The 55,150-nt window shown below is 61.8% G+C and carries 56 protein-coding genes and 1 pseudogene (1 of these 57 cut by a window edge); 32 read left to right on the top strand and 25 right to left on the bottom strand.

The genetic code is table 11. The features are described from left to right. Positions 1–671: 671 nt before the first annotated feature. The 3 genes from rpsT to mutM form a co-directional block, all read right to left on the bottom strand. Entirely contained in the window at positions 672–938 is a 267-nt protein-coding gene (rpsT, locus tag E2F50_RS13995) for a 30S ribosomal protein S20 (RefSeq protein WP_133316777.1), read from the bottom strand. A 179-nt stretch (positions 939–1,117) separates the two neighbouring features. After that, positions 1,118–1,891 carry an enoyl-CoA hydratase gene (locus E2F50_RS14000; protein ID WP_133316778.1) on the bottom strand — a complete coding sequence of 258 codons (774 nt, stop codon included), beginning with the start codon at positions 1,889–1,891 and terminating at the stop codon, positions 1,118–1,120. A gap of 13 nt (positions 1,892–1,904) precedes the next feature. After that, on the bottom strand, positions 1,905–2,783 hold the full coding sequence (gene mutM, locus E2F50_RS14005; protein ID WP_133316779.1) for a bifunctional DNA-formamidopyrimidine glycosylase/DNA-(apurinic or apyrimidinic site) lyase: 879 nt from the start codon (positions 2,781–2,783) through the stop codon (positions 1,905–1,907). A gap of 174 nt (positions 2,784–2,957) precedes the next feature. Here mutM and ubiE point away from each other — a divergent pair, with 174 nt between their 5' ends. The 5 genes from ubiE to E2F50_RS14030 all read left to right on the top strand — a co-directional run bounded on the left by ubiE (position 2,958) and on the right by E2F50_RS14030 (position 9,152). Continuing rightward, entirely contained in the window at positions 2,958–3,734 is a 777-nt protein-coding gene (ubiE, locus tag E2F50_RS14010) for a bifunctional demethylmenaquinone methyltransferase/2-methoxy-6-polyprenyl-1,4-benzoquinol methylase UbiE (RefSeq protein WP_133316780.1), read from the top strand. A 4-nt stretch (positions 3,735–3,738) separates the two neighbouring features. After that, on the top strand, positions 3,739–5,298 hold the full coding sequence (gene ubiB / locus E2F50_RS14015) for a 2-polyprenylphenol 6-hydroxylase (protein ID WP_133316781.1): 1,560 nt from the start codon (positions 3,739–3,741) through the stop codon (positions 5,296–5,298). 93 nt (positions 5,299–5,391) lie between these two features. Next, positions 5,392–6,972, top strand: a complete 1,581-nt coding sequence (locus tag E2F50_RS14020) for an aromatic amino acid lyase (RefSeq protein ID WP_133316782.1) — start codon at positions 5,392–5,394, stop codon at positions 6,970–6,972. Between the two features lie 109 nt (positions 6,973–7,081). Then, entirely contained in the window at positions 7,082–8,389 is a 1,308-nt protein-coding gene (locus E2F50_RS14025) for a hypothetical protein (protein ID WP_133316783.1), read from the top strand. Then, a complete protein-coding gene (locus E2F50_RS14030; RefSeq protein WP_133316784.1) occupies positions 8,376–9,152 on the top strand; it encodes a COG3904 family protein in 777 nt (258 codons plus the stop codon). Before E2F50_RS14025 ends, E2F50_RS14030 begins: the two co-directional genes overlap by 14 nt. Here E2F50_RS14030 and E2F50_RS14035 read toward each other — a convergent pair. From E2F50_RS14035 to E2F50_RS14050, 4 genes are all read right to left on the bottom strand, one after another. Continuing rightward, a complete protein-coding gene (locus E2F50_RS14035; RefSeq protein WP_133317114.1) occupies positions 9,149–10,357 on the bottom strand; it encodes an MFS transporter in 1,209 nt (402 codons plus the stop codon). The genes E2F50_RS14030 and E2F50_RS14035 overlap by 4 nt on opposite strands. 191 nt (positions 10,358–10,548) lie before the next feature. Next, positions 10,549–11,106, bottom strand: a complete 558-nt coding sequence (locus E2F50_RS14040; protein ID WP_133316785.1) for a glyoxalase superfamily protein — start codon at positions 11,104–11,106, stop codon at positions 10,549–10,551. A gap of 231 nt (positions 11,107–11,337) precedes the next feature. Continuing rightward, positions 11,338–11,610, bottom strand: coding sequence for a hypothetical protein (locus E2F50_RS14045; protein WP_133316786.1), 273 nt, complete (start codon positions 11,608–11,610; stop codon positions 11,338–11,340). A gap of 53 nt (positions 11,611–11,663) precedes the next feature. Continuing rightward, positions 11,664–12,059 carry a hypothetical protein gene (locus E2F50_RS14050; protein WP_133316787.1) on the bottom strand — a complete coding sequence of 132 codons (396 nt, stop codon included), beginning with the start codon at positions 12,057–12,059 and terminating at the stop codon, positions 11,664–11,666. Positions 12,060–12,185: 126 nt separating this feature from the next. Here E2F50_RS14050 and coaBC point away from each other — a divergent pair, with 126 nt between their 5' ends. Continuing rightward, on the top strand, positions 12,186–13,391 hold the full coding sequence (gene coaBC, locus E2F50_RS14055) for a bifunctional phosphopantothenoylcysteine decarboxylase/phosphopantothenate--cysteine ligase CoaBC (RefSeq protein ID WP_133316788.1): 1,206 nt from the start codon (positions 12,186–12,188) through the stop codon (positions 13,389–13,391). A 31-nt stretch (positions 13,392–13,422) separates the two neighbouring features. Here the strand turns inward: coaBC and E2F50_RS14060 are convergent, their stop codons facing one another. Further along, on the bottom strand, positions 13,423–14,229 hold the full coding sequence (locus tag E2F50_RS14060; protein WP_133316789.1) for a class II glutamine amidotransferase: 807 nt from the start codon (positions 14,227–14,229) through the stop codon (positions 13,423–13,425). A gap of 188 nt (positions 14,230–14,417) precedes the next feature. Between E2F50_RS14060 and otsB the strand changes: the two genes are divergently transcribed. Both otsB and otsA read left to right on the top strand, forming a co-directional pair. Continuing rightward, positions 14,418–15,254 carry a trehalose-phosphatase gene (otsB, locus tag E2F50_RS14065; protein WP_133316790.1) on the top strand — a complete coding sequence of 279 codons (837 nt, stop codon included), beginning with the start codon at positions 14,418–14,420 and terminating at the stop codon, positions 15,252–15,254. Next, positions 15,251–16,627: an alpha,alpha-trehalose-phosphate synthase (UDP-forming) gene (otsA, locus tag E2F50_RS14070; RefSeq protein WP_133316791.1), complete on the top strand. Its 1,377-nt coding sequence runs from the start codon at positions 15,251–15,253 to the stop codon at positions 16,625–16,627. The genes otsB and otsA overlap by 4 nt, the downstream gene beginning before the upstream one ends. A gap of 6 nt (positions 16,628–16,633) precedes the next feature. On the opposite strand, the gene E2F50_RS14075 is transcribed toward otsA, so the two are convergent. Continuing rightward, the gene (locus E2F50_RS14075) at positions 16,634–17,053 is read right to left on the bottom strand and encodes a BLUF domain-containing protein (protein WP_133316792.1); all 420 of its coding nucleotides are present in this window, start codon (positions 17,051–17,053) and stop codon (positions 16,634–16,636) included. Continuing rightward, positions 17,050–18,675, bottom strand: coding sequence for a putative bifunctional diguanylate cyclase/phosphodiesterase (locus tag E2F50_RS14080; protein ID WP_133316793.1), 1,626 nt, complete (start codon positions 18,673–18,675; stop codon positions 17,050–17,052). The genes E2F50_RS14075 and E2F50_RS14080 overlap by 4 nt, the downstream gene beginning before the upstream one ends. 163 nt (positions 18,676–18,838) lie before the next feature. On the opposite strand from E2F50_RS14080, the gene E2F50_RS14085 reads away from it, so the two are divergent. Further along, positions 18,839–19,780 carry a threonine/serine dehydratase gene (locus tag E2F50_RS14085; protein WP_133316794.1) on the top strand — a complete coding sequence of 314 codons (942 nt, stop codon included), beginning with the start codon at positions 18,839–18,841 and terminating at the stop codon, positions 19,778–19,780. A gap of 47 nt (positions 19,781–19,827) precedes the next feature. Next, positions 19,828–20,412, top strand: a complete 585-nt coding sequence (locus tag E2F50_RS14090) for an IMPACT family protein (protein WP_133316795.1) — start codon at positions 19,828–19,830, stop codon at positions 20,410–20,412. 9 nt (positions 20,413–20,421) lie between these two features. Here the strand turns inward: E2F50_RS14090 and E2F50_RS14095 are convergent, their stop codons facing one another. Then, positions 20,422–22,002, bottom strand: coding sequence for a peptide chain release factor 3 (locus E2F50_RS14095; RefSeq protein WP_133316796.1), 1,581 nt, complete (start codon positions 22,000–22,002; stop codon positions 20,422–20,424). 82 nt (positions 22,003–22,084) lie between these two features. On the opposite strand from E2F50_RS14095, the gene dut reads away from it, so the two are divergent. Further along, positions 22,085–22,549 carry a dUTP diphosphatase gene (gene dut / locus E2F50_RS14100; protein WP_133316797.1) on the top strand — a complete coding sequence of 155 codons (465 nt, stop codon included), beginning with the start codon at positions 22,085–22,087 and terminating at the stop codon, positions 22,547–22,549. A 40-nt stretch (positions 22,550–22,589) separates the two neighbouring features. On the opposite strand, the gene E2F50_RS14105 is transcribed toward dut, so the two are convergent. Next, positions 22,590–23,108 (bottom strand): Dps family protein, encoded by a 519-nt coding sequence (locus tag E2F50_RS14105; RefSeq protein WP_133316798.1) that lies wholly within the window; start codon positions 23,106–23,108, stop codon positions 22,590–22,592. A gap of 243 nt (positions 23,109–23,351) precedes the next feature. On the opposite strand from E2F50_RS14105, the gene cysK reads away from it, so the two are divergent. Beyond that, the gene (gene cysK / locus E2F50_RS14110) at positions 23,352–24,314 is read left to right on the top strand and encodes a cysteine synthase A (protein WP_161974147.1); all 963 of its coding nucleotides are present in this window, start codon (positions 23,352–23,354) and stop codon (positions 24,312–24,314) included. Between the two features lie 173 nt (positions 24,315–24,487). On the opposite strand, the gene E2F50_RS14115 is transcribed toward cysK, so the two are convergent. The 10 genes from E2F50_RS14115 to E2F50_RS22965 form a co-directional block, all read right to left on the bottom strand. Next, entirely contained in the window at positions 24,488–26,020 is a 1,533-nt protein-coding gene (locus tag E2F50_RS14115; RefSeq protein ID WP_133316799.1) for a YifB family Mg chelatase-like AAA ATPase, read from the bottom strand. Between the two features lie 185 nt (positions 26,021–26,205). After that, complete coding sequence (gene gshB / locus E2F50_RS14120) at positions 26,206–27,156, bottom strand: glutathione synthase (protein WP_133316800.1); 951 nt, start codon at positions 27,154–27,156, stop codon at positions 26,206–26,208. Positions 27,157–27,229: 73 nt separating this feature from the next. Further along, the gene (locus E2F50_RS14125; RefSeq protein ID WP_133316801.1) at positions 27,230–27,736 is read right to left on the bottom strand and encodes a cupin domain-containing protein; all 507 of its coding nucleotides are present in this window, start codon (positions 27,734–27,736) and stop codon (positions 27,230–27,232) included. A 112-nt stretch (positions 27,737–27,848) separates the two neighbouring features. Continuing rightward, complete coding sequence (ugpC, locus tag E2F50_RS14130; protein WP_133316802.1) at positions 27,849–28,949, bottom strand: sn-glycerol-3-phosphate ABC transporter ATP-binding protein UgpC; 1,101 nt, start codon at positions 28,947–28,949, stop codon at positions 27,849–27,851. Between the two features lie 2 nt (positions 28,950–28,951). Further along, a complete protein-coding gene (gene ugpE / locus E2F50_RS14135) occupies positions 28,952–29,800 on the bottom strand; it encodes a sn-glycerol-3-phosphate ABC transporter permease UgpE (protein WP_133316803.1) in 849 nt (282 codons plus the stop codon). Positions 29,801–29,809: 9 nt separating this feature from the next. Then, on the bottom strand, positions 29,810–30,694 hold the full coding sequence (gene ugpA / locus E2F50_RS14140; protein ID WP_133316804.1) for a sn-glycerol-3-phosphate ABC transporter permease UgpA: 885 nt from the start codon (positions 30,692–30,694) through the stop codon (positions 29,810–29,812). Between the two features lie 80 nt (positions 30,695–30,774). Next, positions 30,775–32,097 (bottom strand): sn-glycerol-3-phosphate ABC transporter substrate-binding protein UgpB, encoded by a 1,323-nt coding sequence (gene ugpB / locus E2F50_RS14145; RefSeq protein ID WP_133316805.1) that lies wholly within the window; start codon positions 32,095–32,097, stop codon positions 30,775–30,777. A gap of 103 nt (positions 32,098–32,200) precedes the next feature. Continuing rightward, on the bottom strand, positions 32,201–32,587 hold the full coding sequence (locus tag E2F50_RS14150) for a YraN family protein (protein WP_133316806.1): 387 nt from the start codon (positions 32,585–32,587) through the stop codon (positions 32,201–32,203). Then, complete coding sequence (gene rsmI, locus E2F50_RS14155; protein ID WP_133316807.1) at positions 32,571–33,485, bottom strand: 16S rRNA (cytidine(1402)-2'-O)-methyltransferase; 915 nt, start codon at positions 33,483–33,485, stop codon at positions 32,571–32,573. The genes E2F50_RS14150 and rsmI overlap by 17 nt, the downstream gene beginning before the upstream one ends. A gap of 24 nt (positions 33,486–33,509) precedes the next feature. Then, positions 33,510–33,647 (bottom strand): hypothetical protein, encoded by a 138-nt coding sequence (locus tag E2F50_RS22965; RefSeq protein WP_161974149.1) that lies wholly within the window; start codon positions 33,645–33,647, stop codon positions 33,510–33,512. 92 nt (positions 33,648–33,739) lie between these two features. Between E2F50_RS22965 and dnaN the strand changes: the two genes are divergently transcribed. The 4 genes from dnaN (at position 33,740) to pyrF (ending at position 36,859) form a co-directional block, all read left to right on the top strand. Next, positions 33,740–34,858, top strand: a complete 1,119-nt coding sequence (gene dnaN / locus E2F50_RS14160; protein ID WP_133316808.1) for a DNA polymerase III subunit beta — start codon at positions 33,740–33,742, stop codon at positions 34,856–34,858. 122 nt (positions 34,859–34,980) lie between these two features. Then, positions 34,981–35,574 carry a phospholipid N-methyltransferase PmtA gene (gene pmtA / locus E2F50_RS14165; protein ID WP_133316809.1) on the top strand — a complete coding sequence of 198 codons (594 nt, stop codon included), beginning with the start codon at positions 34,981–34,983 and terminating at the stop codon, positions 35,572–35,574. Position 35,575: 1 nt separating this feature from the next. Continuing rightward, positions 35,576–36,163 carry a histidine phosphatase family protein gene (locus E2F50_RS14170; RefSeq protein ID WP_133316810.1) on the top strand — a complete coding sequence of 196 codons (588 nt, stop codon included), beginning with the start codon at positions 35,576–35,578 and terminating at the stop codon, positions 36,161–36,163. A gap of 3 nt (positions 36,164–36,166) precedes the next feature. Beyond that, a complete protein-coding gene (gene pyrF / locus E2F50_RS14175; RefSeq protein WP_133316811.1) occupies positions 36,167–36,859 on the top strand; it encodes an orotidine-5'-phosphate decarboxylase in 693 nt (230 codons plus the stop codon). Positions 36,860–36,894: 35 nt separating this feature from the next. Here pyrF and E2F50_RS14180 read toward each other — a convergent pair whose 3' ends face one another. Continuing rightward, positions 36,895–37,950 (bottom strand): right-handed parallel beta-helix repeat-containing protein, encoded by a 1,056-nt coding sequence (locus E2F50_RS14180; RefSeq protein ID WP_133316812.1) that lies wholly within the window; start codon positions 37,948–37,950, stop codon positions 36,895–36,897. 63 nt (positions 37,951–38,013) lie between these two features. Between E2F50_RS14180 and E2F50_RS14185 the strand changes: the two genes are divergently transcribed. Together E2F50_RS14185 and E2F50_RS14190 are read left to right on the top strand one after the other, a co-directional pair. Continuing rightward, positions 38,014–38,301, top strand: coding sequence for a DUF1330 domain-containing protein (locus E2F50_RS14185; RefSeq protein ID WP_133316813.1), 288 nt, complete (start codon positions 38,014–38,016; stop codon positions 38,299–38,301). Positions 38,302–38,403: 102 nt separating this feature from the next. Then, entirely contained in the window at positions 38,404–39,384 is a 981-nt protein-coding gene (locus tag E2F50_RS14190; RefSeq protein WP_133316814.1) for a complex I NDUFA9 subunit family protein, read from the top strand. A 526-nt stretch (positions 39,385–39,910) separates the two neighbouring features. Here E2F50_RS14190 and E2F50_RS14195 read toward each other — a convergent pair. Beyond that, a pseudogene (locus E2F50_RS14195) lies at positions 39,911–40,702 on the bottom strand (undecaprenyl-diphosphate phosphatase); the annotation flags it as partial. 271 nt (positions 40,703–40,973) lie between these two features. Here E2F50_RS14195 and E2F50_RS14200 point away from each other — a divergent pair. The 14 genes from E2F50_RS14200 to E2F50_RS14265 all read left to right on the top strand — a co-directional run bounded on the left by E2F50_RS14200 (position 40,974) and on the right by E2F50_RS14265 (position 54,663). Next, on the top strand, positions 40,974–41,666 hold the full coding sequence (locus E2F50_RS14200; RefSeq protein WP_133316816.1) for a glutathione S-transferase family protein: 693 nt from the start codon (positions 40,974–40,976) through the stop codon (positions 41,664–41,666). Then, positions 41,647–42,825, top strand: a complete 1,179-nt coding sequence (gene queG / locus E2F50_RS14205; protein WP_133316817.1) for a tRNA epoxyqueuosine(34) reductase QueG — start codon at positions 41,647–41,649, stop codon at positions 42,823–42,825. Before E2F50_RS14200 ends, queG begins: the two co-directional genes overlap by 20 nt. After that, entirely contained in the window at positions 42,822–43,694 is an 873-nt protein-coding gene (locus tag E2F50_RS14210; RefSeq protein ID WP_133316818.1) for an SDR family oxidoreductase, read from the top strand. Before queG ends, E2F50_RS14210 begins: the two co-directional genes overlap by 4 nt. Positions 43,695–44,073: 379 nt before the next feature. After that, positions 44,074–44,484: a septal ring lytic transglycosylase RlpA family protein gene (locus tag E2F50_RS14215; protein WP_133316819.1), complete on the top strand. Its 411-nt coding sequence runs from the start codon at positions 44,074–44,076 to the stop codon at positions 44,482–44,484. Between the two features lie 81 nt (positions 44,485–44,565). Then, the gene (locus E2F50_RS14220) at positions 44,566–45,855 is read left to right on the top strand and encodes an RsmB/NOP family class I SAM-dependent RNA methyltransferase (protein ID WP_133316820.1); all 1,290 of its coding nucleotides are present in this window, start codon (positions 44,566–44,568) and stop codon (positions 45,853–45,855) included. A 132-nt stretch (positions 45,856–45,987) separates the two neighbouring features. Continuing rightward, the gene (locus E2F50_RS14225) at positions 45,988–47,265 is read left to right on the top strand and encodes an imelysin family protein (RefSeq protein ID WP_133316821.1); all 1,278 of its coding nucleotides are present in this window, start codon (positions 45,988–45,990) and stop codon (positions 47,263–47,265) included. 50 nt (positions 47,266–47,315) lie between these two features. Then, complete coding sequence (locus E2F50_RS14230; RefSeq protein ID WP_133316822.1) at positions 47,316–48,854, top strand: di-heme oxidoreductase family protein; 1,539 nt, start codon at positions 47,316–47,318, stop codon at positions 48,852–48,854. Continuing rightward, a complete protein-coding gene (locus tag E2F50_RS14235; protein WP_133316823.1) occupies positions 48,854–49,957 on the top strand; it encodes an imelysin family protein in 1,104 nt (367 codons plus the stop codon). Before E2F50_RS14230 ends, E2F50_RS14235 begins: the two co-directional genes overlap by 1 nt. 18 nt (positions 49,958–49,975) lie before the next feature. Next, complete coding sequence (locus tag E2F50_RS14240; protein ID WP_133316824.1) at positions 49,976–51,061, top strand: DUF1513 domain-containing protein; 1,086 nt, start codon at positions 49,976–49,978, stop codon at positions 51,059–51,061. Positions 51,062–51,098: 37 nt separating this feature from the next. After that, positions 51,099–51,551 (top strand): TspO/MBR family protein, encoded by a 453-nt coding sequence (locus E2F50_RS14245; protein WP_133316825.1) that lies wholly within the window; start codon positions 51,099–51,101, stop codon positions 51,549–51,551. 65 nt (positions 51,552–51,616) lie between these two features. Beyond that, entirely contained in the window at positions 51,617–52,066 is a 450-nt protein-coding gene (locus E2F50_RS14250) for a PaaI family thioesterase (RefSeq protein ID WP_133316826.1), read from the top strand. Continuing rightward, a complete protein-coding gene (locus tag E2F50_RS14255; protein ID WP_133316827.1) occupies positions 52,063–52,701 on the top strand; it encodes a 5'-methylthioadenosine/S-adenosylhomocysteine nucleosidase in 639 nt (212 codons plus the stop codon). The genes E2F50_RS14250 and E2F50_RS14255 overlap by 4 nt, the downstream gene beginning before the upstream one ends. 40 nt (positions 52,702–52,741) lie before the next feature. Continuing rightward, the gene (gene guaA / locus E2F50_RS14260; protein WP_133316828.1) at positions 52,742–54,331 is read left to right on the top strand and encodes a glutamine-hydrolyzing GMP synthase; all 1,590 of its coding nucleotides are present in this window, start codon (positions 52,742–52,744) and stop codon (positions 54,329–54,331) included. A gap of 26 nt (positions 54,332–54,357) precedes the next feature. Further along, positions 54,358–54,663, top strand: a complete 306-nt coding sequence (locus tag E2F50_RS14265) for a hypothetical protein (RefSeq protein WP_133316829.1) — start codon at positions 54,358–54,360, stop codon at positions 54,661–54,663. 9 nt (positions 54,664–54,672) lie between these two features. Here the strand turns inward: E2F50_RS14265 and E2F50_RS14270 are convergent, their stop codons facing one another. Beyond that, positions 54,673–55,150, bottom strand: the 3' portion of a protein-coding gene (locus E2F50_RS14270) for a methylated-DNA--[protein]-cysteine S-methyltransferase (RefSeq protein WP_133317116.1). 95 nt of this gene lie beyond the right edge of the window; the window shows 478 of its 573 coding nt (coding positions 96–573); its start codon lies beyond the right edge, outside the window — the gene reads right to left on this strand; the stop codon is at positions 54,673–54,675.

Raw genomic sequence — 55,150 nt, forward strand, 5'->3', positions numbered from 1 at the left:
GGCCTGCACCTGCGGGAGCCACCCGCAACACGAACCTCTCATCCTCATCATGAGCCGTTCGATCTTTCACGTCTCCTACACCCCGGCACGAGAATGCCGATGCGTCTACATAAAGATCGGCCGTCACCGGAAACGAAAGCTTCCGGCTTGCAACCGAGGGTTATATGGGAAACGGGCAAAACCTGTCCCGTAACAAGAGGCAGAAAGTCTCCGCTCCGCCTTGAAAAGACGGTCACCGGCAGCCCTCTGAGTTATCCCCGCGCCCCTTGCTGGAATTCATTTAGGCAGGATCAAATGCCAAGATCAATGATGAATTTTACGCAAAATTAAGCGCCGCCCGTTGACTCCTGAAGCGCGATTTGAATACCGCCGACGGGGCTTCCGAGAATCGCAGTTGAATCAACGAGATTCAAAAATGGCGAGACCGCGACAGCCTCAAAGACATAAAAAATAAAAAAGTCCTTGACTCCCAAAGTCGCTAGCGGGGCGGCCGGAAAGCTTGGGGAAAACCCCATCACCTCCCGTAATACATTGAAAATTCATCGTAATTTCTGTCACGCGGTTGACACGGAAATGTCAATGAGCCGGATAACAACTTATCATCTAGCAGGAATCGCAAAAAGCCCGGTCGCGTGACCAGGCTTCCTGAAGGACGTTCAAAAAAGGTGATATTAAGCCGAAAGAGCCTTCACACGGGCAGCCAGGCGAGACACCTTGCGGGACGCCGTGTTGCTGTGAAGGACGCCCTTGGTAGCAGCGCGCTGGATCTCCGGCTGAGCGGCCTTCAGAGCTTCGGCGGCAACCGTGACATCACCCGACGCGATGGCTTCTTCGACCTTGCGGATGAAGCCGCGCACGCGCGAACGACGGGACTTGTTGATTGCGGTACGGCGAGCGATCTTGCGGGTCGCCTTTTTCGCCGAAGTTGTATTGGCCATTCCATGCCTCTCTACGAATTCGAAACAAAACTCCGCCGTCGCCGCGCCGGTCCTTGCGACCTTCAATCCAGCAATTCGGGAGCAATAGAGGAAGCCATGATCAGGCTTTCCCAACTGTGGGCGGGCATATAGCTGGAATACCCGCGCCAGTCAACGCGGATTTTGATCGATAGCCCGGCTTAGCGGTTTGAGAATTCCGGTTTGCGCTTTTCAATGAAGGCCGCCATGCCTTCCTTCTGGTCCGCGGTGGCGAAAAGCGAGTGGAACAGGCGACGCTCGAAGCGAAGACCTTCGCTCAGTGTCGCCTCGAAGGAACGGTTGACCGCTTCCTTGGCCATCAGCACAGCGGCACGGGGGAAGGCGGCGATTTTCGCTGCGGCCTCCAGCGCTTCGTCCATGAGCCGCTCGGCCGGGACGATTCGTGACACGAGGCCCGCCCTTTCCGCTTCCGCGGCATCCATCATGCGGCCGGTCAGGACGAGGTCCATGGCCTTTGCCTTGCCGATGGCGCGGGTCAGGCGCTGGGAACCTCCCATGCCGGGGATGACGCCAAGCGTGATTTCCGGCTGGCCGAACTTTGCCGTTTCCGACGCGATGATGACATCGCACATCATCGCCAATTCGCAGCCGCCGCCAAGCGCGAAGCCGGAGACGGCAGCAATCATCGGTTTGCGGACCGAGGCTATCGCTTCCCAACCGAAAATGAAGTCGCCAAGATAAGCGTCGACGAAGTCGATGCCCTGCATTTCCTTGATGTCGGCACCCGCAGCAAACGCTTTTTCGCAGCCCGTCAGCACGATGGCACCGACCGTCTCGTCCTTGCCGAAGCCTGCCAGGGCATCCGCAAGTTCGGCCATGACGGTGGAATTGAGTGCATTCAGCGCCTTTGGCCGGTTCAGGGTCACGAGGGCAACAGCGCCGCGGCTTTCCGTCAGCAGGGTTTCGTAGCTCATCGGGGCTTTCCTCCTATTTCTGGCAGGCCGGGCAATAGAAGGTGGAGCGCCCCGCCTGGGTGATACGGGCGACCGTACCGCCGCAACCGGGCGTGCGGCAAGGCTTGCCTTCCCGGTCATAGACAGAGAAGGAATGCTGGAAATAGCCGAGGGAGCCATCCGTCTGGATATGGTCCCTCAAGGAGGAGCCTCCGGCAGCGATGGCATCCGCGATCACCTCGCGAATAGCTGTATGAAGGAGAGCAAGCTCCTTTTTCGGCCTGCCGGTTTTAGTGACAATGCTGCCGGCCGCACGTTTCGGCGACAGATGCGAACGCCACAGCGCCTCGCAGACATAGATATTGCCTAGGCCGGCCACCACCGTCTGGTCCAGCAGCGCGCCCTTCAGCGGCTGGTTCTTGCCCGAAAAGCGTCCGGCCAGATAATCCGCATCCAGAGCATTGCCGGTCGGTTCCGGCCCGAGTTCGGCAAAGGCCGGATAAAGATCGAGTTCGCTGCGCTTCCACAGGTGCATGAAGCCGAAGCGGCGCGGATCATTGTAGATGATGCGCCGCGGCGCCGCTTCACGCTGCAGATGGAAGACGACATGATCATGCTTGGCATTCTTGGAGCGCGGATGATGAAACTCGCCGACCGTGTCGTCCTCGATGCGAAAAGAGCCCGACATGCCGAGATGGCTGATCACCGTCAGGTCGTCGTCCAGGTCGATCAGCAGATATTTCGCACGACGCCCCAGCGAAACGATACGGCGCCCCTCGACAGCGCTTGCGAAATTTTCCGGCAGCGGGAAGCGCAGGTCCGGCCGGTTCAGCTCGAGCCGCGTGATGAAGGCCCCTTCCATTGCCGGGGCAAGGCCGCGGCGGACGGTTTCCACCTCTGGCAATTCGGGCATGGCATTCCTAACTTCCTGTTTCGCGGTCTTCGTTCCTGGTCTATAGACCGGAGCGGATGCCGCAGTCACCTGACGTGACCAAGCCACAGATAGCGAGGCCGGACCGGTTTCGCTATGGTGGCCCGGAGCAGCGTTCTAGAACAGCGTCCCTCAACAGCGTCAAGGAGTTCGCCGATGACCGAAGCCCGCACAAGCGCCGATGGCGGCATGGAAACCTCCTACGGTTTCCGGCAGGTGGCGGACGGCGAAAAGCAGGGTCTCGTCAACGACGTCTTCCACAAGGTGGCCAAGCACTACGACGTGATGAACGATGTGATGTCGGCCGGCATGCACCGCGTCTGGAAGGATGCCATGGTGGCGGCACTCCATCCGCGTAAGGACTCCGGCTATAGGACATTGGATGTTGCCGGCGGTACGGGTGATATTGCCTTTCGCATTGTCGAGGCCTCGGACCGCAAGGCGCATACGACCGTGCTCGACATCAACGGATCAATGCTCGGCGTCGGCGCCGAGCGTGCCGAAAAAAGAAAGCTCTCCGACAACCTTACCTTTGTGGAAGCGAATGCCGAGTCTCTGCCCTTCGAGCCGAACTCCTTCGACGCCTACACGATCGCCTTCGGCATCCGCAATGTGCCGCGTATCGATGTGGCGCTGAAGGAGGCCTACCGCGTGCTCAAACGCGGCGGCCGTCTGCTCGTGCTGGAATTTTCAGAAGTCGACATGCCTTTGCTTGAGCGCGTCTACGAAGAATGGTCGTTCAAAGCGATTCCGCGTTTCGGGAAGATGATCACCGGTGAAAGCGAGCCCTATCAATATCTGGTGGAGTCGATCCGCAAATTCCCGAACCAGGAAAACTTTGCCGCCATGATCCGCACTGCTGGCTTTTCGCGCGTTACTTACACCAATTACACCAGCGGTATCGCGGCGCTGCATTCCGGCTGGAAGCTGTGACCCCATGAGCACGATCGGCGCTTATTTTCGCCTGGCCCGGGTCGGCTGGGTCCTGGTGCGCGAGGGCGTGGTTTCGGCCCTGCCGACGCAGGACATGCCGCCGGCCATCGGGCTGATGAAGTCGCTGGTCGAGCCCCTGGCCCGTTTCCGTGCCAAAAAGCAGGCCCGCAGCGAGCGCCTGACGCGAGCAGTCGATCGTCTCGGTCCGTCCTATGTCAAGATCGGCCAGTTCCTTGCCACCCGGCCCGACGTTGTGGGTGTCGACTGGGCGATCGATCTTGCGCTGCTGCAGGACCGGATGGCCTATTTTCCGACGGATACGGCCAAGGCTGCCGTGCAAGCCTCGCTCGGCCGGCCGATCCACGATCTTTATACCTCGTTTGGCGAGCCGATCGCGGCTGCCTCGATTGCCCAGGTACATCCGTGCATGATCGGCGACAGGAAGGTTGCGGTCAAAGTGGTTCGGCCCGGGGTGCGGCAGCGCTTCGCGCACGATATCGAGGGAATGTATCTTCTTTCGCGCCTTCAGGAGCGCTTCGTGCCGTCCAGCCGCCGGCTGCGGCCGGTGGAAGTGACGCGGACGCTCGAGCAGACCACCAAAATGGAAATGGACCTCCGCCTCGAAGCGGCGGCTCTTTCCGAAATCGCCGAAAACACCAAGGACGATCCGGGATTTCGGGTGCCGCAGGTGGATTGGGAGCGCACCGGCCGCGACGTCATCACCATGGAATGGATCGATGGTGTCAAGATGAACAATATCGACGGGCTGCGGGCGGCCGGCTACGATCTGGAAAAGCTGGCCGAGATCCTGATCCAGTCCTTTCTGCGCCACACCCTGCGCGACGGGTTCTTCCACGCCGACATGCATCCGGGCAATCTTTTCGTGGATCCGGCCGGCACCATCGTCGCCGTGGACATGGGCATTGTCGGGCGCTTGGGGAAAAAGGAACGCCGCTTCCTGGCCGAAATCCTTTATGGCTTCATCACCCGCGATTACCTGCGCGTGGCCGAAGTGCATTTCGAGGCGGGCTATGTGCCGGCCCATCACGACGTTTCTGCATTTGCGCAAGCGATCCGCGCCATTGGCGAGCCGATCCACGGCCAGCCGGCCGAAACCATTTCCATGGCCCGCCTGTTGGCGCTGCTGTTTGAAGTCACCGACCTCTTCGAGATGCAGACGCGCCCGGAGCTTATTCTCCTGCAAAAGACCATGGTCGTCGTTGAAGGCGTGTCGCGCATGCTCGACCCGCGCTTCAACATGTGGAAGGCGGCCGAACCGGTCGTCGGCCAGTGGATCCGCGACAATCTCGGGCCGAAGCGCATCGTCTCCGATATCCAGGACGGCATCAAGGCCATGGTGAAGCTTGCCGAGGCGGCACCGGAAATCGCCGGACAGACGGGCAAGTTCCACCAGGAGCTTCTGCGCATGAGCGAAAACGGCTTGCGCTTCGATGAGCAGACCGCAGAAGCGATCGGCAAGGCCGAAGCGCGATACAGCCGCTCCGGCCGGATCGCCTTGTGGATCATCGCCCTGTCGCTCCTCTATATCGCCTTTGCCATCTGAACATGCGCAAGGCGAGCCGCCTCGATCAGCTGTTCAGGTTTTGGGATATTCCCTCATGTATCAGCCTCGCTCGTCTGCTGCTAAGGTGATCCCATGTCCAAACCGCACGAGATCATAGAACTAACCGGCCAGCCGCTCGGCTTTCCCGAACTGCTGGCGATTGGTGACGGCCAGGCCGGGGTATCGGTTGCTCCAGGCAGCCTCGAGCGGGTTCAGGCGGCACGCAATGTGCTGGAACAGGCAATCGCCGACGGCATGCCGGTTTATGGTGCAACGACCGGCGTCGGCGCCATGAAGGACATAGCATGGTCGAATGACGAACTCGACACATTCAACCTGGGCCTCGTGCGGGCTCACCATTTCGGCACCGGCAAGCCCTTCCCCACCTGGGTCGTGCGCAATGCAATGGCGCTGCGCGTCAACACGGCGCTGACCGGTTATGTCGGCTGCTCCACCGACCTCGTGCAGTCCTATCTTGATCTGCTGGCTGCCGATGTGATCCCGGTTGTGCGGCGCACCGGCTCGATCGGCTGCGCCGATATCGGCCTGATGGGCCAGATCGGCGCGGTGTTGACCGGGGTGGGCGAAGCCGTGTTCCAGGGCGAGCGCCTGCCGGCCGCGGAAGCTTTCGAAAGGGCGGGATTGCAGCCGTTCCGCATGGCGCCCCGCGACAGTCTTGCATCGCTCAGCGTCAATTCCGTCAGCTTTGCCGCCGCGGCCCAAGCAACCCGCGCGGCAGCCGGTGCCCTGCGCGCCTTGTTGGCCGCCGGGCTTACGGCGGCCGGTGCCATGGGCGCCTCACGCGATCCCTGGGTAGCCGTCACCCATGTGGGAACGGCGCGCGAGGCTATGATCGGCAAATGGCTGTGCAATGCTTCCGAAGGCTGGGAATGGCCGAGTGCGACCCATGTGCAGGACCCGTTGAGCCTTCGCATGATCCCGCAGGTCTTCGGCGCCGTGTTCGAAAGCGTGCTGACCGCCGGGCACAAGATCCTGGCCGCCACCGGCCGGTCGGACGACAATCCGGTCATCGTCGAAGGACGCGTGCTTACCTCCGGAGGTTCTCTGCCTCTCGATGTCACCGTGCTGCTGGAATCGGCGGTGCTCTGCATGGCCCATGCGGCACGCAATTCCTTCAACCGCTGCGTCCTGCTCGGCAATGGGCAAAGGCGCGGGCTGCCGGTCAATCTTGTTCCGGAGGGTGTGATCGCCACGGGCTTCGGGCCGATCATCAAGCTTGCCGGCGACATTTTCTCCCGCGTCCTGTCGATGACCAACCCGGTATCGGCCCAATCCCTGGTGGTCGCCGGGGGCATGGAGGACGAAGCGGCGTTCCTGCCGCTGGTGATCGAGCGTTTCGAGCGGCAGATGCAGGCCCTGAAGCGACTGGCCGCTCTGGAGGCACTTCTTGCCGCTCAGGCAATGGACATACAAGGCGACGAGCCAGGCGGTGCCGTCAAGCTCGTTTATGACCTGGTGCGCCGGCACGCAGCCTTCTATACGGTTGACCGGCCGCTTTCGGCCGAGGTGGAGGCGATCGAAAAGGAGCTCGCTTCCGAGGCCTTTCTGACGGACCTCATCGCCGTATCGCCGATCCATGCCATCGACGGCTTCTTCGCGCTCGGCGGCTTTGCGCAACGCCTGCCCGTAGCGCGAAGGCCTTCCGGGCACTGAGACTTACCGGACAGCCCTGTTGGCCCCGGGCCGCCGCCATAGGCTCGGCCTTTATTCCGCCCCCTTCTTCATTCTCTTTTAAGGAATACATTCCTTTCGGGAGACCCTCATGGCGCTTGGCGCTTCTCAACGATTGACTGACAGCGTCGCGGCCGTCGAGACGATGACGCGTTTTGCCCTGGCCGTCCTGGCGCTTGCATCGGGCGTTTACACCTATCTCGGGGCCCGCACGATCCTCGACGGATCGCCCACGGCCGTCTTCTTTGCCGCCGTTATCTATTCCGTATCCGTATCGATCGGCATTTATGCATTCTGGTCCTACATGGCCCGCTTCTATCCGCATGTGACGACGCGGACCGGCCGCACGGCCATGCTGTTCGTCATGGCCGCTGGCGCTGCGATGATCATGGCCATGTCCAGCTGGCTCAACGCTGCGGCGCTGGCCGGTTCGGCCGCCGTTGAGCAACATCTTTCGGAAACGGTGGAAGACTATACGGCCGATCTCGACCGCGCCCACCAGAATGCGCTGGCGGTCCAAGGCCTGCTGCCGGACATTCAGCGCGCCGGCGAACGCTTCGCTCAGCTTGCCGCCGTCGAGCGCCAGTCCGGTTCGCTCACCGGCACGACCGGCTCGGGAAGCGTCGTGCAGCTGCTGTCGCAGATGTCGGCGCAGATGAAGGGCCTGGAAAACGGCATCAACGGTTCGCGCGAGCAGGTTGCCGACCTCTTCACCCAGGGCCAGAAGCGGCTCGAAACGATGCGATCACTGGTTTCGGCACCGGGTGCCATCGAGCCGCGTGCCGACCAGTTCTCCACCGAGGTGGTGGCGCTGACCGGTGTGATCACCTCGCTTGCGCAAACCTCCATCGCCCCTTCGGTGCGGCGTGCTGCCGACGATCTTTCGATCGGCTTCATTGCTCCCGTGCCGGATGGAACCGCGCCTGATCTCGTCAACCGCCAGAACCAGGTCATGGATACCGTGCGGGCGTCCGTTTCGGCGCAGTCCAAGGCGCTCGGCAAGGCCGCCGACGAGATCCTGTCGCGTCCGCGCGTCGAGGAACGCCGCTTCGTTCCGCTGTCGGCTGCGGCGGCCGTTCTTCATTATGCGCAGGACTTCATTCCCGCCTGGGCCGGTGCCATTTCCATCGACCTTCTTCCAGGCGTCATGGTCTTCATTCTGGCCGTGGTGCATGGAGCGATCCGCCGACAGGAAGAGGGCCTGCCGTTTGCCGAACGGATCACGGCGGCCGAGCTCCTGCAGGCCCTGCAGGTGCAGCGGGCGGTGGTGGCGAGCGGCATGACCATGGAAGAAGCGGTGGCCGCAGCGGAGCCCGATGGCGATCTGGCCGAGCCCAACAATATCACCAGTATCGACCTCAAATCCCGCGCAAGAGACAGGTCGCATGAGGATCGGTGAGGCGATCAGGAGGATAGACGACGGGGTGCTGATGCGCGCCGCCTTCTATATCATGCTCGCCGTGGCGGCCGTGTTCCTGGTCATCGACATTCGCGACATGGCGACGGCCAATGCCGCCCTGCCCGGCTATGACCCGATGCGCGAAGACCAGCCGGTCCTTCCCCCGGCCCTGACAGAGGGCGTGCCTGCCGCGCCGCCTGTGCAGCCGGCCAGCTCGCCCGAGGTGCTGCGCCAAGCCATCAAGTTCCAGCTCGGTACTGGCGGGGTGCTTCTGGCCGAAGGTGCGATCGATCCTGGTGCCGCCGCACGCTTTGCCGAGGAGATCGAGGCTCGCGGCGAATATGTGAAGACGATCTCGCTCAATTCGCCCGGCGGATCCGTGGAAGACGCGATCGCCATGTCCAAGCTGATCCGCGAGAAGAAGCTCGACACCAAGGTGGCGTCCAAGGCGCTTTGCGCCTCCTCCTGCCCCATCGTCTTTGCCGGTGGCGTCTCACGCACGGCCGAAAAAGATGCCGTGATCGGTGTCCATCAGGTCTTTAACGGCGGCAAGGATCGGCCGACGGCGGAACAGGCCATGTCCAGCGCCCAGGCGACGACCGCACGGGTGGCAAGGCATCTGAACGATATGGGCATTGGCGCCGGCCTGTGGTTCCACGCCCTGGAAACGCCACCCGACAGGCTCTACTACCTGACGCCGAAGGAAATGAGCGAATTCAAATTGACGACGGACCCGCTGGCGACCGCCAGAAAGAAGCCTTAGCGCCGCCCGGCCACGCGCCGCGCCTGTAGGGAGGCAAGGAGCGCGGCAAGCAGCAGGGCAGCGGTGAATGCTGCCACGGCCGGCCAGCCGCCGGCGCTCCAGAAGTGCCCGCCGATCGAGCCGGCGACGCTGGAGCCGAGGTAATAGCCGAGCAGGTAGAGCGACGATGCATGCCCCTTCATATCACGGGCAAGCTTGCCGACCAGCGCGCTGGCCGCTGAATGGGCCATGAAGAAGCCGGAGGTCAGCAGCACGATGCCGAGGATGATCAACGGCAGCGGTGACGTCAGTGTGGCGGCGACGCCCAGGATGGCGATGACGATGCAGACCGGCATGACCCGGAAATGACCGAAGCGGTCGCCAAGCAGGCCGGCCGCCCAGGAACCGGCAATACCGAAGAGATAGACGGTGAAGATCAGCCCCAGCTCCGTCTGGTTTAGATCGTAAGGCGGCGCCACCAAACGGAAGCCGACGTAGTTGTAGATGGTCACGAAGGCGCCCATGAGCAGGAAGCCGATGGCGAACAGAAGCGCCAGCGCCGGGTTCCTGATGTGCGCAAGCCAGGCTCGGGCGTGATAGACCGCAGTCGATTTACGCGGCACGAAATTGCGCGACGGCGGCAGCAGGACGAGGAAGCCGATGGCGGCCAGGATCCCGAGGACGCCGATGCCGGCCAGAGCCGGACGCCAGGAGAAATATTCCGCCAGGATGCCGGTGACGACGCGTCCCGCCATGCCGCCGAAAGCATTTCCGGCAATATAGAGCCCCATGGAGGCGCCGAGCCCCTTCGGATCGATCTCTTCCGAGAGATAGGCCATGGCAACCGCCGGCACGCCACCAAGCAGGAAGCCCTCGAGCGCCCGGATGACGAGCAGCATATGCCAATCGGGAACCAGGGCGCAGGCGATCGTGCAAATGGAAGCGCCGAGCAGCGACACGAACATCAGGCTGCGGCGGCCGAAGCGTTCCGAAACGGCGGCCGCAAAGAAGATCGCAACCGCCAGCAGGCCGGTCGAGAGCGACAGCGACAAGGAGCTCGCCGCCGGGCTCACGCCGAAATCATGCGAGAAGATCGGCATCAGCGGCTGCACGCAGTAGAGCAGCGAAAAAGTGGAAAAACCGGACAGGAAGAGCGCCAGGCTGGCGCGCCGATAAGCGGGCGTTCTGCGCACCAGGAACTGCTTGGTCTCCGCATCTGCCTTCATGGTCACCAGATCCGCTTCCGACCGCCACGGAGGATGGACGTCGGTTCGACAGGACGGGGCATGGCAGGATCCTTGCTGCAATAGATGGTGGCATTCTGTTATTGGCCTCGTGACTGGACGGATCAAGGGCACACGGCATAAGAATCCGGTCGGCACACGCAGCTCCCGACCGCATTTGTCGGCTTGCCTGATCAGCCTGCCTTGCTATTGCGCTCGCAGAAGGTGATCCTATTGCTGAAGGGATCCGTGACGGTCACTTCGAGGCCCCAATCCGCCTGCGCCAGGCCAGGACGCATGAACGGATAGTTCTTCTCCGTCAGTTCCGCGTGGAAGTGCCTGATGCCCTGCACCGGGACGAAAACACGGGCGCCCGGCGAAGCATCTCCGGCATGTTCTGACAGATGCATCAGCATGCCGCTGCGCGATATCTGGCAATAGAGAGGGTAGTCGTTGCCGAACCAGTACTCCCAATCCACCTGAAAGCCGAGGAAGTCCCGATAGAACTCCATGGCTTTCTCGATGGAAAATATCCGGAAGATCGGGATGGCCGGCTGGATAGATGGGAGTCGCGGCCTGTTTGTCTGCGGCTCCGCCGCATCGATCTTTGCCGCCAGTATGTTCCAGTCGCCGAAACCGAACTGAGCCGCCACCAGTTCCAGCGCCTGACTGTGCGACAGATCGATGTTGCGCCCTGCAAGCTGTTCGCGCAGGGTCTTTGCCATTAGTTTCGCATCATGAAAATCACGCATCTCGTCATCCCTACAACGACGAACGGTCGATCAGACCCCGCATTGCTGATCCGTTCGTCATCATTGGCCGGATGGCAAGGATGAGAAAAAACGAGATGCGTTCACCATGGCGCTGACGCCGCGGGCGGCAGGCCGCATCTGGCCTTGCGCTTTGGTAGCACCCTTTTCCGCCAAGGATCAACAGGCCGGCTGGCCGATTGGAGATCCGCCAGCCGGGCATGCTCCGGAGGCTCAGGAGGCTTCAGGCTTGGTCTTCTGGCCTTCATTTTCAGGGGACGGATCCTCCTGGATCGTGTCGTGACCAGAGGGCAGCACTGCCTTCTTGACCTCTTCGAAGCCCGACCTGCCCGCCTGCGCCAGGCCGGCACCGGCGATGTCGAGAGCGGCCTTGGGGTGATCCCGCAGGAGCACGCCCAAGGCTCTTAATGTCACGGCAGCACCCAGCCGGCTGCCGGCCGAGCCTTGATAGCGCCGCAGCACCATACGTTCGACCGGCTGCGGCAATCCGCTGTGAACGCCGGCGGGCTCGGCCTCGGGCTTCGCCTTGGGCGGGGCCTTTAGTGCCGTACGGCGTTGGCGAAAGGGCGCTCTTTCTTCTCCTCGCTGCTGCTCTCCTTGGACTTCTTGCGCACATCCTTGGGAAGCATGGAGGTGGCCGAATCCTTGACGACGGCCATTGCGGCGCTGGCAGCGCTTTCCAGAGCCTCCGATGCAATCCCGAAGGCGCCGGCGGTCTTGCGCGCGCCTTTCTTGCCGGCGGCGGCAATGTCTTCCCGTTCACCCATCAGAACCGAAGCCGCTGCTCCAGCACCCGCCGTCAGGGCACTGGCCAGGATGCCGCGTCCCGTGTCGCTCGCCAGCAGCGCCTTCAAGGCGGAGGACTTGCGAATAACCTTGGGAACCTTGAATCCTGCAATCTCTTTCGGGATCAAATTCTTTTTCTTCTTTGCCATGACGGTCTCCTTTTGTGCAGAAACAACTCAAACCTTCTGTAACGGTTCCATGACAATGGCGGCGGGGCCGATTGCAACTCGCCTCTCAAGTGCTTAGCTTCCGCGCAATTGCCAGCGGGTAGAGCCATGGACCTTTCGAACAAGCGCATCCTTTTGATCATCTCCGGCGGCATCGCGGCCTATAAGAGCCTCGATCTCATCCGGCGCCTGCGCGAAAGAGGGGCCGAGGTTCGGCCGGTCATGACCGCTGCCGCACAGCAGTTCATCACCCCGCTCGCAGTCGGGGCCCTTGCCGCCAGCCATGTCTATGCCGAGCTTTTCTCCCGTGAGGACGAACAGGATGTGGGGCATATCCGGCTCGCCCGCGAGGCGGATCTCGTGCTGGTTGCCCCTGCAAGCGCCGACCTGATGGCGAAGATGGCGCATGGCATGGCCAATGATCTGGCAAGTGCGGTGCTGCTGGCGACGGATCGCCCCGTGCTGATTGCTCCCGCCATGAACCCGAAAATGTGGGCGGCACCGGCGACCCTGCGCAATGTCGCGGTGCTGAAGGCGGACGGCATCCGCTTCATCGGTCCGGTGGCCGGCGAAATGGCCGAAAGCAACGAGGCCGGCACGGGCCGGATGGCCGAGCCGCTGGAGATCGTCGCTGCGGTTCTGGCCATCCTCGGCGAGACGCTGAAGCCATTGGCCGGCAGGACCGCCGTGGTAACCTCTGGGCCGACCCACGAGCCAATCGATCCGGTGCGCTACATCGCCAACCGGTCGTCAGGACGGCAGGGGCATGCCATTGCCGCCGCACTGGCCAGGCTCGGCGCCGACGTTACCCTTGTGTCGGGGCCCGTCACCATCCCGGATCCGCCCGGCGTGACCACTGTGCATGTGGAAACGGCGCAGCAAATGCTGGACGCGGCCACCTCCCGCCTTCCAGCCGACATCGCGGTCATGGTGGCGGCCGTCGCCGACTGGCGCGTCGCCTCTTCAGTGGGTCAAAAGATCAAGAAGCAGCCGGGCGAGGCGCCGCCGCCGTTGATGCTGACCGAGAACCCGGACATCCTGAAGACGGTCGGGCATCATGAAAAACGTCCGACACTGGTCGTCGGGTTTGCAGCCGAAACGCAGGATGTGGAGAATAACGGCCGCGCCAAGCTCGCCCGCAAGGGCGCCGACATGATCGTCGCCAACGACGTTTCGCCTGGGACCGGCATCATGGGGGGCACGCGCAACCGGGTGAAGATCATCAGTGCAGCCGGTGTCGAGGAATGGCCCGATCTCGACAAGAGCGAGGTCGCCATCCGGCTGGCGGACCTGATCGCCGCCAAACTGGGTTGAGCGTCCTGGACTGAGCTTACTCGGCTGAGCGTCAGGCGGCCTTGGAGAGGGACTGCGGCTGGAAGAGCAGCGCCTGCATGCCCTCGTCATTTACCCTGACGGCACTGCCATCGGGAATTTCGACCCACGTATCGGCTTCGTCGTTCAACGGTTCGGAAACAAGACAATAGCCTTGTTTGCCACCCGCAGTCTCTCCCATGGGAGCAGCATAGAGCGTCGGCGGCCGATGGTCCGTGGCATAGCGCACGGCATAAAGTTCGCGTCCGTTGGAAAAAGCGGCCGTAAACCGCACCAGCGCCTCGCCGGATTTCTCGTAGGACAGCTTTTCGACCGTTGCGATTGCCTTTTCCACTGCACCGAGCGGATCTGCATCGAGGCCGAACCGCAATGCCAGGAGGAAGAGCAGCTCCGAATCCGTCGTGCCCGTGCGGGCATTGAAGAGCTCGTCGCAAAGAAGGCTTTCCATGCTGCGGCGGATCTGCTCGAAGCCGGAAATCTGGCCGTTATGCATGAAGGACCAGCGTCCGTGGACGAAGGGATGGCAGTTGTCACGCCGCGTCGCACCGGTGGTGGCCGCCCGCACATGGGCGAGAAAGAGCGGCGAGCGGATCTGCCGTGCGAGACTTCTCAGGTTGCAGTCGGACCAGGCGGGCAGGATATCACGGTAGCGCCCAGGCTCCGGCCGGTCTCCATACCAGGCAATGCCGAAACCGTCGCCATTGGTGGCGGTCTTGGCGCGGGTGGCGCAATGCGACTGCTCGATCAGGGAATGAGCGGGCGAAGACACGAGCTCTTCGAGATAAAGAGGTTCACCGCGATAAGCTGCCCAACGGCGCATGGGTCTTTCTGCTCCGAAACTGCAGCCGACACGGCCGCCAAACCAAATATTAGAATCTCGACAAATGGTTAACCAAATCTGAATTTGCCGGTTTATGACAGAATTTTGGAAGGGTGCCGATCACTTTTTGCGACCCGTTATCACCTTGGCAGGTTGTCGCAGCAGAGTTGCGGCCTAACTTTCGCATCATGGCACATGATCAAGAACCTCAGCACGACGTCCGCAAGTCTGCGTCCTCGGGAGCCGGTATCCTTTCAGGCATCGGGGCAGAGCCGCAGAAATGGGCCTTGTTTCTGGATATCGACGGGACCTTGGTCGACATCGCCGACACGCCCGACGAGATCGTCGTGCCGCCGGAACTGCCGAAGCATCTCGACCAGCTTTCCCGCCTGCTCGGCGGCGCACTTGCGCTGGTGACGGGCCGCGCCCTCCCTTATGCGGACAGGCTGTTTTCCCCCCACCAGTTCCCGATTGCCGGCCTGCACGGCGCCGAAAGACGATCGGCCGCCGGGACCGTGGATCGCGTCGAGCCGAGCGGCGCATTCGAGGAGCTGAAGACGACTATAGCCGGCCAAGCTCGCCAATGGCCCGGCATCCTCATTGAAGACAAGGGTCTCGCCATAGCGGCACATTATCGCCAGGCTCCGGAATATCAGCAGGCGGTGGAGGCGATGATGACCCATTGCCTCGATCTTTCCGGACCGGATTTTACGTTGCAGCGGGGCAAGATGGTGTTGGAAATTCGTCCCGCACGGGCCAGCAAAGGCGAGGCGCTCAAAGCCTTCCTGTCTGAACCTCCGTTTGTCGGCCGCATGCCGATCGCAATCGGCGACGACGTGACCGACGAAGCCATGTTCCGCGTCGCCAATGAAGTCGGAGGCCACTCCATCCGCATCGCCGAGACGGCAGCCGAAACGGTTGCGACCTCGGTGCTCGCTTCTGCGGCCGAACTGCGGGCCATCCTCGCAACGCTCGGAGCAGCCAGTTCCCAGCCAGATAATTCATCCGGAAAGGAAGCATCTTGAGCCGCCTTGTGGTCGTATCGAACCGCGTCACCGTGCCGGATAAAAGCGGCGCAGCCCCCGCCGGCGGGCTTGCCGTCGCGCTGCAGGCAGCGCTTGAGGAACGCGGCGGCATCTGGATGGGCTGGTCGGGCAAGTCGAGCGGCGCCAAGGAGCCTGCTGCTCTCGACATGCGCACGCATGGCAATATCACCTATGCGCTGACCGACCTCACCAAAACGGATGTCGAGGAATATTACCACGGCTTTGCCAACCGGGTCCTTTGGCCGATCTGCCACTATCGCCTCGATCTTGCGGAATACGGCCGCAAGGAAATGGCCGGCTATTTCCGCGTCAACCGCTTCTTCGCGCACCGCCTCGCGCCGCTGCTGAAGGAAGACGACATCATCTGGGTGCACGACTACCACCTGATCCCGTTGGCGGCGGAATTGCGACAGATGGGGTTTACCAACAAGATCGGCTTCTTCCTGCACATTCCCTGGCCACCGGCAGACGTGCTGTTTGCCATGCCGGTCCATGAAGAGATCATGCGCGGGCTTTCGCAATATGATCTGGTCGGATTCCAAACCGGCTATGACCTCGACAATTTCGGCGGCGGCCTGGTGCGGGAAGGCATTGGCGAACGGCTGGAGGATCACAAGTTCAGCACCTATGGCCGGACGTTCAAGGGCGGCGCCTATTCGATCAGTATCGAAACCGCTGCTTTCGCCGAATTCGCCAGCAAGGCTGCCAGCAATCCCATGGTGCGCAAGGCACGCCAGAGCATCGAGGGCCGCTCGCTGATCCTCGGCGTCGATCGGCTGGATTATTCCAAGGGCATTACCCAGCGCATCGACGCCTTCGAGAAATTCCTGACCCTCAATCCTGCGCAGCAGAACAAGGTCACCTATCTGCAGATCACCCCGAAATCCCGCTCGGAAGTGCCTGAATACGAGCAGATGCAACGAACGGTGGCCGAGCAGGCGGGCCGCGTCAACGGCGCCATCGGGACCGTGGACTGGGTCCCCATCCGCTATATCAACCGGTCGATCAACCGGCCGGTGCTGGCTGGCCTCTACCGCCTGGCCAAGATCGGCCTCGTGACGCCGCTACGCGACGGAATGAACCTCGTAGCCAAAGAATATGTGGCGGCGCAGGATCCGGAGGATCCGGGCGTGCTGGTTCTGTCACGTTTTGCAGGCGCGGCCCGGGAGCTGACCGGAGCCTTGCTCGTCAACCCTTATGACATCGAAGGCACGGCGCATGCCATTACCCGCGGGCTGACGATGTCGCTCGACGAGCGCAAGCAGCGATGGGAAAAGATGATGGACCATCTCCTCAAATACGACATCAACCGCTGGTGCGACGATTTTCTGGCTGACCTGACGTCGGAATAGCTTGGCTCAGGCCGCTTCGAGCAGGCGCGATTTCAGCTTGTCGAATAGCTGATGCCCGTCCAGCAAGCTCGGATCGAAGCCGCTTTTGGTGCCGATGGCGTCGAGCTCGTCCGATGCGTCTTCGCGCCGGCCCGCATAGGCCATGGACCAGTTGCTGAAGGTCCGTTCGGCAACGGGGGAGAAATCCACCAGCTGTACGTCGCCGTGGCGGCTGTCCTGCTGGATCCGTTCGAACGTCGCTTCGACCGCACCCTGCTCACCTTCCAGAACCTGGACGAAATATCCGGCGCTGAACATCAGAGCGCCGGTAACCCCGACCAGAACATTGTTCTGGCGGCTCTTGTCCAGGATGGCATCGAGTTCGGCGGCAAGCTGACCCAACGGCAGGCGGTTTTCGCTGAAGTAGATGAGGCGGTAGTCGGTCATTGTCCTGTTTCTCCTGCTTTTTCCGCCGCGACCAGGGCTTCAACGGCGGCGGGCGCGAGCGGGCGCCCGGTAAGATAACCTTGAACCTGCAGGCAGCCGTTCTGGCGGATGCAGGAAAGCTGTTCCTCGGTTTCCACTCCCTCGGCGATGATGGAAAGGCCAAGGCTAGAACCGAGTGCCGACACGGCGCGCACGATCGCGACCCCGTCGCCGCTGTCTGGAAGATTGCGCACGAAGGATTGGTCGATCTTGATCTTGTCGAAGGGAAATTTCTGCAGATAGCCCAGAGACGAATAACCGGTGCCGAAGTCGTCCATGGCAAAGCGGACGCCGATCGCCTTCAGCTGCCTGAAGATGTTCATCACCGGCTCGCTGTTCAAAAGCAGCGCCCCTTCCGTCACTTCGAGCTCGAGTCGGTTCGGATCAAGACCAGCCGCCGCCAGGGCTGAAGTCACCATGGAAACGATGTTCGGGTTGCGGAACTGCAGCGGCGATATGTTGACGGAGATCGGCAGCGGCAGCGGCCAGGTAACCGCTTCCTTGCAGGCGGTGCGCAGCGCCCATTCGCCGATCGGCACGATCAATCCGAGATCCTCGGCCAGCGGGATGAACTCGCCCGGCGAAACATGACCGCGCTCGGGATGATGCCAGCGCAGCAGCGCCTCGAAGCCAACCAGCGTGCGGGAATCGATATCGTATTGCGGCTGGTAGGCTAAGGTGAATTCCCGCAATGCCAAGGCCTGGCGCAGATCGACCTCCAGCAGACGACGACGCTGCAGGCTGTCGCGCATCTGGGCGGTAAAGGCATGGGCACTGCCGCCGCCTTCCGACTTTGCGTTCAGCAAGGCGAGGCGAGCGTTGCGGAGCACTGTTTCGGCCGTCTCTCCGCCTCCGACGGAAGCCATCCCAAGGCTGGCGCCGACGTGAATGATCTGCCCGTCAATCAGGAATGGCCGGGCGATCATGTCCACAAGCCGCTCAGCCAAGGCCGCCGCCTGCTGTTCGCCGCAGGGTTCGAGGATGACGAATTCGTCGCCACCGACGCGGGCCAGCAGAGCCTGTTGCGACAGGAGGCCGCCAATCCGCGCCGCGACCCGCTTCAGGAGATTGTCTCCTATGCCCTGGCCCAGCATGTTGTTGACGCTCGTGAAGCGGTCGAGATCCACATACAGAACGGAAGCCTCTGCGCCGGTCGCAGCAATTGCTTCTACGCTGCTCAGAAGCGCCGAACGCGTCAGCGTGCCCGTTAGGGGATCGCGTTCCTCCGTTCGGGCAGCTACAATATAACTTGAAACATCCGACCATTCGATCAGCGTGCCGTCCGCAAGGGGAGTCGCGTTCATCAGGACCGAACGCCCGTCCAGAAGCTGGAAATGGCTTGTTTCCGCGGTAAGCCCGTCGAGGATCTTGCGGCGCGTGCCAGGCGCTATGCGTCCAAGCTTTTCCGCCTTGTCCAGTAAATCCGCGAGCGGTTCGCCGGCCAGTGCAGGCTCACTTAGCATGGCTTGCGCGGCGGCATTGCAGTGGAGAATGACGCCATCGCCTGATATTTCCATCACCGCCGTTTTGAGGGGGAAGGAGGACGCTTCGGACGTTGTGGAGATCCTGGCACTGCTCTTCACGGCATGTCCTCGCAACCTTGGGCGGTTTAAATCGCGACGCTAGCAAGCAAGTGCCAATATCAGGTTAACCGCCTACTGCCGGATGCAGGATCAGACGCTCTACGCGGCTTGCACTTTGCCTGTGTGGCGGATAACTCATCGGAAGCATATCGAGGGAGAGCTGATGACGGCCGTGAATATCGACCCGGACAAGATAGCGCGGACGCATGAGCTGATCCGCGACCATGTTCGCCATACGCCGGTCGCAAAGATCGATCTCCGCGACTTCGGCGGCCCAACCCTTGCGGTGGATCTGAAGCTCGAACTGCTGCAGCATTCCGGCTCGTTCAAGGTCCGCGGCGCCTTTACCAACCTCTTGACTCGCGACGTGCCGCCAGCCGGGGTGGTTGCGGCCTCCGGGGGCAATCATGGCGCTGCAGTTGCCTATGCGGCCATGCGGCGCGGCGTGCCGGCGCATATCTTTGTGCCGAGCGTCGCCTCTCAAGCCAAGATCGACCTTATTCGCTCCTATGGCGCCGAACTCGTTGTCGGCGGCGACCGGTACAATGATGCGCTGGCGGCCAGCGAAGTCTATATGGGAAAGAGCGGCGCGCTCGCCATTCATGCCTATGACCAGGTCGAAACGCTGCTCGGCCAGGGGACGCTCGGCAAGGAAATCGAGGAGGATCTGCCTGTCATGACGACGCTGCTCGTGGCTGTCGGCGGCGGCGGCCTGATCGGCGGCATTGCCGCCTGGTTCCGCGGGCGGGTGAAGATCGTCGCGGTGGAGTCGGATGGCGCGCCGACGCTTTACGAAGCCTTCAAGGCCGGCAGGCCGGTCGATGCCCCGGCGGGCGGCATAGCGGCGGATTCGCTGGCGCCGAAGCAGGTCGGGCAGATGATGTTTCCGATCGCCGAAAAATTCGTCGAACCGCCGGTGCTGGTATCCGACGCGGAAATCCTGGCCGCGCAGAAGGCGCTCTGGGCCGGTCTGCGGGTCGTGGCGGAGCCTGGCGGAGCTGCCGCTTTCGCAGCCCTGCTTTCCGGCAAGTACGTCCCGGGCCCTCAGGAAAAGGTTTGCGTCCTCGTTTGCGGCTCCAACACAACGGCTGTCAAGTTCGCTTGACGCTCCGCCGGCTTCCATTCCGCATGTCCTGGCGATAATCCTGTGACATGTTCCACCTGCAGCAATCCGCCACCTTCGAGCAGATCGTCAAGAAGAGCCGGTTCATGGCGACTGCGCTTGCCGTCGAGACAGAGGACGAGGCGAAAGCTGCGATCGCCGCACACAGCCAGGCCGCCGCCAACCACAATTGCTGGGCTTGGCGGATCGGCATGGCCTACCGGTTTTACGACGATGGAGAGCCGAGCGGCACGGCAGGCAAGCCGATCCTTGCAGCCATAGACGGCCAGTCGCTCGACAAGACGCTGGTTATCGTCACCCGCTGGTTCGGCGGCATTCTGCTTGGCAGCGGCGGCCTCATGCGCGCCTATGGCGGCACGGCCGCTGCCTGCCTGAAGACCGCACCTCTCCTGGAGGTAAAGCCCGCCGTCCAGGCCGGCGTCAGCCTGGAATTCAGCGATCTCGCGCGGGTCAAGGCACGGCTGCAGGCCGTCGCAGACCTCGAAATCGCTGAGGAGCGGTTTACCGAAACCGGGGCGGATCTCGTCCTTCGCCTGCCTGCCGCCACACTTGAAATCGTCAGCCGCCTGATTTGCGATCTGACCAGCGGACGATCTGAACTGCTGTACGCCTGACTGCCGATATCAGGCCGCCTTGGCGACCTGATATTCCTTGATCGCCACCATCTTGATGGCCGGGAAGCGTTCCGCCTCGTAGCGCAAGGAAAAGCTGTCCTGGGCCAGGAAGACCGGGTCGCCGTCCAGGTCGCGGGCGATATCGCCGCGCTTGACGGTGAGAAACTTTTCAAGCTCCGCAGGCTGGTCCGAGGAAATCCAGCGGCAAACGGAAAAACGCGACATTTCGAACGAGACCGGCAGGGTATATTCCGCCGACAGCCGCTCCTTCAACACGTCGAGCTGCAAGGCGCCGACGACGCCGACAATGGCAGGCGATCCGTCTTCCGGCGAAAACAGCTGCACGACGCCTTCTTCGGCCATCTGCTGCAGCGCTTCCTTCAGCTTCTTCGCCTTCATGGCATCTTCAAGTCGCACACGGCGAAGGATTTCCGGCGAAAAGTTCGGCACGCCCTGGAAAACCAGTTGCTCGCCTTCGGTCAGCGTGTCGCCGATCCTGAGCGTGCCGTGGTTCGGAATGCCGACCACATCGCCGGCATAGGCGGTGTCGGCGATGTGACGTTGAGACGCAAAGAAAAACTGCGGCGCGGTAAGGCCCAGCTGCTTGCCGGTGCGAGCCAGCCGTGCCTTCATGCCGCGCTCCAGCTTGCCCGAGCAGATGCGGGCAAACGCGATGCGGTCGCGGTGGTTCGGGTCCATGTTGGCCTGAATCTTGAAGACGAAGGCGGTCATCTTGTCGTCCGTGGCATGCACGGTGCGGGTATCTGCTACCTGGTCACGCGGCGGCGGTGCAAAATCAGCCAACGCGTTGATCAGATCGCGAACGCCCAGATTGCGCAGTGCCGAACCGAAGAAGACCGGCGTCAGGTGGCCTTCGAGAAATGCCTGCTGGTCGAACGGGCGACAGGCTTCCCTGGCCAGTTCCACTTCATCAACGAACGCGGCGCGTTCATTTTCCGGCAGGCGGTCGGCCACGGCCTGCGGACCGTTAACCGTCACCGACTCTTCGCTGTCGGGACCGCGCACCCGGTTTCCGGCCAGGTGATACGTGCCGCAGAAACTTTTGGAACGGCCGATCGGCCAAGTGATCGGAGCCGTGTCCAGCGCCAGCTTTTCCTCGACCTCGTCGAGAACTTCGAAGATGTCGCGGCTTTCACGGTCCATCTTGTTGACGAAGGTGATGATCGGGATGTCGCGCATGCGGCAGACTTCGAACAGCTTCAGTGTCCGCGGCTCGATCCCCTTGGCCGCATCGATGACCATGATCGCCGCATCCACGGCCGTCAGCGTACGATAGGTATCGTCGGCAAAATCTTCGTGGCCGGGCGTATCGAGGATGTTGAAGACTTTATCGTCATATTCGAAGGTCATCACCGAGGTCACGACCGAGATGCCGCGTTCGCGCTCGATCTTCATCCAGTCGGAGCGCGTCTGGATCCGATCCTTCTTGGCCTTGACCTCACCGGCAAGCTGGATGGCGCCGCCGAACAGCAGCAGCTTTTCCGTCAGTGTCGTCTTACCGGCATCGGGGTGGGCGATAATCGCGAATGTGCGGCGGCGAGAGACTGCCTCGGCAATGGTTTCAGGCATTTTGCAAGATCCTTCAAGTTGCCGCGTATCTAGCGACTCAAGCCCCAATATGCAATTGACCGCTCAGTCGGAGGAGTTTTCCATGCGCGATGTCATCGGCCCAAGTCTCCATCTGATCCGCTTGCCGCACGCCGCCGGCCTGGAGCTACCGTCCTACGAGACGGCTGGCGCCGCCGGCATGGACCTGCGTGCGGCCGTGGAGGACGATGCGGTGCTCGAGATCCCACCGGGAAAGCGGGCGCTGGTACCGACCGGCTTCATCATGGAAATTCCGCAAGGCTATGAGGCTCAGATCCGGCCACGCTCCGGTCTGGCCTTCAAGAACGGCATTACCTGCCTCAACACGCCCGGAACGATCGACAGCGATTACCGCGGCGAAGTTAAGGTGCTGTTGATCAACCATGGCGAGGAAAGCTTCCGGGTGACCCGCGGAATGCGCATCGCCCAGATGGTGATCGCGCCGGTGACGCAAGTGCAGGTCCGGGAGATCAACGAAACCACCGCCACCGCCCGCGGCGCCGGTGGTTTTGGCTCCACGGGCGTCTGACGAGTGGACAGGACGGGTACCGCCCTGCCCGCGCGCATGCTCACTTCTGACGGCGGGTGATCTCGAACAGGAACCAGTGGCGGCGCTCCGTTTCGTCGATCCAGTTTTCGAGCAGGCTCGCCGTTGCGACGTCGTTATGCTCGTCGCAGAGTTCGTGCGTTTCGCGCATGAACGCAACCAGTTGCTTGTTGTCGTCACGCAGCTCGGCCATCATGTCTTCCGGCGTCACGAAATCTGCATCATTGTCCTCCAGCCGCTGCAGGCGCGAGGCCTGGCCGACGGAGCGTAGCGTCGTGCCGCCGATCTTGCGGGCGCGTTCCGCCAAATCGTCCGTCATCGCAAAGATCTGCACGGAATGCTCGTCGAGCAGCAGATGATAGTCGCGAAAATGCGGCCCGGACATATGCCAATGAAAGTTCTTGGTCTTCACATAAAGCGCGAAAACATCGGCCAGCAGCGTGGTCAGGGCAGCGGCTATGTCGGTCACGGCATTGTCGCCGAGATCGGATGGCGTGGAAAGTGCAGCGGTCTTCCGCTTCTTGTTGTCAGAATCAGACATGGGTCCAAACCTATTGATGATCAAAATGAACGACCGCAACTGCGGTCTCTGCTTAAGGTGCCGCAGTCGCCGCGCTTTTCAATGCGCATGCCTGGCGCAGCCCGAAATCTGCAGAGTTTCCGGCCACAACCCCGGCGCTACGCAACCCTGAAGGCGCCTTGCAATCAGGCTCGACAGACTGGCATCGCCGCGCCTTTCGTCCTATCTTCCATCCAACAGCATTGTCTTATCCAGGGGATCCACATGTCGAAGAAGCCCGGCCGCGGCCGCATCTATTCCTCCATCACGGAAACCATCGGCGACACGCCGATCGTGCGCCTCGACAAGCTGGCAAGAGAAAAAGGCGTGCAAGCCAACCTTCTGGCCAAGCTGGAATTCTTCAACCCAATCGCATCCGTCAAGGACCGCATCGGCGTGGCGATGATCGAGAGCCTAGAAGCCGAGGGCAGGATCATGCCGGGCAAGACGACGCTGGTGGAGCCCACCTCCGGCAATACCGGCATTGCGCTCGCCTTCGCCGCGGCCGCCAAGGGTTATAAGCTGATCCTCACCATGCCCGAAACCATGTCGGTCGAGCGCCGCAAGATGCTGGCGCTGCTCGGTGCCGAACTGGTGCTGACCGAAGGCGCGAAGGGCATGAAGGGGGCGATTGCCAAGGCCGAGGAACTGGCGGCCTCCTTGCCGGATGCCATTATTCCGCAGCAGTTCGAAAATCCCGCTAACCCGGAAATCCATCGCCAGACGACCGCCGAAGAAATCTGGAACGATACGGAGGGCAAGATCGACATCTTCGTTTCGGGCATCGGCACGGGAGGCACGATCACCGGCGCCGGCCAGGTGCTGAAAAGCCGCAATCCGAACCTGAAGATCATTGCGGTTGAACCGGCAGAATCCCCGGTTCTATCCGGCGGCCAGCCTGGCCCGCACAAGATCCAGGGGATCGGCGCCGGCTTTGCGCCGAAAATCCTCGACACCCACATCTATGACGAGGTGGTCACCGTCAACAGCGCCGAGGCCATGGACATGGCCCGCCTCGTCGCGAGGCTGGAAGGCGTGCCAGTCGGCATTTCTTCCGGCGCCGCCTTGACGGCCGCAGTGCAAATCGGCAGCCGGCCGGAAAATGCCGGCAAGAACCTCGTCGTCATCATCCCATCCTTTGCCGAACGCTATCTTTCGACGGCCCTGTTCGAAGGCCTGGGTGGGTAAACTCTCCGACCGCCGAAAGGGCGCTCGGGCGTCCTTTCATGTCTGCATCAAGACGGGAAAGCACAGCGGACCTGGCGGGAGATCGGTGCCCCGCCAGAACATAAAGGATTGGTGGTCATTCTCCATCTTCAGCGGACGCGAACACCCTGCCGCCGGCGGCAGGAAGCCGAGCTTCATGCGGGAACTGCCAACCGCTCGCTTGCCATACGGTAGGAGATCGCCTCTGCAAGATGGATGCGTCCGACCGTATCCTTGTCGTCCAGATCCGCCAATGTGCGCGCCACTTTCAGGACCCGATGATAGCCGCGAGCTGAAAACTTGAGCTTTTCCGCCGCGTCGCGCAGCAATTGCAGGCCATTGGCATCCGGCTCCGCCAATGTTTCGATCAGCGATGTGGAGCATCGCGCATTGGTCAGCATGGATGGCGAACCGGCATGTTCGAACCGCTCCCTTTGGCGCTCGCGCGCCGCTGCAACGCGCTTGGCGACATCGGCGCTCTTTTCCGCCGCCATCGGCCGGATCAGATCTGCTGCCGACACGGCCGGCACGTCGATGCGGATATCGATCCGGTCCATTAGCGGACCAGAAATGCGGCCTTGATAGTCGCTCGCGCAACGCGGACCGCGGGCGCAGGAATGTCCAGGCTCGCCGGCCATGCCGCAACGGCAGGGATTCATGGCCGCGACCAGCTGGATGCTCGCCGGATAGGAAACCCGATGATTGGCCCGGGCGATGACGCATTCGCCGCTTTCCAGCGGCTGGCGCAGGGCATCCAGCACCTGCGGCGAGAATTCTGGAAATTCGTCGAGAAACAGGATGCCATGATGGGCAAGCGAGGCTTCGCCCGGCTTTGCCCGCAGACCGCCGCCGACCAGGGCCGCCATGGTGGCGGAATGATGCGGCGCACGATAGGGCCGGCGATCCGAAAGCTTGCCGCCGGAAAGCTGGCCGGCAATCGAATGGATCATCGACACTTCCAGAAGCTCCGGCGCCGACAAGGGCGGCAGGATGGACGGCAGCCGTGCGGCCAGCATGGATTTGCCCGAGCCCGGCGGCCCGACCATCAGCAGATTGTGGCCACCCGCGGCTGCCACTTCCAAGGCCCGCTTGGCGCTTTCCTGCCCCTTGATGTCGGCGAGGTCGGGAAGATTGCCGGGCGCTGCCCGGATCGCTGGCTGCGGCCTCGAAATGACCTGCGTACCGCGGAAATGATTGGCCAGGGCAATCAGGCTGCGCGGCGCGATGATATCGATATCGGCACCCGCCCAGGCCGCTTCGGCGCCGCTGTCGGCCGGGCAGATCAGCCCCTTCCCCAGCGCATTGGCACCGATGGCCGCAGGCAGAGCGCCGGCAACCGGCGCAAGCGTGCCGTCGAGGTTCAGTTCGCCCAGCACGATGTAACCGCTTAAAGCATCGCCGGGGATCGCGCCCAGTGCCGCCATCAATCCGAGCGCAATGGGAAGGTCGAAATGCGAGCCCTCCTTTGGCAGGTCGGCCGGCGCCAGATTAACCGTCACCTTTTTGGGCGGCATGGCAAGACCGGAGGCATGCAGCGCCGCCTGGACCCTCTCCCGGCTTTCAGCCACCGCCTTGTCCGGCAGGCCGACGATATGCATGTTGATCTTGCCCGGGCCGACCATGACCTGCACGTCGACCGGAACTCCTTCAATGCCCTGGAATGCAACCGTACCGACGCGTGCAACCATGTCGAACCGCCCCCAACATCATGTTCGGACGGCAGCGCCACACGCTGTCCGTGCCTTAAGATTGCAATCTGGCACGGAGATGGGAATAAAACAAGAACACTGCCTGAAGTATTTCGCGCAACGGCTGCATTATGCGTGCGCAGGTTGAGCTGCTAGAACGGGTCCGGGCAGAACGAAAAAGAGCTTCACCTGCGCTTGGCTTCGATCGCGTCCCACAGCAAGGCCGCCACGTCGGCGCCGCCGAACTTCTTGACTTCGCGAATGCCGGTGGGCGACGTGACGTTGATCTCGGTCATGTAGTCGCCGATGACGTCGATGCCGACGAAAAGGAAGCCGCGTTCGCGCAAGGAGGGGCCAATGCGGGCGCAGATTTCCTTTTCGCGCGGCGTGATCTCGGTTGGCTCCGCCCGGCCGCCGACATGCATATTCGAGCGGCTGTCGTGCTCGGCGGGCACGCGGTTGATGGCGCCGACCGGCTCGCCATCGACGAGCAGGATGCGCTTATCTCCTTTGCGCACGGCCGGCAGATAGGCCTGGGCTATATAAGGCTCGCCGCGATACATCTGGCCGAACATTTCCAGAAGCGAGGTGAAGTTGCGGTCGTCTCGGGCGGAGTGGAAAACGCCGGCGCCGCCATTGCCGTAAAGCGGCTTCAGGATGATGTCTCCGAGTTCGTCGCGGAAGCGGGCGATTTCCACCGGGTCACGGGAAATCAGGGTCGCCGGCATGAGGTCGGCGAATTCGGTCACGAAGATCTTCTCCGGCGAATTGCGCACCCAGGCGGGATCGTTGACCACCAACGTCTTCGGGTGAATCCGTTCCAGGAGATGGGTCGAGGTGATGTAGCCCATGTCGAAGGGCGGATCCTGGCGCAGATGCACCACGTCCATGTCGGAAAGATCGATACGCTGCCTTTCTCCGAGCGTGAAATGATCGCCCCTGACGTCGCGCACGGTCAGCGCCTCGACGGCGGCAAAGATCTTGCCGTCGCGCATGGTCAGCCGGTCGGGCGTGTAATGGAAGAGTTCGTAGCCGCGTTCTTGCGCTTCCAGCGCCATGGCAAAGGTGGAATCCCCGGCAATGTTGAGGCCGGAAACATGGTCCATCTGGAATGCGACTTTGCGGATCTTCGCCATGACGTGAGGTCCCCTGAAATTGGCTCGCCTGATGTAGGATGACGAGCCACCAAAGGCAACCGGTTCTGCCGTGCTAGCTGCGGCCGATCAGGCGCTTGATCTTCCTGCGCAAAAGATCACCCATCCGGTGCAGAAGGGCGATCGGCGCAGGCAACGGCCGGCGCATGAAGGCCACCTTCTTCACATAGCGCTCGACGCTCCATGTGGCCCAGGTACCGGCCTTGAAATAGCCGACGTCACCAGCACGCAAGATCCGCTCATGGCCTTGCTCATCGACGACATGGACCTCGCCTTCGAGAATGAAGACTGTTTCGTCCCAGCCGAAATACCAGCGGAAGGCGCCCGCCGTGCAATCCCATATGCCGGTGACGGCATATCGATCATCCGCTTTCGAATGAACGGCAGTGCGCGCCTGAGGATCGCCGGACAGGATCCAGGCCGGCTTGATCGGTGAAGGCGCCATTTCCAGAAGATCCACGGATGTCCCGATGAAGGACCGGCTGGCGGGCCGCTCGAAAGGAGATGTCCGATACCGGATGGCAAGCGCTGCCGCACTCGCTGCGATCACATGCCAGCTCATATTATCCCCCCGCAAGCTGCCTCGTTCGGCGTAAGCTAGCGGGCAAGCGTAAGCTTGAAGTTGAGGCGGACCGGACAATTTTAACGATCGGCCTCAAACCTCGTACGACAGGCTAGAGGACAGGCTCCGGGGGAGCCAGTTTCGCTTCGGCCGGCACATGGCCGGGTATGCGCTTGCCGGTTTCGAAGGAAAAGAAGTGCAGCCGCCGGATATCCACCGCGATGCGCATTTCCGGCAGGAGTTCCATTTCAGGCGAAACGGCAGCGGTAATGGGTTGGTCTCCGACCAAACCGTGGATCAGCCTTTGGGCTCCCAGCTCTTCGGCGTAGTCGAGCCGGAAAGGCAGGCTTTCCTCATCGGCGCGCGCAATGCGCAGATCTTCCGCCCGCACGCCCACGGTGACGGTACCGGACGCAGGTGTGTAGCCTTGGAGGTCGATCATGGCCGGGCCGATCGCCAGCTTGTCGCCATGCAGTTCGCCCTTGACGAGGTTCATGGCCGGTGAGCCAATAAAACTTGCCACGAATGTGGAGGCTGGCGCGTGATAGACTTCCAGCGGCGCACCGATCTGCTCGATCCGGCCGCCGTTGAGGACCACCAGTTTGTCAGCGAGTGTCATCGCCTCCAACTGGTCATGGGTGACGTAGATGGATGTCGTGCCGAGCCGGCGCTGCAGACGCTTTATTTCGCCGCGCATGGAAACACGCAGCTTGGCGTCGAGGTTTGACAAGGGCTCGTCGAACAGAAACACCGCTGGCTTGCGCACGATGGCACGCCCCATGGCGACGCGCTGGCGCTGGCCACCGGACAGCGCCCGCGGCTTGCGGTCCAGATATTGGCCGATTTCCAGCATGCGGGCCGCCTCGTTCACCCGGGCATCGATCTCCGCCTTCGGCGTCTTGCGGTTCTTCAGTCCGTATTCGAGGTTCTGGCGCACCGTCATATGCGGGTAAAGCGCATAGTTCTGGAACACCATGGCTATGTCGCGTTCTGCCGGCTCGATCTTGTTGACGACGCGATCGCCGATCTTCACCTGTCCCTCTGAGATGGTCTCCAGTCCGGCAATCATGCGCAGAAGCGTTGACTTGCCACAGCCCGACGGCCCGACCAGCACGATGAACTGACCATCGGCAATGGTCAGATTGACATCGGTGACTGCGCGCACGCCGCCGGTATAGATCTTGCTGACATGTTCGACATCGATGGAAGCCATTGTTATTTCTCCGTTTCTGTCAGGCCGCGGATGAACAGCCGCTGCATGAAGACGACAACGAGGATGGGGGGAAGCATGGCGAGAACCGCTCCGGCCATGACGAAATTCCACGGAATGGTGCCGTCCTGCGCGGTGACCATGCGCTTCATGCCCATCATCAGGGTGTAATAGCCGGTATCGGTCGTCACCAGCAGCGGCCAGAGATACTGGACCCAGCCGTAGATGAAGAGGATGACGCAGAGCGCCCCGATATTGGTTCGCGACAAGGGAAGCAGGATGTCCCGGAAGAACTTCATCGGCCCCGCCCCGTCGACGCGGGCCGCTTCCAGAATTTCATCTGGAACGGTCATGAAGAACTGCCGGAACAGGAAGGTCGCGGTTGCCGAGGCAATCAAGGGAATGGTGAGCCCGGCCCAGGAATTCAGCATGCCCAGATCCGCGACGATCTTGTAGGTGGGAAGGATGCGCACTTCGACGGGCAGCATCAGCGTCACGAAGATGATCCAGAAGGCGAGCACCCGGAAGGGAAACCGGAAGTAAACGATCGCAAAGGCGGACAGGATGGAAATGGCAATTTTACCCGCCATGATGGCCAAGGCCATGATCAGTGAATTCATGGCCATATGAGAATAGTTCGGAAGGCCGTTTGCCGCCGATGCGCCGGTCAGGATCTGGCTGTAGTTCTCGATGAAATGCGAGCCCGGCAGAAGCGGCACCGAGCCGGTCAGCAGCGTTTGAAGGTCGTGGGTCGACGCAATCACCGCCACATAAACGGGCAGCGCGACCACGGCGAAGCCCAGAAGCAGGAAGGCATGGGTGAGGAAGGTCAGGAAAGGGCGGTTTTCAACCATGGGTGATCCTCAATATTGCACCCGTCGTTCGACATACCGGAACTGCACGAAGGTCAAAACCATCACGATCAGCATCAGCAGCACCGATTGGGCCGAGGACGAACCGAGATTGAGGCCGACGAAGCCGTCCTGATAGACCTTGTAGACCAGGGTCGTGGTCGATTGTGCCGGTCCCCCGGTCGTCGTCGCATCGATGATCGGAAAGGTGTCGAACATCGCGTAGTTCACATTGATGATGAACAGGAAGAAGGTGGTGGGCGAAAGCAGCGGCAGCGCAATGGTGAAGAACCGCTTCACCGGCCCCGATCCGTCGATCGCCGCGGCCTCCATCAGCGCATGCGGCACCGACTGGAGCCCTGCCAGGAAGAACAGGAAATTGTATGAAATCTGCTTCCAAGCTGCGGCGATGATGATCAGGATCATGGCATGGGTGCCGTTGAGGTCATGATCCCAGCGGATGCCGAACTTGGACAGGTAGAAGGGCAGGATGCCGGTCGAGCTATTGAACAAAAACCACCAGAGGACGCCGGCGATCACCGGGGCAACGGCATAAGGCCATACGAGAAAGGTGGTATAGATCCGGGACGAGCGGGTAACGCGGTCGACGGCGGCCGCGAAGGCGAGGCCAAGCCCCATGGAAAGGACCGTAACGGCAACTGCAAAGATCCCCGTGCGCCAGAGCGCGTCGAGATAGTTCGGATCCGTGAGCAGCCGACGATAGTGGTCAAGACCGACAAAGACGGTGGAGAAGCCGAAGGGATCCTCGCGCTCGACGGAAGACTTGAACGCCTGGGCAGCCGGCCAGATGAAAAACACGAGGGTGATGATCAGCTGCGGCGCCAGGAGGAGATAGGGCAGCAGCCTGTTGTTGAAGGTTGTTCTTTTGGTGTCCATTTTTCCCCTGCTACTCCGCTACGACAGCCAAGGCCGGGCCGGCAATGCCGGCCCGGCCTCTTGAGCGACCTGGCCGTCGATCAGTTGGAGTTGGCGGACTGGAACTCGCGCAGAAGCTGGTTGCCGCGCGTTACAGCGCTGTCCAGAGCCTGCTTGGCGTCCTTCTTGCCAGACAGCAGAGCCTGAAACTCCTCGTCTACAACCGTACGGACCTGCGCGAAGTTGCCGAACCGTACGCCCTTGGAATTTGCCGAAGGCGTGCCGCGCATGATCTGCTTGATCGAGACGTCGGCACCCGGGGTCTTGTCGTAATACCCCTGCTTCTGGCCGTATTCATAGGCGGCGTTGGTGATCGGCAGATAGCCGGTGAACTGGTGCCAGTCGGCCTGGACTTCCGGCTTCGACAGGTAGGAGAAGAACTTGGCGACACCCTTGTAGGTGGCATCGTCCTTGCCGTTCAGAACCCAGAGGGTCGCGCCGCCGATGATGGAGTTCTTCGGCTCCTTGATTTCGTCGTCGTAATAGGGAAGCGGAGCAAAGCCAGGCGTAAAGCTCTTGGCATTGTTGACGACGCCGGCGCGGCCGCCGGACGAGTTCATGGTGATGGCACATTCCTGAGCGAAGAACATCGAAGCTGCCTGGTCGCCGGCGACTGGGCCACCATACTTGAACAGTCCCTCGTCCTGCCACTTCTTCAGGTTCGCCCAGTGCTTGACCTGCAGCGGGCCGTTGAATTCGAATTTCGTGTCCAAGCCACCAAAGCCGTTGTCGAGCGAGCCGAAAGGCTTGTCGTGAATGGCGGAAAGATTTTCGGTCTGGACCCAGGTGATCCAGGCGGAGGTGAAACCGCACTTCGCGGCGCCGGATGTCACGATCTTCCTGGAGAATTCCTCGACCTCTTTCCAGGTCTTCGGAGCCACTTCCGGATCAAGGCCAGCCTTCTTGAAGACATCTTTGTTGTAATACATGATCGGTGTCGACGAGTTGAACGGGAAGGACAGGATATTGCCCTGCGTATCCGAGTAGTAGCCGGTTACCGGTCCCAGGAACGACTTCGGCTCGAAGCTTTCGCCCTGATCCTTCATCAGCTTGTAGACCGGGTATACGGCGCCCTTGGCCGCCATCATCGTGCCGGTGCCGACTTCGAAAACCTGGACGATGGCCGGCTGCTGCTTGGCACGGAATGCAGCGATGGCGGCATTGAGGGTTTCCGGATAGCTTCCCTTATAGGTCGGAACGACCTTGTATTCGGTCTGGCTCTCGTTGAACTTCTGGGCCACTTCCTCGAGCTTCTTGCCGAGCTCGCCGCCCATGGCATGCCACCAGGTAACTTCGGTCGCGGCAAGCGACGAGCCTGCGGATAGAAGGACCGCGAGCGCGGCCGCTGAATAGGTCTTGAACATTGATGATCTCCTCTCCCACTTCCGGGGATGAGGATGGCAATACGGCTGGCATATGACAAGACCGTAACATAAATGTTTCAGATTTATGACAGAAGCTGAGCGCTCAGAACGCGTCAGGGAAATGACGCGGCAGGCGCCAAGGCAGGACTGCGATCACATCGTAGCGCTGGGAGAGTTGTGCGGCGTCGCCACGTGTGGAAAGCCAGCGATCACTGGCTGCGCGGATACGGTGCTGGGATTCGAAACTGACAGCGTCGACCGCCTGTTGCTGGCCTGCCCGTGCCTTGACCTCGACGAAGGCGACAATATCCCCTTTGCGAGCGATGAGGTCTATTTCTCCAAGCTTAGTCCGGTATCGGACAGAAAGAATGCGGTAGCCTTTTAGAACCAGGTAGACTGCTGCGACGAGTTCGGAAACACGCCCCCGGCGCTGCGCCCTTTGGCGTTCGGTCTTTCCTCTCGGCGCCCGAGCGCTATTGGTTCCCGCCATCTTCGCCCTTCAAGCCAAGCAGCCGTTGATACAGATCCTTGCGCGACAGGCCGGTCAGCCTCGCAGCCTCGGCAGCCGCCTTTGCTGTCGGCATGGTGGCTGAAAGCTCGCGCAGAAGCACGTCCACTTCGACAGCGCCTGGCACGTCGTCGAAATCGGGCGGTGCGACGAGAAGCACGATCTCCCCCTTCACGACGCGGTCGCCGCCGTAATAATCCGCAAGCTCCTCAAGAGTGCCGCGGCGAAATTCCTCGAAGGTCTTGGTCAGTTCGCGTGCGATGCAGGCCCGCCGCCCGCCGCCGAGGACGGCAGCCGCCGAAGCGAGCGCTGCACCGATGCGATGAGGCGATTCAAAAAATAGCAAGGTTGCCGGGACCTTCGAAAGCTCGGCCAGCCGGTCACGCCGCCCCTTCTCCTTGACCGGGAGAAAGCCCGCAAACAGAAATGTATCGGATGGCATGCCGGATCCGACCAGGCCGGCCAGCGGTGCCGAGGCGCCGGGTATGGGCACGACCCGATGGCCGGCTTCGATCGCCATCTGCCCCAGCCGGTAACCGGGATCGGACACCAAAGGCGTTCCAGCATCCGAGACCAGCGCCACCGACTTGCCTTCCTCGAGCGCTGCAATCAGCTTCGGGCCCACTTCGTCGGAATTGTGCTCGTGATAAGCGTAAGGGCGGTTGACGATGCCATAGCGGTCAAGAAGGACCCGCGTCACCCGCGTATCTTCGCAAGCAAGCACGTCTGCCCCACCCAGCGTCTCGAGCGCCCTCAGCGTAATGTCGCCGAGATTGCCGATCGGCGTGGCGACGAGATAAAGCGCAGGCTCCAGCGGCCTTGCCGGCACAAACACATTGGCGACACGATAGCCGCGCTGGATCTTCGGTTCGTCAGTCACGGGATGTCAGGTCGATATCAGGGATCATGGCCTGTTATGGTCGAGGCGTTTCGGTTCGGCAAGTAAACCATCGGCAAGTTTATGCATTTGAGCCGTTCCGCCAGTGGATTGGTCTGGCGTCAGGCCGTTCGCCTCTTGCTTTTGCCGGTCGATCTCTGCCATTTTGCCGGTCCATGTCATCCGGCTTCCCAAAAGCCGCAGAATATCAGGCGTTCCGGCAGGCCGGACCGCCACGGTCGAAAGCGATAGCGTCCATGCGTATTACTCTTGAGCGGTCCAACCTTTTGAAGTCGCTGAACCACGTCCACAGGGTGGTGGAGCGGCGCAACACCATTCCGATCCTGTCCAACGTGCTGCTGCGTGCCTCCGGCGCCAATCTGGACCTCAAAGCGACCGACCTTGATCTGGAAATCACCGAAGCAGTGCCGGCGATGGTGGAACAGGCCGGCGCGACGACCGTACCGGCGCATCTGCTTTATGAAATCGTCCGCAAGCTTCCCGACGGGTCGGAAGTGCTGCTCGCCACCAATCCGGATGGCGGATCCATGACCGTTCAGTCCGGCCGGTCGAAGTTTTCGCTGCAATGCCTGCCGGAAGCCGATTTCCCCGACCTGACGGCCGGCAGCTTCAGCCATACCTTCAAACTGAAGGCCACTGACCTGAAGATGCTGATCGACCGGACGCAGTTTGCGATCTCGACGGAAGAAACCCGCTATTACCTGAACGGCATCTTCTTCCACACAATCGAGGACAAGGGTGCGCTGAAGCTGCGCGCAGTGGCCACCGACGGCCACCGCTTGGCCCGCGCCGATGTCGATGCCCCTGCCGGTTCGGAAGGCATGCCGGGCATCATCGTTCCGCGCAAGACGGTGGGCGAATTGCAGAAGCTGGTGGACGATGCGGAAGCGGTGGTCACCGTGGAGCTTTCGGACGCCAAGATCCGCCTGTCGATCGGCGGCATCGTCATGACATCGAAGCTGATCGACGGTACATTCCCGGATTACCAGCGGGTCATTCCGACCGGCAATGACAAGGAAATGCGCGTCGATTGCCAGAGCTTTACCAAAGCCGTCGACCGCGTTTCGACCATTTCTTCCGAACGCGGCCGTGCGGTGAAACTGTCCCTAACCGATGGCCAGCTCATGCTGACGGTCAACAATCCGGATTCCGGCAGCGCCACGGAAGAAGTCGCCGTCGGCTACGATAACGACCCAATGGAAATCGGCTTCAACGCAAAATACCTGCTCGACATCACGGCGCAGCTTTCCGGTGAAGATGCAATCTTCATGCTGGCAGATGCCGGCTCGCCGACCCTGGTGCGTGATACGGCTCATGAAGATGCGCTCTACGTGCTGATGCCGATGCGCGTTTAGACCTGAAGAAGGCGGCAGGGAACCGGCCGCCTTCTTCTTTGACCTCTTCCGCCTGCGACATTTATCCTTGTCTTTGCGGCATGCGAGGTCCAGTTACAATGAAGCAAGGGAGAAGAAGCGTCATGGAACTACGCCTGAAGGAGCGGCTTGGCCGCAAGTTCGACGAGGAGCTTCGCTTCTTCAAAGGCTGGATCGATGGCCCGAAACAGGTCGGCGCCATTCTGCCGACCTCCTCGGTGACGGCCAGGCGTATGGCAAGCGTCATCGATCCCGCGTCCGGCCTTCCGGTGCTTGAACTCGGTCCTGGGACCGGCATCATCACCAAAGCCATTCTCAAGCGCGGCATTGCGCCTCAAAATCTTGTTTCAATCGAATACTCAACGCCGTTCTACCACCACCTGACGAGAAGCTTTCTGGGTGTCAACTTTATCAACGGCGATGCCTTCGATCTCGACGCGACACTGGCGTCCCTTAAGGACACGAGATTCGACTGCGTCATCTCGGCGATCCCGCTCCTGAGCTTTCCGATGGAGCGACGGATCGCGCTTCTGGAAGACCTTCTTGACCGGCTTCCGCCGGGGCGGCCGGTGATCCAGATCACCTATAGTCCCGTTTCGCCGATCGTCGCCAACCCGGACCGCTACCGGATCAAGCATTACGACTTCGTCATGCGCAATATTCCGCCTGCCCAGCTCTGGACCTATTCGCGCGGCTGACATGACATTCGGTCTCTACATCACCCACCCGCAGGTTCGTATCGATGCCGATGTGCCGGTTCCGCAATGGGGTCTGTCCGACATCGGCCGGGCGCGGGCCGAACAGGCTGCGCAGGCCGACTGGGCCGGAAAGTTGCGCCGGATCGTCTCCAGCGACGAGGTGAAGGCGATCGAAACCGCGGAACTTCTGGCCGCCGCGGCAGGCGTCCCAGTCGAAATCCTGCACGGCACGCACGAAAACGACCGGTCTGCTACCGGCTTCCTGCCGCCGCCGCAGTTCGAGGAAGCGGCCGACTGGTTCTTCGCCTATCCGGATCAGAGCTTTAAGGGTTGGGAAAGGGCTGTCGACGCTCAGGCCCGTATCGTTTCCGCCGTCAGCACGCTCTTGGACGGTCACGATGCCGAGCTGCCGATCGCCTTTGTCGGCCATGGCGGCGTCGGAACCTTGCTGAAATGCCATCTGCAGGGCCAGGCCATTTCGCGCCGTCATGACCAGCCGGGCGGCGGCGGCAATCTCTTCTGCTTGTCGCTTGCGAACAGAACCGTCTCGTGCGACTGGACGCCATTCGAAAAATGGCAGGGGATATGAAACATGAACGCGCGTGACCGGCTGATCGTGGGCCTCGATATTCCCACCATTGCGCAAGCCGAGACCATGGTGTCGACGCTCGGCGAGACGGTTTCCTTCTACAAGATCGGCTATCAGCTCGCCTTTGTTGGTGGCCTCGAATTCGCCCGAGATCTGGTCAAGGACGGCAAACAGGTCTTTCTCGACATGAAGCTGCTCGACATCGACAACACGGTGGCGAACGGCGTCGAGAATATCGCCAAGATGGGCGTCACCATGCTCACCCTTCATGCCTATCCCAAAGCCATGCGTGCAGCCGTCCAAGCGGCCAAGGGCTCGGATCTCTGCCTGCTGGCGGTGACCGTGCTGACGTCGATGGACGAGCCCGACCTGATCGAGGCCGGCTATGATCATGATCCGCACAGTCTGGTTCTGCGGCGCGCGGAACAGGCGCTTGCCGCCGGCATGGGCGGCATTGTCTGCTCCGCGGAAGAATCGGCGGCCGTGCGAAACATTGTCGGATCCGGCATGGCCGTAGTCACGCCCGGCATTCGTCCGGCAGGCTCGGAGGCAGGCGACCAGAAGCGGGTTATGACACCGGCCGACGCCATCCGGGCCGGATCAAGCCATCTCGTTGTCGGCCGACCGATCGTCAAGGCGGCCGATCCGAAGGCCGCAGCCGAGGCCATTCTTGCCGAAATGCAGTCGGTGCTTTGACAGGCCGTTACCGGCGGCCGGATCGCGCAGTTGCGTTACCGATTGCCTGAAACAATGTTGTTCTCATCCTGATCGAGGATGAGGTTGGGCTCGCCGCCGAGCAGGCCGTTTCCGGTCACAGTATTGTACTGTGCCTCATCATCGGCACTCAGGCCGCTGCCGAATGCCGCCCGCGGCCTGGAGAAACAGTAGAACCTGTTCCCCTGCCGGCTTCCCAACCAGATCGCCGGGCGCGCGCCTGCGACGTCGCGATAATGGAAGATGTTGTTGGCGATGATATTGTGCTGCGGCGCCTGATGCCGAATCGTGCCGCCCTCGCCGCAATTGCGATAAAGAAAGATTCCGCCGCTGACCGGGTTCTCGAACCTGTTGTCTTCGATCCTGTTTTCCGCCGAACCGTCGACAGCCAGCTGTTCCCGCCACAGCGTTCGTAAGTCGAAGAGGTTTGCAAGGATGCGGTTGCGCGCCGATTCCGCATCGAGATAAAGGCCGACCGACCTGCTCGTGCCTGTAAAGGTGGATTTTTCGACCGTTAGTTCCGTCACCCCCGGACCGGCATAGAGCGGGATGTTGCGCTGCGCCACGAACGTGATGTTTTCGAGCCGGATACGGCTTGGGGCGGCAGCCTGGGCTCGCGCCGTATGCCCCGCTGTCAACGACGACTGGCGCACGAGTTCAGCCTCACCATTGCGGCCAAGACCGCGGATATTGATCTCGCCCTTGATGATGCAGTTGCGGATCGTGATATCCACCGGCCGGTCCCAACTGCCGTCATGGCGGCGGACCGATTCAATCAGGACGGCCAAAGCAGCGGGAACGGTGCCGTCGAGGGTCGCACCATGGCAGTCAAGCCGGCTGCCGGAAGCGGCGCTGCCCGAATAGACGATCGGCATCGAAATCACATCCGTCGCCGCGAGGGTCAGGTCGCAGGCAATCGAAACCGGCGCGGTCCCAGCGGAAGCCGGCGCCCGCAGTTCCTCATAAACCTCCCTGCCGCAGGCCTTTGGTCCGGCCTTGGCCAGTGCCGGAGCAGCCAGGCACCACAGAAGCAGAATACCTGCCGGCACGAGATAGCGCAAAATCCTCATCATATTGACATGCCCGGGAAATTGACTGAAGTCACCGGAAGAAGAACATCTGCCGGAGGAAATTTCATGGCCAAAGGATATTGGGTGGCACGCGTCGACGTTCGCGACCCGGAGCGCTACAAGGATTACATCGCGGCCGCCAAGCCGGCCTTCGAAAAACATGGCGCCAACTTCCTTGCGCGCGGCGGCGCCATGGCCGAGATGGAAGGTCAGTCGCGGGCGCGCAATGTCATTATCGAATTCCCCTCCATGCAGGCGGCGATCGACTGCTACAATTCGCCCGAATATGCGATCGCCATCAAGATCCGCCAGGAAGTGGCCGACGGCGAGATCGTGGTTCTCGAAGGGCTCTAGGAGCTTTATTATATCTCCCGGATGCAGAAGCGGAACACTTCCACCCGCCAATGGATTCGGCTAAACAACACTCGATCTTTCCCACAACGTCCGGGGCATGCCATGACCGTCAACAACCTCCCGCCACTCGTCACCGTTTTCGGAGGCTCGGGTTTCGTCGGCAGGCATGTGGTGCGTTCGCTGATCCGGCGCGGCTACCGCGTCCGGGTTGCGGTTCGGCGGCCCGATCTGGCGGGCTTCCTGCAGCCGACCGCCTATATCGGCCAGATTTCCCTGGTGCAGGCCAATCTGCGCTACCGCCAGTCGGTCGATCGGGCCGTGGAAGGCGCGTCGCATGTGGTCAACTGCGTCGGCATTCTGTTTGAATCGGGCCGCAACAAGTTCGACGCCGTGCAGGATTTCGGTGCCCGCGCCGTCGCCGAGGCTGCACGCGCGGCCGGCGCCAAGCTCACTCACATCTCCGCCATCGGCGCCGATCCGAACTCGTCCTCCAGCTATGCCCGCTCCAAGGGCCGCGCCGAGGCCGCCATCATGTCGCTCATGCCGGATGCGGTCATCCTGCGCCCGTCCATCGTTTTCGGGCCGGAAGACAGCTTCTTCAACAAATTCGCCGATATGGCCCGCAGCTTCCCGGCCCTGCCGCTGATCGGCGGCGGCAAGACGAGACTGCAGCCGGTCTATGTCGAGGATGTCGCCGAAACGGTCGGCCGGTCGGTCGACGGCACGATTGCCGACGGCATGGTTTATGAACTGGGCGGCGGCGAAGTGATGACGTTCCGCGACTGTCTTGAGACCGTCTTGCGCTTCACCAACCGCGAGCGCCCGCTGGTTTCCCTGCCCTTTGGCGTCGCATCCATGATCGGCAGCCTTGCATCCATGGTGCCGCTTGTTTCCCCGCCGATCACCGCCGATCAGGTCGAACTGCTGAAGGTCGACAATGTCGTGTCGGAAAATGCCGTCGCAGAAGGACGCACGCTGGCCGGGATCGGCATCCATCCGACGCTTGTTGCTTCGGTTCTGCCTTCCTATCTGGTGCGTTACCGGCCCCAGGGCCAGTTCACCAATTCGGGCAAGGCCGCCTGATATTTTTCGCAGACAAGATCTTGTCATTCATTGGCGAACCCGCCGCCAAGGCGGGTATGGCTTTGTTTTGATTGTATTCGCTGAAGCTAATGTGGCACAAAGGCCGCAGTTGTTCGCTACCTTGCGTTAACGCCCGGTTCAGCAAAAAGCTTTATTGAATTTAGCCCAGGCGGCCAATACACAAACGCCAAGATCCTGAACCCGGCTGTGGCAGACACACCCTCATTTGAAAGGCTTTTTCCATGGGCAAGCCTATCGCCCTTTTCTTCGCGTGTGCCGCACTGGTAATCCTCGCGGGTTCCTTCATGGCCCCTAGAACCGACGCGGCCGGCAATCTCGATTGCGCCCCGGCCTATGGGGTGGATCCGTGCAGCACGGCGTCGATCCGCCGGTAAGCCAAAGGCGGCCACTGGCCGCCTTTTTTATTGCCCGGCAGCTTGCGTGGCTGCTAGCTGGGTTATTGGCCGATCACAGGGCGTAGTTCGGTGGCGGCAGCGCCTGCCGGGACAGCATCGCCATCCTGGGGAATATAGTTCATCGCCGCCAGCCCCAGGAGCAGCACGCCGAAGATGATCCGGTAGATGGCGAAGGCGGTGAAGCGGTTGCTTTGGATGTAGGACAGCAGCCATTTGACGGCCACGAAGGCAACCACCGTCGACACGACGAAGGCAATCGCCAGCGACGTCCAGTCTTCATTGGCAGCGCTGCCGTCGCGGATCGTCCTCACCAGCTCGTAGCCGCTTGCTGCATACATGGTCGGGATTCCGACCAGGAAAGCAAATTCGGTCGCCGCGACGCGGCTGCCGGTGCCCGCTAGCATGGCGATGAAGATGGTCGCTCCGGAACGGGATGTGCCGGGGAAGACGCCGGCCACGACCTGGGCTATGCCGACCAGGATCGCGACAAACCAGGTGATCGACGTATAAGGCGGCTTCTTTGCCGCGGCCCATTCGGCAAAGATCATCCAGAAGCCACCGATGATCAGTGCCCATGCGACCGGCGTCGCATTTTCCGGCAGTTCGAAGCCGAGCTTCTTGACGATAATCCCGAGGACGGCGGTGATCAGGAAGGCGACGATCAGCTTGGCGGCATAAAGGCGGTTCTTCGGCTCGCGCCAGCCCAGAAGCAGATCCATCAGCCGCCGCCAGTAGATGATGGTGACGGCGATGATGGCGCCTGCCTGGATGACGATGTTGAACATATCGGAGCGCCGTCCAAGCCATTGCTCCGCAATGATCAAATGACCCGTACTGGAGATCGGCAGGAACTCGGTTATGCCCTCTATGACCCCGAGAAGGGCAGCGTTGATATATTCCATACATGTCTCCGATTGAAATCTGATGGCGGAAATTGCGTTCTGACAAAGGCAGCGGCAGCCGGCTTAAATTGCCTTCAAGGCAAGAAAACGATCCAATAATGTCGTACGGCCATGAAATATCCATGATTGGCAGGGCTTAGGGCGGGTTTCCCGCATCCTTGATCCCCGGTCGAAGCGATAGCGCAATCCTATATCTTTGTTAAATCGCGGTTGGTAGGAAGTTGATGCAGATATCATGTCGTCAAGACGCCAAAAGGCGGACAAAGAAATAATGCCCACACTCTACCATCACTCCATGTCTTCCGCGTCGCGCTTTGTCCGGCTGATCCTCGCCGAATACGGCTTTCACAGCGACCTGGTGGAGGAGCAGCCCTGGGAAAAGCGCCGGGAATTTCTGACGCTCAATCCGGCCGCCACGCTGCCTGTCTATGTGGACGACAATATGCGGGTGCTTTGCGGGCCCGCCGTGCTGATGGAATTTCTTGACGAAACTCATGGCGTGCTGAAGCGCGACCGGCGGCTGCTGGCGGAAGATCCCTGGCAGAGGGCGGAAATTCGCCGCCTGACGGAATGGTTCCTGCAGAAGATGGAGCAGGACGTCACCCGGCCGCTGACCCGGGAACGGGTCTACAAGCTGCAGATGACGGCAGCCCAGGGCGGCGGCGCACCCGATTCCAAGGTTCTGCGCACATCGCGCGCCAATATCCGCCAGCATATGAAATATCTCGCCTGGCTCGCGGGCTCCCGCCCCTGGCTTGCCGGAGACCGGCTGAGCTATGCCGACCTTGCCGCCGCCGCTTCCATCTCCGTGCTCGATTACATGGGCGAGATCGATTGGTCCGAGACGCCGGTCGCCAAGGACTGGTATCAGCGTCTCAAATCGCGCCCTTCCTTCCGGCCGCTGCTTTCCGAGCGCATCCGCGGCCTTACTCCGGTGTCCCATTATGCGGATCTCGACTTCTGAAGGACAAGCCGGCTTTGCCGAAAAAGCGCTTCGCCGGCGCGGCAAGCTGACGGCCTTCATCCGCGAGGAAGCGGCCGCGCAGGGCTTCGATCTCTGCCGCATCACCCGGCCCGACAGCATCCCCAAAGCGCCCGAAAGGCTTGAGACCTTCCTGAGCGACAACCATCACGGCACGATGGACTGGATGTCGGAAACCCGCGAGCGCCGCAGCGATCCGAAGACACTGTGGTCCGAGGTGCGTTCCATTGTCATATTCGGGTTCAACTACGGTCCCGAAGAGGATCCCCGCGACATCCTGGGCAAGCCCGACAAGGCCGCGATATCGGTGTATGCCCGCAACCGCGATTACCACGACGTCATCAAGGGCCGGCTGAAGGAAATCGCCACCCGGTTTGCCGCCCGTGCCGGCGAGGACGTCAAGGTTTTCGTCGACACGGCGCCGGTTATGGAAAAGCCGCTTGCCGAGGCGGCAGGGCTTGGATGGCAGGGCAAGCACACCAATCTTGTCAGCCGTGCCTATGGCTCCTGGCTGTTTCTCGGCAGCCTGTTCACCACCGCCGAACTCGACTTCGACATGGCCGAGAAGGACCATTGCGGCTCCTGCCGCGCCTGTCTCGATGCCTGTCCAACCGCGGCCTTTCCGGCGCCTTACCGGCTGGACGCGCGCCGCTGCATTTCCTACCTCACCATTGAGCACAAAGGGCCGATCGACCCTGCGCTGAGACCGCTGATCGGCAACCGCATCTATGGCTGCGACGATTGCCTGGCCGCCTGTCCGTGGAATAAGTTTGCAGCGAGCGCGTCGGAGATGAAGCTCAAGGCGCGCGAGGACCTCAAGGAGCCCTCGGTAGAATTCCTGCTGACGCTCGACGATGCCGGCTTCCGCTCCTTTTTCAGCGGCTCGCCCGTCAAGCGCATCGGCCGTGACCGGTTCGTCCGCAACGTCCTGATCGCGGCCGGCAATTCCGGCGATGCCGGTCGGATCGAGCAATGCCTGAAGCTTGCCGGCGACCCGTCGCCGACCGTGCGCGGCATGGCCGTCTGGGCCTTGAAACGCCTGATGCTGCCGGAAGAGTTCCTGCGCTTTTCGCAGGCGCATGCAGGCGAGGACGATCCGGACGTGCAAGAGGAATGGCGAATGGCGGGAGCGGCCCAATGAACGTGATGATCTTCGGCTGCGGCTATTCCGGCCAGGCAATTGCCGAGGCATTTCTGCCGGACGCCGAGCGGGTCTCGGGCACGGCACGCAGTCCGCATAAAGTTCTGGAACTTGCGGCCAAGCGCATCAAGGCCTTCGTCTTCGATGGGAGCCCGTTCAGCCTGGAACTGGCCGAGGAATTGCAGGAGGTGACGCATCTCGTTCAATCCATCCCGCCCGGATCGAGTGGAGATCCGCTGCTGACGCTCGTCACGGGCCGCTTGTCCGCGCTTTTTCCGAAACTGCGTTGGATCGGCTATCTTTCGACGGTCGGCGTCTACGGCGATCATGGTGGGGACTGGGTGACCGAGGAGACGCCGGGGTCGCCGATCCATGGGCGCTCCATCGACCGTGTGGATACCGAGGATGCCTGGGTGGCGGAAGGTCACGCGGCCGGCCTGCCGGTTGCCGTTCTGCGGCTGTCGGGGATTTACGGGCCCGGTCGCAATGCCTTCGTCAACCTCACTCAAGGAAAGGCGCGGCGCATCATCAAGAAGGGTCAGGTCTTCAACCGCATACGCGTCGAAGATATCGGCGGTGCGACGCGCTTTCTCGCCGACGGCGCGTTCAGCGGCATCTATAATGTCACCGACGACGAGCCGGCCCCGCCGCAGGATGTCATCGTCGAAGCAGCCCGGCTGGTGGGTATTGAACCGCCGCCGGAGCAGGACTTCGAGACGGCGGAAATGACGGCCATGGCCCGCTCGTTTTATGGCGCCAACAAAAAGGTGTCGAATGGGAAGATCCGACGCCTTGGCTTCCGCTTTCGGTTTCCGGAATACCGGATGTCGCTGGCGCAGCTCTGGTCGAGCGACAAATGGAGAGGATAGTTCCCCGTCCGAAAAGGTGAAATTTCCATTTTCAGCCGGTAGCCTAGTCATAAATTCTTAAGACCTACGGCAGTGAATCACAAAATTTCCCGAAATAGGGCGCCTCAAGGCGCTTTTCCAAAAATTTTTTTCTGGGTTTTTCGTGAACAGCGGCATTGGCGGAATCGAGAAGAATACGATTCCGGTTTAAGACTGATTCTAAATGTTTTCTTCCGATTAACCTTAGCTGGCTCCTCAACAAGATAGACTGCAATCTAATCACGAATGTTACAGACTGTAATGTTCCGTGATAGGAAATCCCACTTTTTCGCCATTTTTCGCCCCGCTTAAACCAATCCGCACGCCACGTGCAGGGACAAAACGAACGGGGACGACCGATTTGACAACAACTCGACGCTCGACTTTCGCCGCGGCCGCCATTGCTGCTTTTGCACTTCTCGGCTCCGCGCAGGCTCATGCTGCCGGCTGTGGCCATGCCTCCTGGTATGCCTTGGGCTCCAAGACTGCGTCCGGCGAACGGATGAACGCTGCCAAGCTGACTGCCGCGCATCGCACGCTGCCCTTCGGCACCAAGGTCGTCGTGACCAACAAGCGCAATGGCAAAAGCGTCGTCGTGCGCATCAACGACCGAGGCCCCTTCATTCGCGGACGCGTCATCGACGTATCCAAGGCCGCAGCGCAGAACATCGGCATGGTCAGCTCGGGCACGGCCCAGGTCTGCTTCCAGGTCGTCGATGCCGGCGCCAATCAGAAGATCGCAGGCAAGGGCCTGAAGGCAATCGACGGCTGAGCCGTTTCGCTCTGCTCTTGCCCTTCATCCCGATCACGGCTAGGACCCGGCCATACGGGTGCAACCGAGACGGAGAATGAGATGCGACTAGGCGGGCGACTGGCCGGAGCGATTGACGTGCTGGCGGATATCGAAAACCGCAAGCGTCCCGTCGCAGACGCGCTCAAGGATTGGGGTCTAGCCCATCGCTTTGCCGGTTCCGGCGATCGCGCGGCGATCGGCAATATCGTCTATGACGCCCTGCGCATGCGGCTTTCGCATGCTTGGCTGATGGACGACGACAGCCCTGCCGCTCTCGCCTATGCCGTCATCATCCGCCAATGGCACATGACGCCCGAGGCACTGCAGTCCGACTTCACCGATGACCGCTTCGCGCCGCCGGCGCTCACCGAAGCGAATGTCACAGCCCTCGCCTCCCGCAATCTTGACGATGCGCCCCTTCATGTGCAGGGCGACATCCCCGACTGGATCCAGCCGTCCTTCGAAGCCAATTTCGGCGAGGAATGGCTGGTGGAGGCCAAGGCTCTGGCCGCCCGCCCGAGCCTTGATCTGCGCGCCAACACATTGAAGGCGTCGCGCGACAAGGTCGTCAAGGCGCTGGAACGCTCGGGCGCCAAGGCCTCTCACCTCGCTCGCAACGGCATCCGGATTGCCGCAGGCGAAGGAGCGTCCCGTCTTCCCAACGTCACCGCCGAGCTTTCGTTCCAAAAAGGTTGGTTTGAAGTGCAGGACGAGGGATCGCAGATCGTTGCCGATCTCGTGCAGCCAGGTGAACATGACCAGGTTCTGGACTATTGTGCCGGCGGTGGCGGCAAGACGCTCGCCATGGCGGCGGCCATGCACAACAAGGGTCAGATCCACGCCTATGATGCCGACCGCAAAAGACTAGCGCCGATCATCGAGCGGCTGCGCCGGGCCGGCACCCGCAATGTTCAGGTCCATGACGATCCGCGTCAGCTGGAGGCACTGAAGGACAAGCTCGATGCGGTTCTGGTCGATGCCCCCTGCACCGGCACCGGCACATGGCGGCGCCGTCCGGACACCAAATGGCGGCTCACTCCCCGCAATCTCGAGGAGCGGATCTCGCAGCAGCAGGAGGCGCTGAGCGAAGCGGCCGCCTTCGTTAAGCCGGGCGGTGCGCTGGTTTACGTCACTTGTTCCATTCTGCCGGAGGAAAACGACCGTCAGGCTGCCCGTTTCTGCGAAAACAATCCGGACTTCACGGTTGCTTCGGTTGCCGACGGTTGGGAGCGCTTGTTCGGCAAGGACAGCCCGCGTCCGCGCATGAGGGATGGCGGTGGCGTAACCCTCACCCCCGCAAGCACCGATACGGACGGTTTCTTTTTCTGCCGCATGCAGAGGAAGTCCTGAGCGAGAACGCGGTCGCGCAGTGTCGGAAGCGTATTTCAAACTGTTCTAAACTAGATCGTTTGACACCAGTTTCCATTTGCGCGATGAACTTTTCGGCGACTGGCGGGCTGCCGTCGCGACAGGAGAGGGACGATGATCCGCAAAACCATTTCCGGCGCCGCGCTGGCGCTGTTTGCCGCCTCGGCGGCCTTTGTTGTCACGCCGGCTCAAGCCGCCACCACTTCGGCCGCCGTGCTGAAGCATTATGCCGAACTGGCGCATGCGAAATACGAGGACTCGCTGACGACGGCGCAGGCGCTCGACAAGGCCATAGACGCCTTGATCGCAACCCCGAGCGACGAGACGCTGAAGGCCGCAAGAGCGGCCTGGATCGCGGCGCGCGTGCCTTACCAGCAGACGGAAGTCTACCGTTTCGGCAATCCGATGGTTGACGACTGGGAAGGCAAGGTCAATGCCTGGCCGCTCGACGAAGGCCTGATCGATTATGTCGATACCTCCTACGGCAAGGAAAGCGACGAGAACGCGCTTTATACGGCCAACATCATCGCCAACCCGAAGATCAAGGTGAACGGCAAGACGCTGGACACCACCAAGATCAGCGCCAAGACGCTTCGCAGCCTGCACGAGGCCGGCGAAATCGAGGCCAATGTGGCGACCGGCTACCATGCCATTGAATTCCTGCTCTGGGGCCAGGATCTGCACGGCACCGGAGCGGGTGCCGGCGAGCGTTCCTATACGGATTATGACAAGACCAATTGCACCAATGGCAATTGCGACCGCCGCGCCCAGTATCTGAAGGCTGCCTCGGCGCTGCTGGTGTCCGACCTCAAGGACATGGTCACAGCCTGGGCGCCAAAGGGCAAGGCCACCAAGAATGTCGAGGCCAATGGCAAGAAGGGCCTGACCGCCATCCTCACCGGCATGGGTTCGCTGTCCTATGGCGAGCTTGCCGGCGAGCGCATGAAGCTCGGCCTGCTCCTGCACGATCCGGAAGAAGAGCATGATTGCTTCTCCGACAATACCTATGCCTCGCATCTCAACGACGCGATCGGCATCCGGTCCGCCTATACGGGCGAATATACCCGCGTCGACGGCACCAAGATGACGGGACCGTCGCTATCCGAATTGGTGGCCGCCAAGGATGCCGGCCTCGACACGGAGATGAAGACCAAGCTCGACGCGACCCTGACAGCCATGAATGCCATGGCGGACCGCGCCCAGAAGGTCGAAGCCTATGACCAGATGATCGGCGACGGAAACGCCGAAGGCAATGCCGTCGTCCAGAAGGCCATCGACGGCCTCATCGACCAGTCCAAGACCGTCGAGCGCGTCATTGCCTCGCTCGATCTCGGCTCGGTGAAGCTCGAAGGCTCCGACAGCCTCGATAACCCCGACGCCGTCTTCAAATAAGACAAGATGAAGGACGGGCCGCGACCTAGTCAGTTGCGGCCCGATGACCCATGACAACGCCTCGATCCTTTCTGATGCTGCTGCCGGTCCTGTCGGGCGCGCTCTGCCTCGTGCCGCTGATCGCCACGGGCGGCAATCCTGTGTTTCCGCTGGCGCGAACGGATCTTGACGCCAAGGATCAGAAGCGGGTCGCAGGCGTGACCCGGCCGACCGGCGATTTTTCCAAGCCCGAACAGTTCGAAACCATGGCAGCAGGTGCCGGCACCAGCCGCGCCGAGGTCAACGGCGATGCCTTTTCGCGTTTCTCTGCCAACATCACCTTCGCCGAGGAAGAAAGCTTCAAGCTCGGCAATGCGCTGTTCACCAAGCTGTGGGTCTCGGCGCCGTCTTCGACACAGGCGTCCGATGGCCTGGGGCCGCTGTTCAATGCCCGTGCCTGCCAGAGCTGCCATTTGAAGGACGGTCGCGGTCATCCGCCGGAAGGCACGGCTGACGCCACCTCGATGTTCCTGCGGCTCGGCCGCCCGGCCCGCACCGAAGCGGAGCGCAGCCAGGTCGCCGACTACCAGAAGCTCAATTTCCCGGATGCGGTCTACGGCGAGCAGTTGCAGGATCTTGCTGTGCCGGGCCTCAAGTCCGAAGGGCAAATGCAAATTTCCTACGAGGAAATTCCGGTCACGCTGGCCGGCGGCGAGGTCGTTCATTTGCGCAAGCCGAGCTATTCGGTTGGCGACCTCGGCTTCGGGCCTCTGGAAGGCGATGTCACACTGTCCCCCCGCGTTGCGCCGCCGATGATCGGCATGGGACTGATCCAGGCGATCCACGAATCAGACCTTCTGGCCAAGGCGGATCCCGACGACAAGGATGGAGACGGCATTTCCGGCAAGGCGGCCCTGGTGCGCGACCACAAGAGCGGCGAACTGAAGATCGGCCGCTTCGGCTTCAAGGCTCAGAATGCCACGATCCGCGACCAGACCTCGACGGCCTTTGCCGGCGATCTCGGCATCTCAACTCCCGACGACCCCTTCGATCATGGCGATTGCACCAAGGCGCAAGCCGATTGTCTGGCCATGCCGACCGGCGTGCAGGCTCGGCTCGGTCCGGTCGAAGCGCCGGCGCCGGTGCTCGACCTCGTCACCTTCTATTCCGAAAACCTCGCCGTGCCGGCGCGCCGTGACGTGGCGGACAAGACGGTTTTGAAGGGCAAGGAGCTCTTCTACCGCTCCGGCTGCACGGCCTGCCATATGCCGAAATTCGTGACCAGCCGCGATGCCGGCAACAAGGCGCAAGCCTTCCAGCTGATCTGGCCCTATTCCGATTTCCTTCTGCACGACATGGGCGACGGCCTGGCCGACGGCCAGCAGGTCGGCATGGCGGACGGAAACGAGTGGCGCACGCAGCCGCTCTGGGGCCTGGGTCTGACCAGAACCGTCAACGGCCATAGTTTCCTTCTGCATGACGGGCGTGCCCGCAATCTGACCGAGGCCGTGCTCTGGCATGGCGGCGAGGCGCAGAAGGCACGCGACGCCTTCGCCTCGCTCGCCAAAGACGACCGCAATGCCCTTCTCAAATTCCTGGAGTCCCTTTGATGCGCCACCTTATCGTCGCCGGGGTGATCGCGCTTCTGCCAAGCACGGTGTTTGCGCAGGAGGCCGCGCCCGCTCCTTCCGTCGATCTTCCGCAAGCGGCGGTCACGAAGGTGATGGCGGCGGCGGTCGACGGCTTCATTCGCCCCGGCTATGATGCCTTCCAGCAGTCGGCCGAACGGATGACCGGCGCCATGAACGCGCTCTGCAAGGCTCCGTCGAAAGACGGCTACGAGGCGGCGCGGACAGCGTTTTGGGATCTCGCCACAAGCTGGGCCCGCATCGAGATCGTCCGGGTCGGGCCGATCATCGAGCAGAACCGCTTCGAGCGCATCCTCTTTTATCCCGACCGCAAGAGCACCGGCCTGAAACAGGTTCAGGGCGCCCTCGTCAAGGCAGATGAAAGCGTTACGGACGCCTCAACGCTCGGCACTAAAAGCGTCGCCATGCAGGGGCTGGGAGCACTGGAATATGTGCTTGCCGGCACCGGCTCCGACGAACTGCTGAACGAAGCAGGCGGCTTCCGATGCCGTTATGGCGCAGCGATTGCCGGCAATGTCGCCAATGTTGCCAGGGACGTCGCCGCCATCTGGGATGCGCCGGACGGCATCCAGAAGACCTGGGAGCAGCCGGGCTCCGACAATCTAGCGTTCCGAACCGGTGGCGAGGCGATCACGGCACTGCTCGGCATCCTTGTGCATGGTGCCGAAGCGGTGCGCGACCAGCGCATCGAGAGCTTCTACAAGGGTCCGGACAAGGCGAAGTTTCCCAAGCAGGCGCTGTTCTGGCGCTCGCAGAACACCTGGCCGAGCGTCAAGGCGAACCTCGAAGGCCTGTCGGCGCTGCTGGAAACATCCGGCATGGTCGAACTGCTGCAGGAAAATGACCGTCCTGTTGTTGCGGCCACCCATGCCAAGCTCAAGTCGATGATCGAGCTTTCCGCGAGGATCACGCCCGATCTCGAAAAGGCGGTCGAGGATACGGGCGAGCGCAAGAAGCTCGATACGCTGCTGGCTGACGGCAAGGATGTCATCGCCAAGCTGAACGACGGTTATGGCGGCGCCATCGGCCTGAGTTCCGGCTTTTCCTTTGCCGACGGCGACTGAGCCCATGGTGCTTGCCCGATGACATGGCGCGGCGAAACCATCGACCGGCGCGGCTTCCTGAAAGCTGCCGGGATCGCGTTCACTGCCGCGCTCTCGCCGCACGCGCTGATGGCCCTGGAAAGGGCCCAAGCCGTTTATGCCTCCGGCTACCGGGCCCCCGACGGTTCCTTCGGCATTGCCACCGTGTCCGAGCGTGGGGAGATCATCGACCGCTCTCCTTTGCCGGCCCGGTCCCATGGCATGGCTTTTAGCGCCGCCACCGGCCGTCTCGCCGCCTTTGCCCGACGCCCGGGCACCTTCGCAATGATCTTCGATCCTCGCCTCAAGGCGGAGCCGGTCATGATCACCTCGCCCGAGGGGCGCCACTTCTACGGGCACGGGCATTTTTCGCCGGACGGCCGGCTGCTCTATGCCAGCGAAAACGATTTCGACGGCAATCGCGGCATGATCGGCATCTATGACGCCGGCGACGGGTTCAGGCGCATCGGCGAGTTCGACGCGCATGGTATCGGCACCCACGACATGACGGTTTCCGAGGACGGCAAGCTCCTGGTGATCGCCAATGGCGGCATTGAGACGCATCCGGATTTCGGCCGCACCAAGCTCAATCTCGACCGCATGGAGCCGTCGCTGGTGCTGCTTGATGCGAAGACCGGGGCGCTGATCCAGCGGCATGGGCTCCCCTCCTCGCTCAACCAGTTGTCCACGCGCCATGTCGACATCGGCAACAATGGCCGCGTCTGGTTTGCCTGCCAGTGGGAAGGCGCGCGCAATGCCCGGCCGCCGCTGGCCGGCTGGTTTGCAAAGGACGAAGACTTGTCCTTCGTTTCGCTGTCGGAGGAGACCACGGCGCTGCTCGGCAATTATGTTGGTGCCATCGCGGTCAACCGCCGCGACGGCCTGGTGGGGCTCACCTCGCCGGTCAGTGGCGCGGTCGTTACGCTCGACGCCAGGACCGGCACCGTGCTGCGGCAGGAGACGATCCGTGATGCCGCAGGCGTTGCCCCCGCTCCTGGCGGCATTGCCGTCTCCTCCTATGACGGGACGTTCAACGAAACCCGCAGCCTCGTGGCCTGGGACCAGCACATCGTCCGGATTGGCTGATCTGGCCGGCTGTCGCTACCGCCCTATCTGCCGCAGCATGAACAGAACCATTACACACATCGTCTTCATGATCGCCGTCGTCGCGCTCGGCTCTCTGGTCGGCCTCCTCAATATTCCCGGCGAATGGTATCAGTCGCTGCAAAAGCCTTTCTTCAATCCGCCCAACTGGCTGTTCGGCCCGGCCTGGACCACGCTCTACATCTTGATCGGTATTGCCGGCGCGCGGACATGGCTTGACGGCCGTTATTCAATCCGCATGAAGATCTGGTTCGTGCAGATGGGCTTGAACTTCCTGTGGTCGCCCGCCTTCTTCGGCCTGCAGAGCCCGCTTCTCGGCCTGGTCGTCATCCTGCCCTTGCTGATCGCCATTCTCGCTTTCATCCGCATGAGCTGGCCGGTCGATCGCATCGCCGCGTGGCTGTTCGTGCCCTACGCGCTGTGGGTGGCTTTCGCGACGCTGCTGAACCTGTCGATCGTTGTCCTGAACTAGCCATCGCCACGGCTTGCGGCGCCCTGTGGTCCATGTCACCTTCCCTGTCAAAACAGGGGAGCATGATGGACATAACCGATACAGGCGATTTCCAGGCGCGCGTCAGACAGAGTTTCGAGCGCCAGGGCGCCATGGGGCTGCTGTGTGCCGAGCTCGTGCGGGTGGAGCCGGCGACGGTGGAGATTGAACTTCCCTTCGATCCCAAGCTGACGCAGCAGCATGGCTTCCTGCATGCGGGCGTCATTTCCGCCGCGCTTGAAACAGCCTGCACCTATGCCGCCTATACGACCATCGCGCCCGACGTTTCGGTGCTGACCATCGAATTCAAGGTCAACCTGATGTCGCCCGGACGCGGCGAGCGTTTCCTGTTTCGCGGAGAGATCACCAAGCCGGGCTCGACGATCATCGTTGCCGACGGGCGCGGCTATGCGATCGGAGATGGCCCGGCAAAGCTGATTGCCTCGATGACCAGCACGATGATGATCATTCGCGGCAGGCAGGACGTGGTCGGATGAACTTCACCCTCAAGCAGGCCAACGGCACGTCCATTCTTTTCGTCATGGCGGTGGATGCGGAATACGGTCCGGCGCTGAAGGCGCGCATTGAGCCGCTGATGACCGGCGTCGGCCCCGTCGAAGCGGCCGTCGTGCTCAGCCATACGCTTACCAAGCTGCAGATCGAAGGCACCCGCCCGGGCCTCGTCATTTCGCTTGGATCGGCCGGTTCGCGCACGCTCGAGCAGACGGAAGTCTACCAGGTCTCCTCCGTCGCCTATCGGGACATGGATGCCTCGCCGCTCGGTTTCGAGAAGGGCCGCACGCCGTTTCTCGATAACCCGGCCGTCATGCCCCTGCCGCACCGCATCCCGGGCGTTCCCGAAGCCTCGCTGTCAACCGGCGGCAACATTGTTTCAGGCGCTGCCTATGACGTTCTTGCCGCAGACATGGTCGACATGGAGACCTTTGCGGTCATGCGCTGCTGCCAGCTGTTCGGCCTGCCGCTGATCGGCTTGCGCGGCATTTCCGACGGAAAGGAAGAGCTGAAGCATGTCGGCAATTGGACGGAATATCTGCATGTCATCGACGTCAAGCTGGCAGCGGCCGTTGACCGGCTGACGGAGGCACTGGAAAGCGGAGATTTGGCGCTCTGACGCAGTTGCACAAAAGCCAAGTTTTCTTTAAAGGCTCGCCATGACCCAGACAACGCCCTCGGTACCTCATCCCGACAGCATTCTCATCATCGATTTCGGCAGCCAGGTGACGCAGCTGATCGCCCGGCGCGTTCGCGAAGCCGGCGTCTACTGCGAGATCCATCCTTTTCAGAACGCCGCAGCCGCATTCGAGAAACTGCAGCCGAAGGGCGTCATCTTCTCCGGCGGCCCCGCCTCTGTCACGACCGAAGGCAGCCCGCGTGCGCCGCAGGCCGTTTTCGACAGCGGCGTTCCCATTCTCGGCATATGCTACGGCCAGCAGACGCTGGCAACCCAGCTCGGCGGCGTCGTCGAGGGCGACCATGCCGCCGAATTTGGCCGCGCCGATGTCGAGATCAAGGCGCCTAGCCCCCTGTTCGAGGGCTTCTGGGAAGTCGGCGGACGCTATCCGGTTTGGATGAGCCATGGCGACCGCGTCACGCAGTTGCCGGAGGGATTTGAAGTCGTCGGCACGTCCGAAAATGCCCCCTTCGCCATCGCGGTGAATGAGGAGCGGCGTTACTACACGACCATGTTCCATCCGGAAGTGATGCACACGCCGGACGGCGCCAAGCTGCTTTCCAACTTCGTGCACCGGATCGTCGGCCTGAAGTCCGACTGGACCATGGCTGCCTACCGCGCCGAAATGATCCGCAAGATCCGCGAACAGGTGGGCGACAAGCGCGTCATCTGCGGCCTTTCCGGCGGCGTGGATTCATCCGTTGCGGCCGTTCTCATTCATGAAGCGATCGGCGATCAGTTGACCTGCATCTATGTCGATCACGGCCTGATGCGCCAGGGCGAGACCGAGCAGGTCGTCGGCATGTTCCGCGACGCCTACAACATCCCTCTCGTGCACGTGGACGCGTCCGACCTCTTCCTCACCGAACTTGCCGGCGTTTCCGACCCGGAGGTCAAGCGCAAGACGATTGGCCGCCTGTTCATCGAGGTCTTCGATGCGGAAGCGTCGAAGATCGCCGAAGACGGCAAGGGAGCGCCAGCCTTCCTCGCCCAGGGCACGCTTTATCCGGACGTTATCGAAAGCGTCTCCTTCTCCGGCGGCCCTTCCGTCACCATCAAGAGCCACCACAATGTCGGCGGCCTGCCAGAACGCATGAACATGCAGCTCGTCGAGCCGCTGCGCGAGCTGTTCAAGGACGAAGTGCGCGCGCTTGGCCGCGAACTCGGGCTGCCGGAAAGCTTCATCGGCCGCCATCCCTTCCCGGGCCCCGGCTTGGCGATCCGCTGCCCCGGTGTCGTCACCCGCGAAAAGCTCGACATCCTGCGCAAGGCGGATGCCATTTATCTCGAGGAGATCCGTAAGGCCGGCCTCTACGACACGATCTGGCAGGCCTTTGCCGTGCTCCTGCCGGTGCAGACCGTCGGCGTCATGGGCGATTACCGCACCTATGATTTCGTCTGCGCCCTGCGGGCCGTGACCTCGGTCGACGGCATGACCGCCGATTTCTACCCCTATGACATGAATTTCCTCGGCCGCACCGCTACCCGCATCATCAACGAAGTGCGCGGCATCAACCGCGTCGTCTACGACGTCACGTCGAAGCCGCCCGGCACGATCGAGTGGGAATAACGGGCTGAATGCCGGCAGGAGAACCAATGCATCTGGTCCAGATCCTGCTGCCGGTCTCCGACAAGTCGGGTAAAGCCTTTCCGCCCGAACACTATGCCGCTATCCGCGATCAACTGACCCACCTGTTTGGCGGCATGACCTTCCACCGCACGGCGCCTGCCGAGGGCCTGTGGATCAGCGAAGGCGAGGTTGCCCGTGACACGATCGTTACCGCTGAGGTCATGATCGAAGAGCTCGACCGCGCATGGTGGGCCGGCTACCGAGCGGAACTCGAAAGCCTGTTCCGCCAGGACGAAATCGTTATCCGCGCATGGCCGATCAGCCGGCTCTGAGCATGATCCTCAAAAGGCGAGCGATTGCTGCGCCGGATCGCCGGGTGCCAGCCGGACGCCTTCGAGCTCCAGCATTCGCAGCTTCGATGTCGAGCCGCCGGGCGCCGAAAACCCGCCGAGCTTGCCGCCGGCTGCCAGCACTCGATGACAGGGAATGATTAGCGCCACCGGGTTCCCGGCCATTGCCTGGCCGATGTGGCGGGCGGCCGCGGGTCCGGCTCCAAGCTCCCTCGCTAGGGCTCCATAGGTCGTCGTCTTGCCCCAGCCAACGCCGCGGGTGGCTGCATAAATGCTCTTCAGGAAATCGCTCTGGCCGCTGAGGTCGAGCTTGATGGCTGAAAAGTCCACTGTCTCTCCGGCAAAATAGCGTTTCACTGCCGCGATCGCCTCCGCCACATGCACAGGCGGGCTGCCCGGCTCGGCCTGCGGCAGGCGGCGAAGCAGCAGACGTTCGGTTTCAACCGCATCAGAGGTCGGCAGCTGGAAA

This window comes from Rhizobium deserti (genome assembly GCF_004358025.1).
In the GTDB taxonomy this organism is placed as follows: Bacteria; Pseudomonadota; Alphaproteobacteria; order Rhizobiales; family Rhizobiaceae; genus Neorhizobium; species Neorhizobium deserti.

Excerpts from the sequence above, each read along its gene's own strand:
- dnaN (WP_133316808.1), top strand. The coding sequence starts at position 33,740 with ATGCGTATTACTCTTGAGCGGTCCAACCTTTTGAAGTCGCTGAACCAC.
- pmtA (WP_133316809.1), top strand. The coding sequence starts at position 34,981 with ATGGAACTACGCCTGAAGGAGCGGCTTGGCCGCAAGTTCGACGAGGAG.
- E2F50_RS14225 (WP_133316821.1), top strand. The coding sequence starts at position 45,988 with ATGATCCGCAAAACCATTTCCGGCGCCGCGCTGGCGCTGTTTGCCGCC.
- ugpE (WP_133316803.1), bottom strand. The coding sequence starts at position 29,800 with ATGGTTGAAAACCGCCCTTTCCTGACCTTCCTCACCCATGCCTTCCTG.
- E2F50_RS14190 (WP_133316814.1), top strand. The coding sequence starts at position 38,404 with ATGACCGTCAACAACCTCCCGCCACTCGTCACCGTTTTCGGAGGCTCG.
- E2F50_RS22965 (WP_161974149.1), bottom strand. The coding sequence starts at position 33,647 with ATGGCAGAGATCGACCGGCAAAAGCAAGAGGCGAACGGCCTGACGCCA.
- E2F50_RS14035 (WP_133317114.1), bottom strand. The coding sequence starts at position 10,357 with ATGAAGGCAGATGCGGAGACCAAGCAGTTCCTGGTGCGCAGAACGCCC.
- E2F50_RS14235 (WP_133316823.1), top strand. The coding sequence starts at position 48,854 with ATGCGCCACCTTATCGTCGCCGGGGTGATCGCGCTTCTGCCAAGCACG.
- guaA (WP_133316828.1), top strand. The coding sequence starts at position 52,742 with ATGACCCAGACAACGCCCTCGGTACCTCATCCCGACAGCATTCTCATC.
- ugpB (WP_133316805.1), bottom strand. The coding sequence starts at position 32,097 with ATGTTCAAGACCTATTCAGCGGCCGCGCTCGCGGTCCTTCTATCCGCA.
- rpsT (WP_133316777.1), bottom strand. The coding sequence starts at position 938 with ATGGCCAATACAACTTCGGCGAAAAAGGCGACCCGCAAGATCGCTCGC.
- queG (WP_133316817.1), top strand. The coding sequence starts at position 41,647 with ATGCGGATCTCGACTTCTGAAGGACAAGCCGGCTTTGCCGAAAAAGCG.
- E2F50_RS14200 (WP_133316816.1), top strand. The coding sequence starts at position 40,974 with ATGCCCACACTCTACCATCACTCCATGTCTTCCGCGTCGCGCTTTGTC.
- E2F50_RS14025 (WP_133316783.1), top strand. The coding sequence starts at position 7,082 with ATGGCGCTTGGCGCTTCTCAACGATTGACTGACAGCGTCGCGGCCGTC.
- E2F50_RS14105 (WP_133316798.1), bottom strand. The coding sequence starts at position 23,108 with ATGTCTGATTCTGACAACAAGAAGCGGAAGACCGCTGCACTTTCCACG.
- ubiB (WP_133316781.1), top strand. The coding sequence starts at position 3,739 with ATGAGCACGATCGGCGCTTATTTTCGCCTGGCCCGGGTCGGCTGGGTC.
- E2F50_RS14245 (WP_133316825.1), top strand. The coding sequence starts at position 51,099 with ATGAACAGAACCATTACACACATCGTCTTCATGATCGCCGTCGTCGCG.
- dut (WP_133316797.1), top strand. The coding sequence starts at position 22,085 with ATGCGCGATGTCATCGGCCCAAGTCTCCATCTGATCCGCTTGCCGCAC.
- E2F50_RS14230 (WP_133316822.1), top strand. The coding sequence starts at position 47,316 with ATGACAACGCCTCGATCCTTTCTGATGCTGCTGCCGGTCCTGTCGGGC.
- ubiE (WP_133316780.1), top strand. The coding sequence starts at position 2,958 with ATGACCGAAGCCCGCACAAGCGCCGATGGCGGCATGGAAACCTCCTAC.
- E2F50_RS14210 (WP_133316818.1), top strand. The coding sequence starts at position 42,822 with ATGAACGTGATGATCTTCGGCTGCGGCTATTCCGGCCAGGCAATTGCC.
- E2F50_RS14090 (WP_133316795.1), top strand. The coding sequence starts at position 19,828 with ATGTTCCACCTGCAGCAATCCGCCACCTTCGAGCAGATCGTCAAGAAG.
- E2F50_RS14250 (WP_133316826.1), top strand. The coding sequence starts at position 51,617 with ATGGACATAACCGATACAGGCGATTTCCAGGCGCGCGTCAGACAGAGT.
- cysK (WP_161974147.1), top strand. The coding sequence starts at position 23,352 with ATGTCGAAGAAGCCCGGCCGCGGCCGCATCTATTCCTCCATCACGGAA.
- E2F50_RS14095 (WP_133316796.1), bottom strand. The coding sequence starts at position 22,002 with ATGCCTGAAACCATTGCCGAGGCAGTCTCTCGCCGCCGCACATTCGCG.
- ugpC (WP_133316802.1), bottom strand. The coding sequence starts at position 28,949 with ATGGCTTCCATCGATGTCGAACATGTCAGCAAGATCTATACCGGCGGC.
- pyrF (WP_133316811.1), top strand. The coding sequence starts at position 36,167 with ATGAACGCGCGTGACCGGCTGATCGTGGGCCTCGATATTCCCACCATT.
- E2F50_RS14220 (WP_133316820.1), top strand. The coding sequence starts at position 44,566 with ATGCGACTAGGCGGGCGACTGGCCGGAGCGATTGACGTGCTGGCGGAT.
- E2F50_RS14085 (WP_133316794.1), top strand. The coding sequence starts at position 18,839 with ATGACGGCCGTGAATATCGACCCGGACAAGATAGCGCGGACGCATGAG.
- E2F50_RS14265 (WP_133316829.1), top strand. The coding sequence starts at position 54,358 with ATGCATCTGGTCCAGATCCTGCTGCCGGTCTCCGACAAGTCGGGTAAA.
- gshB (WP_133316800.1), bottom strand. The coding sequence starts at position 27,156 with ATGGCGAAGATCCGCAAAGTCGCATTCCAGATGGACCATGTTTCCGGC.
- ugpA (WP_133316804.1), bottom strand. The coding sequence starts at position 30,694 with ATGGACACCAAAAGAACAACCTTCAACAACAGGCTGCTGCCCTATCTC.
- E2F50_RS14020 (WP_133316782.1), top strand. The coding sequence starts at position 5,392 with ATGTCCAAACCGCACGAGATCATAGAACTAACCGGCCAGCCGCTCGGC.
- E2F50_RS14150 (WP_133316806.1), bottom strand. The coding sequence starts at position 32,587 with ATGGCGGGAACCAATAGCGCTCGGGCGCCGAGAGGAAAGACCGAACGC.
- E2F50_RS14180 (WP_133316812.1), bottom strand. The coding sequence starts at position 37,950 with ATGATGAGGATTTTGCGCTATCTCGTGCCGGCAGGTATTCTGCTTCTG.
- E2F50_RS14170 (WP_133316810.1), top strand. The coding sequence starts at position 35,576 with ATGACATTCGGTCTCTACATCACCCACCCGCAGGTTCGTATCGATGCC.
- E2F50_RS14115 (WP_133316799.1), bottom strand. The coding sequence starts at position 26,020 with ATGGTTGCACGCGTCGGTACGGTTGCATTCCAGGGCATTGAAGGAGTT.
- mutM (WP_133316779.1), bottom strand. The coding sequence starts at position 2,783 with ATGCCCGAATTGCCAGAGGTGGAAACCGTCCGCCGCGGCCTTGCCCCG.
- E2F50_RS14240 (WP_133316824.1), top strand. The coding sequence starts at position 49,976 with ATGACATGGCGCGGCGAAACCATCGACCGGCGCGGCTTCCTGAAAGCT.
- E2F50_RS14030 (WP_133316784.1), top strand. The coding sequence starts at position 8,376 with ATGAGGATCGGTGAGGCGATCAGGAGGATAGACGACGGGGTGCTGATG.
- E2F50_RS14075 (WP_133316792.1), bottom strand. The coding sequence starts at position 17,053 with ATGACCGACTACCGCCTCATCTACTTCAGCGAAAACCGCCTGCCGTTG.
- E2F50_RS14000 (WP_133316778.1), bottom strand. The coding sequence starts at position 1,891 with ATGAGCTACGAAACCCTGCTGACGGAAAGCCGCGGCGCTGTTGCCCTC.
- otsB (WP_133316790.1), top strand. The coding sequence starts at position 14,418 with ATGGCACATGATCAAGAACCTCAGCACGACGTCCGCAAGTCTGCGTCC.
- E2F50_RS14040 (WP_133316785.1), bottom strand. The coding sequence starts at position 11,106 with ATGCGTGATTTTCATGATGCGAAACTAATGGCAAAGACCCTGCGCGAA.
- E2F50_RS14060 (WP_133316789.1), bottom strand. The coding sequence starts at position 14,229 with ATGCGCCGTTGGGCAGCTTATCGCGGTGAACCTCTTTATCTCGAAGAG.
- coaBC (WP_133316788.1), top strand. The coding sequence starts at position 12,186 with ATGGACCTTTCGAACAAGCGCATCCTTTTGATCATCTCCGGCGGCATC.
- E2F50_RS14125 (WP_133316801.1), bottom strand. The coding sequence starts at position 27,736 with ATGAGCTGGCATGTGATCGCAGCGAGTGCGGCAGCGCTTGCCATCCGG.
- E2F50_RS14185 (WP_133316813.1), top strand. The coding sequence starts at position 38,014 with ATGGCCAAAGGATATTGGGTGGCACGCGTCGACGTTCGCGACCCGGAG.
- E2F50_RS14050 (WP_133316787.1), bottom strand. The coding sequence starts at position 12,059 with ATGGCAAAGAAGAAAAAGAATTTGATCCCGAAAGAGATTGCAGGATTC.
- E2F50_RS14255 (WP_133316827.1), top strand. The coding sequence starts at position 52,063 with ATGAACTTCACCCTCAAGCAGGCCAACGGCACGTCCATTCTTTTCGTC.